Source organism: Pseudomonas sp. NPDC090208 (assembly GCF_044746785.1).
In the GTDB taxonomy this organism is placed as follows: domain Bacteria; phylum Pseudomonadota; class Gammaproteobacteria; order Pseudomonadales; family Pseudomonadaceae; genus Aquipseudomonas.
The window spans coordinates 1-54,885 of sequence record NZ_JBIVCU010000028.1 but is presented as its reverse complement, the minus strand read 5'-3'; the positions used below and the strand labels follow the sequence as shown (position 1 = coordinate 54,885).

Below are 54,885 nucleotides of genomic sequence, written 5' to 3'. Positions count from 1 at the left end.
CTTATCGTCTAACTCGTTGATATTCAAGGAGTTTTCCGTTCCGTCTGCGCCGGAAGTGGGGCGAATTATAGAGACATCCGCAGGCGCGTCAACACTTAATTTGAAAACTTTCAAAATGGCCCTTTGAGACAGAAAAATGAGCAATATATTGCTCATTTCATGATTCTTTCGCAGAATGCGCTCTTTATTACACTGCCCAGCACGGATCGTCATACCGCAATGAACACTCATCAACGCAGCCTGGCCGCCGCCGCGCTCCCCGTCGGCATGCTGCTGATCGCCATGGCATCGGTACAAACCGGTGCATCGCTCGCAAAATCCCTGTTTCCTCTGGTTGGCGCCCAAGGCACCACCACATTGCGTCTGGTCTTCGCCAGTGTGCTGATGGCCCTGATTCTGAAACCCTGGCGCACACGCCTGGATGCAGCATCGCTGCGCACCATCCTTATATATGGCATCGCACTGGGCGGGATGAACTTCCTCTTCTATATGGCTATCCGCACTATCCCTCTCGGAATCGGCGTGGCCCTGGAGTTCACCGGCCCTCTGGCTGTCGCCCTGCTCCACTCGCGCAAGCTGGTGGACTTTGTCTGGATCGTGCTCGCCGTGACCGGACTGGCACTACTCATTCCCATGGGGCAAAGCGCCAGTCTCGATCTCACCGGGGCGTTGTATGCATTGGGTGCCGGTGTGTGCTGGGCGGCCTACATCATGTTCGGCCAGAAAGCCGGTGCCGACCACGGCGTACAAACCGCCGCGCTCGGCGTACTGATCGCAGCCATTTTCATTGCCCCCATCGGAATCGCACATGCCGGCAGCGCCCTGCTCGATCCGGGCCTGATTCCGATTGCGCTGGGCGTGGCAGTTTTATCGACAGCTCTGCCCTACAGCCTGGAAATGATCGCCCTGACCCGCATGCCGGTGCGTACATTCGGTACGCTCATGAGCATGGAGCCGGCCATTGGCGCCTTGTCCGGACTGCTTTTTCTCGGTGAAAGCCTTTCCCTGACACAGTGGCTGGCCATCGGCGCGATCATCGTGGCTTCCGCCGGCGCGACGCTGAGTACCCGCCCTGAGCCGGTCGCGCTCGTGCCGGCCGACTGACGTGTTTTTTCGTTCGTTACACGATGTCGCTAGCATTTGTAACGCCGTTGCGCCATGTTTACTCCCGCGCACCTCTCCACCAGGACGCCTTATTCGAATGGACACGATCACAGGGGCCTCCACAGACGAGAGAATTCAAGCTAGAGACTGATCGGCATGTTCCGGTCAGGTAAGGAAACGAATGAAGTACATTTTGATAATACTGGCAGCTGTGGCTGTCGCAGGCTGTGCGGCCACGTCCAAGCCAGTGAAGGGTAAACGCGGTATCCATATCAATTGTTCAGGGCTTTCGTCTTCCTGGGACAAGTGCTACCAGATGGCAACCGACTCCTGCGAATCGAAGCAGTATCGGGTCATTGCCAAGTCGGGTGACGCCACTGAAGATCCGGGAGACTACCCTCTCGGACTGAACCCGGCCGGATACACCAGCCGCAGCATGATCATCGTCTGCAAGAAGCCCACGACACCATGAGGTAGCGGCAGCATATCGCTCAGCAACATCACAGCCAGGGAAGAACTATGACCGTCGATTCGAATAACAAGAAGGTGGTTCTGGTGATCGGGGCTGGCGACGCCACCGGGGGAGCCATCGCCCGGCGTTTTGCCAGAGAGGGCTATGTGGCCTGCGTCACGCGGCGCAGCGCCGAGAAGCTGCAGCCGCTGGTGGAGTCCATCCGCCAGGAAGGCGGAGAGGCTCACGGCTTTGCGTCGGACGCTCGCAAAGAGGAAGAAGTGGTCGCTCTCATCGAACAGATCGAACGGGATATCGGCCCCATCGAGGCGTTCGTTTTCAATATCGGCGCCAACGTCCCCTGCAGCATCCTTGAAGAAACGGCACGCAAGTACTTCAAGATCTGGGAAATGGCCTGTTTCTCCGGTTTTCTCAACGCCCGCGAAGTCGCCATCCGCATGGCGGCGCGCAAGCGCGGCACGATCCTGTTCACCGGCGCCACTGCCGGCCTGCGTGGCGCCGCCCACTTCGCCGCGTTCGCCAGCGCCAAACACGCCATCCGCGCCCTCGCACAAAGCATGGCCAGAGAACTCGGCCCCATGAACATCCATGTGGCTCATGTCATCGTGGATGGCGCCATCGACACCGAGTTCATCCGTACCCAGTTTCCGGAGCGTTACGCGCTCAAGGCCGAAGACGGCATTCTCGATCCCGAGCACATCGCCGAAAACTACTGGTACCTGCACACCCAGCCACGGGACGCCTGGACATTCGAGCTGGATCTGCGCCCCTGGAATGAGCGCTGGTAGGAAAAGGCATCGAATCCGGTCAACAGACTCACCCATATAAAGAAGGAAGGTGACGATGAGCAAAACCGTGGAGTTCTATTTCGATGTCGGCAGCCCTACCAGTTATCTGGCTTACACCCAACTGCAAAAGATCTGCAGTGAAACCTCGGCCACGCTGAGTTTCCGCCCGATACTGCTGGGCGGCGTCTTCAAGGCAACCGGCAACGCCTCGCCCAATGATGTTCCGGCAAAAGCACGCTATTCAGTCGTCGATCTGGATCGCTTCGCCAGACGCTACGGTGTACCGCTCAATTTCAATCCCCATTTTCCGATCAATACACTGAACCTGATGCGCGCACTCACCGCCGTTCAGGCCCGGCAACCGGAGCGCTTCATTGCGTTTCTGGAGTTGACGTTCAAGGCGATGTGGGTCGACAGGCTGAATCTCAATGATCCCGCCGTGTTGGTCGAGACGCTGAAAAGCGGCGGCTTCGATCCCGCCGAGATCTTCGCCTGGGTCAACGACCCGAAGATCAAGGAGCAGCTCAAGCGTGACACGGAAGCCGCCGTTACCAGAGGCATCTTTGGCGCGCCCAGCATGTTCGTGGACGACCAACTGTATTTCGGACAGGACCGCGTCGACTTCGTCAGGGAAGCGCTGAGCAGTTGAGGGGACATTGAAAGAAACGACCCCGCCACGGCGAAACGTGGCGAGGTGTGACGATTGAATCAGATCGCTGCCGTGCGGGTGTTCAGCCAGCTCAATGCAGCGCCTTCCACCAGCGGACTCAGACGCTCGCGGACTTCGGCGTGATAGGCGTTGAGCCAGTCGCGCTCTTCCTGGGTCAGCAGGCTCGTCTCCAGACACCGCGTGTCGATCGGGCACAGGGTCAGGGTTTCGAACTTGAGGAACTCACCGAACTCGGTCTTGCCGGCGACCTGGTTGATCACCAGGTTCTCGATGCGCACGCCCCACTGCCCTGGGCGATAGGTACCGGGTTCAATGGAGGTGATCATGCCCGGCTGCATGGCAGTCTGAGGTGTGGCCGGTGCCTGATAGGCAATGACCTGCGGACCTTCGTGCACATTGAGGAAGTAACCGACGCCGTGACCGGTGCCATGACCGTAGTTGACGCCTTCGGCCCAGATCGGCGCACGGGCGATCGAGTCCAGCAGCGGCGACAGGATGCCCCGCGGGAAATGTGCGCGAGACAGTGCGATCACGCCTTTGAGCACCCGCGTGCAATCGCGTTTCTGTTCGGCAGTCGGTGTACCGACAGGCACCATCCGCGTGATGTCGGTGGTACCGCCAAGGTATTGGCCGCCGGAGTCGATCAGCAGCAGGCCGTCGCCTTCGATTTGCGCGTGTTCTTCTTCTGTTGCACGGTAGTGCGGCATTGCACCGTTGCCGTTGAAGCCGGCGATGGTGGCAAAGCTCTGGGAGATGTAATCAGGGCGACGGGCACGGGCGGCACCGAGTTTTTCGTCGATGGTCAGCTCGCTGACAGGCTCGTGGCCGAGGGCCGAATCCAGCCAGGCGAAAAACTCGCAGAGCGCCGCCCCGTCCTGTTCCATGGCCTGACGAATGTGCCGGGCATCGGCTTCGCTTTTCTGCGATTTGAACAGCGTGGTCGGGTTCAGCCCTTCGACCAGCGAGACTTCGCTGTCCAGATAATCGAGCAGGCCACAGGTGACCCGCGCAGGGTCGACCAGCAAGCGCGCATGTTTTGGCACCTCCCGCAGCGCCGCACCGATGGCCGTGTATTCACGCAAGGTGATGCCTTCTTTTTCCAGCGTGGAGCGCAATACCGGATCGACTTTTTCCGACGCCACAAACAGGCTGACGCTGTCTGGCCCGATCAAGGCGAAGGAGATGAACACCGGGTTATAGGAAACGTCGGCGCCGCGCAGGTTGAACAGCCAGGCAATGTCGTCCAGGGTGGCAAGGAAATGCCAGTCGGCACCGCGCTCGCTCAATACGCTGCGCAGGCGGGCAAGTTTCTCGCCGCGGGTTTCGGTCGCCTGAGGGGCCACATGTTCATACACCGCCTGGGTCGGCAGTACAGGGCGGTCCGTCCACAATTCAGTGAGCGGGTCGAGGTCGGTGCGCAGTCTGGCACCCCGCGCATATAAGTTGCTGGCCAGGGTACGCGACGAGGCCACCGCCAGCACCGCACCATCCACCGCAACCACCGAGTCGGCCTGGGCCTGATCGGCCAGCCACTCCAGCGGGCCGGGCTGCCCCGGTTGCAGCTTGACCAGTTCGATACCGCTGCCGGCCAGTTCTTTGGTGGCCTGTTCCCAGTAACGGCTGTCGGCCCACAGACCGGCGAAGGTCCGGGTGACAATCAAAGTGCCGACAGAACCGTGAAAGCCGGACAGCCACTGACGCCCCTGCCAATAACCCGGCAGGTACTCGGAAAGATGAGGGTCGGCCGATGGCACCAGCCAGGCATCGATGCCTTCTCGGCTCATCAGGGCGCGTGCTTGCGCCAGGCGTTGTGCCACCACTCCACTGGTTTTCGACTGCGTATTCATTGACTCTCCTGGTGACCCTGATTCATTGCATCGCAAGGATCAGATAATGGAGCAGGCACGGAGACGGAGCAACAGTGGCACGGTGCAGGGGCCGAATGATCAGGCTCGTTGGCGCGTCAGCCGTTTGGTTAGTTACGGTCGGCGAAATGACAAAGCGTTCACATTTAAAGTTCCAGTGTCGCCTTCATTTATATTGAAACGGCTAGTTCATCTAAATGCGTTACCTCTCGTCTCCCTGCGTCAATAGATACATTCATTTGAACAGCCGCTTAGTTGATGAACGATTAATGGCATCCGTCAAACAATGTTCAATGAAGGCGCGCCATAAATCCGTTAAGCCCTGTCGGTGACTGACTTCTGGCGTTGGAAAAATGCCTCGACATGATTTTTACCCCTCCCACCGCAGGCGAAAAGCACCTGGGAAAAAGCGTCAGCGCACCGTGACGGGGCACTGATGTTTTTTTGACTTCCTTTTAAATCAATAAGTTATCTCAACAAAAAACCCGCTTATCAAAAATTTAACAGAATGTTGGCGAAATGATTTGACAGGAGGTTTGCTGCCGTCGATATATATGCGTGTCCAATGTTTTCCTGTTTTCAACAGTGCAGCCGCAGAGCCGTACGTGGGATGCATTCGGATTTATTCATTGCTTATCTGCCTGCGAAGTTAGTGATCCAAACGGTGTGTTGCTTGCGCCGGTGGGCACTTGCTGGCCTGAAGAAAGTTTTTTGAATTTGCTGAAAGTGCTCGGTAGGGCGGTAGCTTTGCCCGACGGTTTTCAAGCCGCCACGAACCGCCACCGGACACTCCCACCCGAAAACGACGACTGGATCTGCAGATTCGGGCGGTAGCGTGCCTGACGCCAGAACGGCCACCGGTCATGTGCCTTTCCACTCACTGCGAGGGAGCGATGCAATGTCTTTGTCTTTCGATATGGATGATCAACTGGTCCGCCGTCTGGCCACCGACATAGACAGCAACGGCTTTGCAAAGCTGAGTGATGCCGTGCCTCAGATCGATCTGGAGCAACTGCGCGCCTGGACCGACGAGCAGGCACACAAGCATCGCGGTGAGTATTTCGCCTATCACGGCGAGGACATGCTCGGCGAAAGCCTGTTGGCCAGCTACTGGGCCGACCCGCGCCTCAAGTTTCTGCTGGCCCGCCTCTACCGCCATGCCGCACAGAAAGACGCGCCAAGCGACCGCATCTTTCCCGTGCTGCGTTGCGTGCAGGGCCATCAGGGCAAGCGTGAGTCCAACAGTTTTCACTACGACGCGAGCCTGGTGACGGCACTTATTCCGGTGTTCATCCCGGTCGAAGGTGAAGAACGCGGCGATCTGATGCTGTTTCCCAATATTCGTCGGGTGCGTTCCTGGGTGCTGTTCAACGTCATCGAGAAGGCGCTGCTGCAGAACAAGTTCACCCGCAGCTGGATCATCAAGGGCATGCAACGTGACTGGCTCAAGCCCTACATCCTGCGCCTGGAGCCGGGCAACGTTTATTTCTTCTGGGGCTATCGCACCCTGCACGCCAACAAGGCCTGCAGCCCTGAGGTCAAGCGCGCCACCGCGCTGTTCCACTTCGGCGACCCCCACACCGGCAGCCTGGCGACCCGCCTGATCCTGAAAATCAACCAGGGCCGGGCACGCCGGATGAGCAACAAGGCCGGCAATCAGCCATCGATTCATCCCCGCGGCTGAAGCGGACGGATTTGCGCACCACTGCCTTAAAGCATTGCGTCAGACATGGAGGCTTCGATGATTAACGTAACCAAGACTTACCTGGGCGATATCGACAAGTTCAAGACTTACGTCGAAGGCATCTATGCGCGCGGCTGGCTGACCAATCACGGTCCTCTGGTGTGCGAGCTGGAACAGCGCCTGAAGGATTATCTGGGCGTCAAACACGTCCTGCTGACCAATAACGGCACCCTCGCCCTGCAGGTCGCCTACCGCGCCCTGAACCTGAGCGGCAGCGCCGTGACCACCCCGTTCAGCTTCGTCGCCACCAGCAGTTCGCTGCAGTGGGAAGGCATCCGGCCGATCTTCGCTGACATCGACGCGCAGACCTGGAACATCTCGCCGGAGCACATTGAAAGCCGCATCGTCTCCGACACCACCGCCATTGTAGGCACTCATGTGTTCGGCAACCCGTGCGCGGTCGAACGCATTGAAGAGATCGCCCGTCGGCGCAATCTGAAAGTGGTGTACGACGGCGCCCATGCCTTCGCCGTGCGCCATGCCGGTCGTTCGGTGCTCGACTGGGGCGACATCAGCACCCTGAGCTTCCACGCCACCAAGCTGTTCCACACCATAGAAGGCGGCGCGATCATCACCAACGATGACGATCTGGCCCGTCGCGCTTACCTGCTGTGCAACTTCGGCATCGCCGATGTGGACAAGATCGACGGCATCGGCATCAACGCCAAGCTCAACGAATTTTCCGCCGCGATGGGTCTGTGCATCCTCGACGACATCGACAACATCCTGCAGGAACGCGCCGAGATCGCCGAGCGCTACACCACGGCGCTGCGTGATTACGTGGACCTGCAGAAGGCCGAGGACGACAGCCAGCTCAACCACAGTTATTACCCGATCGCGATGCGCGACGAGCAGCAACTGTTGCGTCTGCGCAGCGCGCTGAACACCAACGGCATCAACCCACGGCGTTATTTCTACCCGTCGCTGGACACCCTGGAGTACCTGCAACCGCAGGCCGCACAGACGGCTTCCCGCTCGCTCAGCGACCGGGTGCTGTGTCTGCCGATCTATCCGGGCCTGTCGCGGGACGATCAGGAACGCGCGATCCAGACGGTGATCGCCGAGTGCGGCCCCGCCATTGCGTCGTACCCGAACCCGACCCTGGCACAGGTCATCTGAGGCTTGCCCCGGATAACCGCAGCCGTTTTAGCGAAGGGACTTACCATGCAGACCAAACGCTCAGTCATACGCAACACTGCGTTGAGCTATGCAGGACAGGCGTACACGCTGCTGGTGGGCATTCTGATCATGCCCTTCTACCTCGGCCACATGGGCGCCGAGGCGTACGGGCTGATCGGGTTCTTCTCGGTGTTGCAGGCCTGGCTGCAGTTGCTCGATGCCGGGCTTTCACCCAGCCTGGTGCGCGCGGTGGCCCATCAACAGGGCAACGACACACAGGATCACTATTCGGGTCGCCTGCTGCGCTCCTTCGAGTTGATCTTTCTGCCACTGGCGAGCCTCTGCTGCATCGCGATGTACCTCGGCAGTGGCTGGATCGCGCTGCACTGGCTCAACGCCAAAGAGCTGTCGCCGCAGACGCTGATCGAATGCATCGGCCTGATGGGCATCGTCATCGCCCTGCGCCTGTATTCAACGCTGTACAAGAGCGGCATTCAGGGACTGGAACAGCATGCCTGGTTGAACATCGCCAACGTCGCCATCGCCACCCTGCGCTACTTCGGCGGGCTGTTTCTGGTGAGCACGATCTCCAGCGACCCGGTGCTGTTTTTCCAGTTTCAGGCGCTGGTGGGCCTGATCGAAATGCTGATCTTCGCGGTACGCGCCTATCGACAGATGCCGACGCCGTCATGGCTGACCGGCTTCGACTGGCAACTGGTCAAACCCATCGTGCCGTTCGCCGCGAGCATGTCCGGCACCGCCGTGTTGTGGATCGTGCTGACGCAGATCGACAAGGTGCTGCTTTCCGAGCTGCTGCCACTCAACGAGTACGGTTACTTTTCGCTGGTGGCGCTGATCACCACCGGGATCCTGATGCTGAGCAACCCGCTGGCACAGACCCTGTTGCCGCGCCTGACGGTGCTGATGGCCGAAGGTCGCCGCGAGGACATGCACTCGCTGTTTCTGGCCGCCAACCGGTTTGTCTGCACCTTTCTGTTTCCGCTGGCGGCGCTGATTGCCCTGCACGCCGACGAGATGGTGTACGCCTGGTCGGGTGACCGCACGGCCGCAGAATGGAGCCGCACGGTGCTGCCGTGGTACTCGCTGGGCAGCGCGATCATGGCGGTCAGCGCATTTCAGTTCTACCTGCAATACGCCTATGGGCAGATGCGCCTGCATGTCTGGTACAGCGTGGTGTCGGCGCTGATTACCGTGCCGGTGATGGTGCTGGCGATTCACGGCTACGGCGCATTCGGTGCCGCCATCGCCTGGTTCGCCCTGCGCCTGGTGTCGTTCGCCATCTGGCCGGCCATCGTGCATCAGCGGCTGGCCCCGGGCATTCACGGGCAATGGTTGCGCGACATCCTGCGCATCAGCGTGATGACCGCCGTGGGGCTTGCACTGAGCGAGCCGCTGCTGCGGCTGATCGCTGGAGAAAACCGCTTCAACACGTTTCTGGGTCTGGCCGTCAGCGGCCTGATCACGCTGATGGTGGTAGCAGCGAGCTACAAGCCACTGGTGACGAAGATTTCCGTCTTGTTCAGCAAACCGAGTATTTGAGCCATGGATGCCTTTAGCAGAAATACGAGCAGCCCGCAGTCGGCCGCTCCTCTGGTGAGCATTGTCTGCCCGACCTACAACCAGGAAGCCTATATCGCTCAGGCGCTGGAAAGTTTCCTGATGCAACAGACGACGTTCGACTTTGAAATCCTGGTCAACGACGATGCCTCCACGGATGCCACTCCCCGCATCATCGCCGATTACGTCAGGCGCTACCCGACGCTGATCCGGCCCTTCTACCAAGAGACGAACCAGTACTCGCAAGGCAAGCGCTGTGTGCCCTATCTGTTCGGCATCGCGCGTGGCCGCTACATCGCTTTCTGCGAAGGCGACGATTACTGGACCGATCCGCGCAAACTGCAGATCCAGGTGGACTTTCTCGAAAGCCATCCGGATTACGTGATTACCTATCACGACGCCATTCCCTTCGACGTCAACGGGCAGTACGACATTCAGTTGCAAGGCAAGCTGCGGGGCGACGCGACAGCGCTCGAACTGCAGAAGGCCCGGCCGCTGTCGACCTTGACCACGGTCTTTCGCAACGTCTTCGACACCCTGCCCGAGGAACTGCTCGCCGCGCCGCTCAATGACCTGTGCTGGTGGTCGTTGCTGGGTGCCTACGGCAAGGGCAAGTTCATGGCCGAGATCAAACCTGCCGCGTATCGCCTGCACCCCGGCGGGATCTTCTCCATGCGTTCGAGCAAGCGAAAGCTGCACATGGCCCTGCAGACCTCCGGCGCCCTGGCCAACTACTACCACCGCCTGGGCAACGACGAGCTTTACGAATTCTTCCTCATGCAACTGGTCGGCTATTCGCTGTCGGCGATCAAGCCGCAGCACAAGGTGCTGACCCTGCTGCAAGTGGCGCGCAACTTCAGCCTCAACATCAGCAAACGGCTGATGACTCCCCTGCGAAAGGGTCATGTTCAATAACGTCCTCGTGGTCTGCGTCGGCAACATCTGTCGCAGCCCCATGGCCGAGGCCATGCTCCGACAACGGGTGCGCGACCCGCGCATCGATATCTCGTCGGCAGGCACTCACGCCATGCTCAATTCCAGCATGGACCCGCTGGCCCGGGCGGTTCTGCAAGTCAACGGCGTCGAAGCGCACAAGCATCGCAGCCGGCAGATGGACCGCCAAATGCTCTACAACGCTGACCTGATCCTGTTGATGGAACACCGCCAGATGCAAAGCGTGCTCAAGCTGGCACCCGAGGTTCGCGGCAAGACGTTTCTGATAGGCAAGTGGCAGCACGAGATGGAAATCGCCGACCCCTACCGGCGCCCGAAATTAGCCTTTGAACAGACCTACGAGCAGCTTTCGCGTTGCGTCGACGACTGGCTCCCTTATCTTCAGTCAGGAGATCCAAGATAAATGACCGCTATGAACCGTACTTCCCTGGACGAGGTCCAGGATTCCCGGATCGATCTGGCGACTATCTTGCGCACACTTTTCGATCACAAAGGCATGATTGCGTCGATTGTCGGTGTCTGCGTCCTGCTGGGAGTGACTTACGCCATTCTGGCCACGCCGATCTTCCAGGCCAACGCGATGATCCAGATCGAGCCGAAGAAAATCGGCATCGAAGGCCGCACCGAAATCAGCGCCAAGCCGCTGTCGGTGTCCCAGGCCACCACCGAAATCGAGCTGATCAAATCCCGCGCCGTGCTCGGCAAGGTGGTCGACGATCTCAAGCTCAACATCGTGCAGAAGCCCAAGTACGTGCCAGGCATCGGCGGCTATATGGCCCGCCACTTCAAGCCCGATCATGACGGCGCGCTGGCCGATCCGATGTTCGGCCTGGACAGCTACGCCTGGGGCGGCGAGAAGATCGACATCTTCCAACTGGAAGTGCCCGACGCCCTGCTCGGCGACAAGATGACCATGGTGGTCGACAAGCCGGACACCTTCAGCCTGTACGACTCCGACCACAACAAGCTGCTCAGCGGCCCGGTCGGTCAGACCGTCGAAGGCAGCGGCGTGAAGATTCAGGTCGCGGCACTCAATGGTCGTCCCGGCACCGAGTTCATCGTGATCCGCCAACGCACCCTGACCTCGGCGCTGGATTATCAGGACCGCCTGAAAATCACCGAAGCCGGCAAGGACTCCGGGATCGTCTATCTGTCGATCCAGGACCCCGACCCGGCCCTGGCCAAGCGCATTCTCAACGAAGTCAGCCGCCTGTACGTGCGCCAGAACGTCGAACGCAGTTCGGCCGAAGCCGCGCAGCGTCTGGAATTCCTGCGCTCGCAACTGCCGGCTGTGCGCAAACAGCTGGAGCAGTCGGAAATCGCGCTGAACAACTTCCAGACCAGCGCCAAGTCGGTCGACCTGAGCGTGGAAACCAAATCGGTGCTCGATCAGGTGGTCAAGCTGGAAGGCACCCTGTCTGACCTGAAGATGAAGCGCGTCGACGTCGAGCGCCTGTACACCCCGGAACACCCGACCTATCGCGGCCTGATGACCCAGATCGGCCAGGTTGAAGCGCAGAAAGCGGCGCTGTTGAAGAAGATCGAAACCCTGCCGGCCACGCAACAGGAACTGCTGCGCCTGACCCGCGACATGCAGGTCACGTCGCAGACCTACACCCTGCTGCTGGACAAGAGCCAGGAGCAGGACATTCTCCGTGCGGGCAGCATCGGCAACGTGCGCATCATCGACAACGCCGACGCCAACGTCGAAGAGCCGGTCAAGCCGATGCGCAAGATCATCGTGCTGGTGGCCGCACTGGCCGGCCTGTTGCTGGCCGTCGGCGCCGTGTTCGTGCGTCAGGCGTTCTATCGCGGCGTGGACAACCCCGACGTGATCGAAAACCTGGGCATGCCGGTCTATGCCTCGCTGCCGTTTTCCCGGCATCAGGAACGCATGGACAAGAGCAGCCAGAACCGCACGGCGAGCAAGGAGCCGCGCCTGCTCAGCGTCAGCGCGCCGACGGAACTGGCCATCGAGTCGCTGCGCAGCCTGCGCACCAGCCTGCACTTCGCCATGCTGGAAGCGCGCAACAACGTGCTGATGATCTCCAGCCCGACCCCGGGCGTGGGCAAGTCGTTCGTCTCCAGCAACCTGGCGGTGATCATTGCCCAGACCGGCAAACGCGTGCTGCTGATCGATGCCGACATGCGCAAGGGCTACCTGCACAAGCTGTTCAACCTGACGCCCAAGCACGGCCTGTCCGACACCCTGGCCGCGCGGCTGAAAAGCAAGGAAGTGATCAACCACACCGAAGTGCGCAACCTGGACTTCATCTCGTGTGGTTTCGCGGCGCCCAACCCGTCGGAGCTGTTGATGCATGACAACTTCAACAAGCTGATCACCGACCTGTCGCCGCTGTACGACCTGGTGATCGTCGATACGCCGCCGATCCTGGCCGTCACCGACGCCACCCTGGTCGGTCGCCAGTCGGGCACCTGCCTGCTGGTCACCCGCTTCGGCATCAGCACCGCCAAGGAGATCGAGGCGTGCAAACGCCGGTTGATGCACAACGGCATCCTGATCAAGGGCGCGATTTTCAACGGTGTTCTGCGCAAGGCCTCGACCGCCGACTACGACTGCGCTGCCTACGGCTACGACTACACCACCGTGCGCAAATGAGTGACGTGCGGCTCGCCCCCTTCCCGCGGGGCCGGACCGCTACCCATCGACGGAACTATAAAAAGGAGAGACGAATGGCCAGGACCATAGCAATGATGCAGCCATATCTGTTCCCTTATCTGGGCTACTTCCAGCTGATCAACACTGCCGATGTCTTCGTCCTGGGCGATGACCTGCAATACATTCGATCGGGCTGGGTCAACCGCAACCGGATTCTGGCCAACGGCGAACCGAAGCTGATCACCTTCCCCCTGAAGAAGGACCGCTTCGAGTTGCCGATCAACCAGCGCCAGCTCTGCGACACCTTCAGCGACGAAGCCGAGCGGCTGATCCGGCAGATCGAATCGAGCTACCGCAAAGCGCCCTGCTTCGCGCAGGTGATGCCGTTGATCGAACACTTGATCCGCTATCCGGAGCGCAACATTGCGCATTACACCGAACATGCCGTGCGTGAGATCTGCGCCTACATGGGCATCACCACGCCGATCGTGCTGGGCTCGGTGCTGAATCTGGGCACCCCCGCCGACAAGCAGGACCGGGTCATTCGCATCGCCAAGGTCTTCGCCTCGACGACCTTCATCAACCCGGAAGGCGGGTCAGTCCTGTATGACCGGCCGCACTTTGCCAAGCATGGCCTGGACGTGCATTTCTTCCGCATGGGGCCGGTGGAGTACCCGCAGTTCAAGCAACCGTTCGTCGCGAAACTCTCGATCATCGATGTTCTGATGTTCAATAACGTCGAGCAGGTTCATTCGATGCTGGACTGTTACTCCCTCGACGAGGGGGGTGACCCGGAAAAGGAAGACCATCTGTTTGAGGTGGCCAGATCACATGGTGCTGTAGATAGAGCTGTTCTTACCCCGATCGCAGTGGAGTGAAGGAATATGTCTCAAGCCGATAGTCCTGCACGCTGGTACCTCATTCAGACCAAACCCCGCCAGGAAGGCCGCGCGCAGGAGCACCTGCAGCGCCAACTGTTCGAATGCTACCGCCCGCTCAAGGCCGGCGAGAAAAAGCGCGGCTCCCGCGCGGCTGCCGAAGAGGAGCTGTTTCCCGGCTATCTGTTCATCCGCATGAATCAGACCCACGACAACTGGTACCCGATCCGCTCCACCCGTGGCGTGGCGCGCATCGTGACCTTCGGTGGCATGCCGATTCCGGTGAAAGACGAATTGATCGAGCAGATTCGCGAGCGCCTGTTGGCGCCACCGCCCAAGGTCACCTTCCAGCAAGGTGAGGCGGTGCGGATTACCGCTGAAGGTTTCAACGACGTCGAAGCGATCTTCCTGACCGCCGACGGCGACGAACGCGCGGTGATCCTGCTCAACCTGCTGCACCGCGAACAGAAAGTGACCCTGCCGGTGAGCAGCCTGTCGCGGATGGAAGCGCGGGTCTGAACCCGGACCGATGCCATCTGTGGGAGCGAATTCATTCGCGAAACGGTATTCCAGGCGATAGATATCCATCGCTCGTGCCGGCCTCTCGCGAATGAATTCGCTCCCACATTCAATCCTCCGCTCGACGACGCCCTGACTTCGTTTCCTGGTGCCCTCCACATTTGCACGGCGCCCTGAACCCTCTTTGCCCGGACACTCGCCATGACCCGTAAAACGACGCTGGTGACGCTCACCTATGGTGATCGTTTCAACTACTTGCACACCCTGGTCAGCCGTTCGCTGGAAAGTCCGCTGATCGATCGCGTGATCATTGTCAGCAACGCGTCCACCGCGCCGCTGGAAACCCTGCGCCGCACCTGGCCGGACGAGGTCAGCGTGATCTACCTGCATCAGAACACCGGCTCGGCCCGTGGCTATTCGGTGGGGATTCAGGCAGCGCTGGACGAGGGAGCCGAACACATCTGGCTGATGGACGACGACAACGCGCCGACCATCAACGCCATCGAGACCCTGCACCGGGAGCTCGAAGAACGCAAACACATCGACGGCGAAGAAAAGGCTGCGGTGCTGGGCTTCCGCCCGACCCACCAGGCCGATATCGCTGCTGGCGTGCCCAAGCGTTTCGCGATCCAGCGTCGGTCGAGCTTCTTCGGTTTCCACATCGCGCAGCTGCCTTACAAGATCTGGCGCCGCCTGCCGTGGGGCGCACCGCAAGGCTCGCAAATGCCGATGCCGATGGTGCAACTGCCGTTCGCCACCTATGGCGGACTGCTCGCCCACCGCAACCTGTACCGCAAGATCGGTTTGCCGCTGGACGCCCTGATGCTTTACGCCGACGACAGCGAGTACACCTGGCGTATCACCGCCGGTGGCGGCCGGATCTTTCTGGTGCCCGAAGCGGTGCTGGACGATCTGGAGAACTCGTGGAACATCAAGGCCCGCACCAACAACATCTATGAAAGTTTCCTGTTGGGCGGTTCGGACCTGCGCGCCTACTACGGCGCGCGCAACCAGGCCTGGTTCGACAAGAACGTCTGGGCCAATTCGTCGCTGCTGTACAGCCTCAACCGCTGGGTGTTCTTCCGCCTGCTGCGGTTGATCGCCAGACGACGCGGCGCCGAAGAGCGCCTGAGTCTGATCGAAAAAGCCATCCGTGACGGTGAGTCCGGCGTCCTGGGCCTGAATCAGTCGTATCCATTATGAAAATACTGTTCATCAGCAGCCTGTATTCACCGCACATCGGCGGCGGCGCGGAAATCATTCTGCAACGCACCGTGGAGGGCCTGCAGCAGCGTGGCTGCGAGGTCAGCGTGCTGGTGACCGGTCCCGACGCGGGCCTGAACCCTGAAACCGTCAACGGCATCAGGGTCTACCGCGCCGGTCTGCATAACTTCTACTGGCACTTCGGCGCCAAACGTCCCGGACGCCTGGCCCGCCTTGGCTGGCACCTGCGCGACCGTTACAACGGCGCCATGCGCAGCTACGTCAGGCAAGTGATCGAGCAGGAAGAGCCGCAACTGGTGGTCTGCCACAACCTGGCCGGCTGGTCGGTGTCGGTGTGGGACGAGATCACCGCAGCGGGCCTGCCGATCGTGCAGGTGCTGCACGACATGTACCTGATGTGCCCGGGCAGCAACATGTTCAAGCGTGGCCATTGCTGCCAGCAGCCGTGCGGCACCTGCCAGTCGTTCCGCAAGGGTCACGATGCGCGCTCGGCGCAGGTCTCGGCGGTGGTCGGGGTGAGCAGTTTCATCCTCGACAAGCTGCAGAAACGCGGCTTCTTTACCAACGCCCGCGGCTATGTGGTGCACAACGCCAGCCCGTACCTGCCGGTGTACAACTCGCCGTACAAGCAGCGCCAGCTCGATCTGGTGCTGAGAAAGGCTCCGCTGCGTTTCGGATATATGGGCACCCTGTCCGGGCAGAAAGGCGTACGCTGGCTCATCGAACAGTTCCAGCGGCTGCCGTTCGACGCCACGTTGCAGATCGCCGGGCGCGGACAGCCGGAAGACGAAGCCGCCTTCAAGGCCCTGGTGACGTCGCCGAACATCCGTTTCGTCGGCTATCAGAAGCCTGAAGAGTTCTACCGGCAGATCGACGTGGCCGTGGTGCCGTCGATGTGGAACGAGCCCTTCGGCATGGTCGCCGTCGAGGCCTGCGCCCACTCGGTGCCGGTGATCGCCAGCCGCATGGGCGGCCTGCCGGAGATCATCCAGGATCAGCTCAACGGCCTGTTGTGCAACCCGGACGATCCCGACTCGCTGGGCCACGCCATGCTCCGCCTGCATCAGCAGCCGGAGCTGCTGGCGCGGCTGAGCGGCCAGGCCCGGGTCAGTGTCGCGGCGCTGCTGAATCTGGAGCTGATGCTCGACAGTTACGAGAGCATCTTCGACCAGACCCTGCTGGACAACATTGCGCATCGCGACCCTACGGTCCTGCCCCACCCGGTCTGAAGTTGCCCGGCACGCCTGCATGCGGTGCCGACTGTATTTGCCGACGGCCCGAGACCAATCTGAGCAAGCGCTCCGGACCGTGCCTCTTCATTGAGACGAACCATGCCCATCACGCGCCTGACGAGGTTACGACGACCGTTGACGGTCCTGCTGCTGGGTCTGCTCGTCAGTTGCACGGGGGCGGCCGACGAAGGCTTCATCATCGGGGTCGATACGCACCTGATGAACAAGACCACGACGTCGGCCAAGGCTCTGCAATTGCTTGAAGCGGCGGGGGTGGATTCGGTCCGCGACGACGCCTACTGGTCCAGCGCCGAACCCCGACGAGGCCAGATGAGGATCGAACCTTCCTGGCAGGCCTATCTGAGCAAGGCCCAGGAGCATCATCTGCGGCCCCTGCTGGTGCTCGGCTATGGCAACCCGTTCTATGACAACTACGCCAAACCGCGCAAACCGAACGTGCGCGAGGCCTACGCCAACTACGTGAGTTTCGTCACCCGGCAACTCACCGACAGCGTGGACTTCTACGAAATCTGGAATGAGTGGGACAAGGAAAATCCGGTCGATGCCGCGTTCGCTCAGGACTACAGCGTGCTGATCGAGGAAGCCTCCCGGCGCATCCGCAACAACCAGCGGCCGATGGTGATTCTCGCCGGCGCGGTCACCAGCCAGGGCATGGACCTGGGCTTCGCCGACCGCCTGGTGGAGTCCGGCATCCTCAACCACGTCGACGGTCTGTCGCTGCACCCTTACGTGCATTGCCGGGCGGATGAACGCAACACCCCGGAAAACTGGATCGCCTGGCTGCGGCGGATCAGCGAAGACCTCAAGGAGAAGACCCGCAACAACACCCCGGTGCCGCTGTACCTCACCGAGATGGGCTGGCCGAGCAACGAAGGCCGCTGCGGCGGTGACGAAAAGACCCAGGCGGCGTTTCTGGCGCGCAGTTTCTTTCTGGCGCAGACCATGCCCAACATCAAGGGCATGTGGTGGAACGGCCTGCTCAACGATGGTCCCGACGGCACCGACCCGGAACAGAATTTCGGCCTGCTCAATCAGGACCTGAGCATCAAGCAGGCCTACCTGACGCTCAAGGTCATCAGCCCGACGCTGCATCAGTACCGCTACGACGCGGAGAAAAGCCGGGAAATCGATTCGCAATACCTGCTGCGCTTCGCCAAGGGTTCCGAACAGATCATGGTCGCCTGGACTGCCGGTCTGCCGCGCGCGATCAAGGTCGAAGCCAGCAGCGTGCTGCACGGCAACGTGCAGTACATCGACACGCGCCAGCCACAGAACGGTCAGGTCGACAGCGGCATTCCGTGGAATTGCCAGGACGGGCGCTGCTCGGCACAAGTGCCGATCGACGAGTTTCCGAAAATCATCAGCCTGGGCACCCGCCCGGCGTTGTTCGCCTTGCCTTGATCCGCAGGTCGACTCTCACACTCAGTCCCTGTAGGAGCCGGCTTGCTGGCGAAAGCGGCGTGTCAGGCAGCTCGTCTGTCACTGATCGACCGTATTCGCCAGCAAGCCGGCTCCCACAATGAATTTCAGCCTTTCCCAACAGGTCGACCACAATGATTGTGATCAATGCACGTTTTCTGACTCAGGAATTGCGTGGCGTCCAGCGCTTCGCAGAACAGACCTGTCTGGCGCTCAAGCAACTGCGCGACGATGTGGTGTTCGTGGCCCCCCACGACATCAAGATGCATGACAGCGCCCGCGCGCTGGACGTGCAGTGTATCGGTCGTCACAGCGGTCATCTGTGGGAGCAACTGGACCTGCCGCTGTACCTGCGTCGTCATGGCAACCCGCTGCTGGTGTCGCTGTGCAGCACCGCGCCGTTGCTGTACCGCAACCAGATCGCCACCCACCACGACGTCACCTATGTGCGTCACCCGGAAAGCTACACCCGGCTGTTCCGCCTGCTGTACCGGACCATGACGCCGATCATGCTGTCGCAGATCAAGGCGCTGCTGACCGTGAGCAATTTCTCCAAGGGCGAGATTTCACGGTTCTACCGGTACCCGGAGAAAAAGATCTTCGTGGTGCCCAACGCCGTCAGCGCCGAATTCCAACCTGCCCCGCCGCTCAAGGAGCGTCAGGAGTATCTGCTGGCGGTGTCGTCGCCCAGCGCGCACAAGAATTTCAGCCGGATGATCCAGGCGTTCCTGATGCTGCGCGACCACGACGATCTGCAACTGCACATCGTTGGTGGCGCCAGCGACGTGTTCGCCGACGACCACCTGCAACGTCTGGCCAGCCGCGACCCGCGCATCCGTTTTCTCGGACGCCTGAGCGACGCCGAGCTGATCGCGCAGTACCAGGGCGCCACCGCTTTCGTGTTTCCGTCGCTGTACGAAGGCTTCGGCATTCCGCCCCTGGAAGCGCAGGCCTGCGGTTGCCCGGTGCTGGCCGCCAACGCTGCGTCGATCCCGGAAGTGCTGCAAGCCAGCGCCCTGTATTTCGACCCGCTGGACGTCGGTCACATGGCCTCGGCCATGGAGCGCATCCTCGCCGACCTGCCGCTGCGCCAGTCGTTGCGCCGTCGCGGCTTGAACAACGTGGCACGGTTCTCCTGGGAAGAGTCGGCCCGCCGCGTGTCGCAACGCATCGACGCGCTGCTCAACACCGCCCGGGATCGCCGCAACAGCACCGGTCACGATGCCCTGCGTCGTGAGTCTTCCAGCAAGCTTTGAGGCATGCCCCATGAAACGCCTGGCCTATCTCGACGCACTGCGCGGTATCGCAGCGTTACTGGTGGTGTTTACCCACCTGTACCTGCCGGTCATCGGTCACGTCTGGGTCTTCGACTACCTGATCGACCCCGGCAAGCTGGGGGTGTTGTGGTTCTTCATGATCAGCGGCGTGGTGATTCCCTACAGCCTCAAGCCCGGCCCTGAAGGCCCACGGCGCTTTCTGATTTCACGCTTCATGCGCCTGTACCCGGCCTACTGGCTGTCGCTGCTGGTGTTTCTGCTGATGCTCAAACTCGGCGGCGCACCGTTGCCAACCTGGCAACAGGTGACAGCGAACCTGACCATGGTCCAGGCCGCGCTGGGTTTCGATGATGTGATCGGCCTGTACTGGACGCTGTTCATCGAGTTGGTGTTCTACGGCCTGTGCCTGGCGTTGTTCCTGGCCGGCAAGCTGTACGACCTGGTGTTCCGCGCCCGCTGCTCGCTGCTGTTCCTGCTGGTGGCGCTGGGCATGGGCGTGGTCCGCGCGCTGAGCGAACGCAAGCTGCCCGTGGCGTTGCCACTGGCGTTGTCGCTGATGTTCTTCGGTTCGATCTGGCGCCAGTGGCTGCTGGCCGAACACAGCAAGGCGCTGACGCAAAACCTGCGAATGCTGCTGATCGCCTTCGCCGTGCTGCTACCGCCGACGTTGATCATGGCCTACAGCAAGGACATGGGCACCGGCGAAACCTGGGGCCGTTACTGCTTCACCTATGCCGTGGCCATCAGCAGTTTTCTGCTGCTGACCCGCAGTGTGCGCCTGGACCATCCGGCGCTGGTCTGGCTCGGCGCGGTGAGTTACTCGCTGTACCTGCTGCACCCGTCGATGGCCATGTTCGGCGAATGGCTGCTGAACAACACCGCAGCGCCGGAACTGGCCGTTGCCGTGCTCTCGACGCTGTTGACCCTGGGTGCTGCGCACCTGTGTTTCCACTACATCGAGTCGCCCTTCATCCAACTGGGCAAACGCTTGAACAATCGCAAGGCAGGGACACAACCGGTGAATGCCTGAAAACTTGAAACGATAGACAGCTGCACTCGACCCGGCAGCGTTAAAAGCAGGCTCGGAATGCTCATTTAGGTTCCTAAAGTCGGGCGCGACCCCGGCCGTTCCTCGCCTGCTTTTGCCTTGCCTGGCCTTCGCTCGCTTATCTCTCGTTCCAAGTTTCTGTCTGCCGTAAAAATGAATCGCTCCAGCCCCGGCGAGCTTCGCTCGACGTGCAGGGTCTGTCCGAGCCGTGAATGCAGAGAACTCCAATGAAAATTGCAATCGTCCACGACTGGCTGGTGACGTACGCCGGTGCCGAAAGGGTATTGGCGTCGTTGATCAATATCTGGCCCGAGGCGGATCTGTTCGCCGTCATCGATTTTCTCAGCGACCAGGACCGCGCCCATCTGGGTGGCAAGGTGGCGACCACCACTTTCATCCAGCGGCTGCCCAAGGCCAAAAGCAAATATCAGCGTTATCTGCCGCTGATGCCGATGGCCATCGAACAACTGGACCTGTCCGGTTACGACCTGATCGTCAGCAGCAGCCACGCCGTGGCCAAAGGCGTGCTCTGCGGCCCGGATCAGGTACACATCAGCTACGTGCATTCGCCGATCCGCTACGCCTGGGACCTGCAGCACCAGTACCTGAGAGAGGCCAACCTGAGCCGCGGTCTCAAGGGCATGGTCGCGCGCGGCATCCTGCACTACATGCGTCTGTGGGATCAGCGCACCGCCGCCGGGGTCGACGAGTTCATCGCCAACTCGCACTTCATCGGCGCACGCATCACCAAGGCCTACCGGCGAGAGTCGACGGTGATCTATCCACCGGTAGACACCCGTGGCTTCAGCCTGCAGGAAACCAAGCAGGACTACTACTTCACCGCCTCGCGCATGGTGCCGTACAAGCGCATGCCGATGATCGTCGAAGCCTTCGCGGCGATGCCGGACAAGCGCCTGATCGTGGTCGGCGACGGCCCGGAAATGGACAAGGCCAAAGCTGCGGCGGCCCACGCACCGAACGTCACCCTGCTGGGCTACCAGCCGTTCTCGGTGCTGCAGGAGCACATGCGCAACGCCCGCGCGTTCGTGTTCGCCGCCGAAGAGGATTTCGGCATCAGCCCGGTGGAAGCCCAGGCCTGCGGCACGCCGGTGATCGCCTTTGGCAAGGGCGGCGTACTGGAGACCGTCTGCGGTCTGGATCACCCGCAACCGACCGGGGTGTTCTATCCGCAGCAGACCGTGGCCTCGCTGATCGCCGCCATCGATGCGTTCGAATCCGCCGGCTCGCGCATCACCGCGCAGGCTTGCCGGAACAATGCCGAACGTTTCAGCGAAGCACGCTTCGCGCAAGAGATGCGCCAGTTCGTCGAACAGCGGCTCAGCGCCGCGCGTCTGGCCCGGCAACCCCAGCTGCCCCGTACGACCCAGCCCGCACCGGCGCTGGTCAACAGCGAAACTTCCGCCCGCGTTGTTCCGATCAAATCCGTCTGAGCGAGCACAGAACATGAGCACACCATTGCGCGGTATTTTGCACGCTCATCAATCGTCCCTGTCCGTGGCCCATCGGTTGCTGGATCTGGCGGTCATCGTCGCCTGCGGTTACGGCGTCAACCTGGTCACCGCCACGGCGATGGACGCCCAGGCCTGGATGCAGATCCTGCTGGGCGCGGTGGCCTTCCACTGGCTGGGCGAGTATCACCAGTTGTACGGTTCCTGGCGCGGCGAGCGGATCATCCGCGAGCTGCTGAAAGTCGCGAACTATTGGGGCCTGGCGTTCGTCATGCTGCTGTTCGTCGACTACCTGCTGCTCAACTCCACCGACCTGCCGAACAGAGGCCAGATGGCCTGGTTCGCCTGCGTGCTGGTGGCCCTGTGCGGTTATCGCCTTGCCATCCGCAGCCTGCTGCACAGCGCGCGCAGCCGCGGTTTCAACACTCGCCGCGTCGCCATCGTCGGCACCGGCCAGTGCGGTGAACGCCTGGCGATGTCGATCGAAAGTGCACCGTGGATGGGCCTCAACCTGCTGGGTTTCTATGACGAAGACCCGCAGCAGATGGACCTGGCGCAGATCGGTCGGCGCATCCCGGTGCTCGGCGATCTGGATCAGCTGATCACCGACGCCCGCGACGGCAAGATCGACAAGGTCTACATCACCCTGACCCTCGGCGCCCAGGCCCGGTTACAGGAACTGATCAAAGGCCTGAGCGACACCACTGCGTCGGTCTACGTGATTCCGGACGTGTTCATGTTCGAGCTGCTGCACGCCCGCAGCGAGAGCATCAACGGCCTGCCCAGCATCAGCATTTTCGACTCGCCCATGGACGGCGCCTGGAGCGTGGTCAAGCGCGTCGAGGACATCGTCCTGTCCAGCATGATCCTGAGCATGATCGCCCTGCCGCTGCTGCTGATCGCCATCGCCATCAAATGCACCTCCAAGGGCCCGGTGCTGTTTCGCCAGCGTCGTTACGGGCTGGATGGCCGACCGATCATGGTGTGGAAATTCCGCAGCATGAGCGTGCAGGAAAACGGCGACGTGGTGAAACAGGCCACCCGCAACGACAGCCGCATCACCCCGCTGGGCGGCTTCCTGCGCCGCACCTCGCTGGACGAACTGCCGCAGTTCTTCAACGTGCTGCGCGGCGAGATGTCCATCGTCGGCCCGCGCCCCCACGCGGTGGCGCACAACGAGCAATACCGCCGCCAGGTGTCCGGTTACATGTTGCGGCACAAGGTCAAGCCGGGCATCACCGGCTGGGCACAGATCAACGGCTGGCGTGGCGAAACCGACACGCTGGACAAGATGCAGAAACGCGTGGAATTCGACCTGCAGTACATCGAGCACTGGTCGGTCTGGCTGGATATGAAAATCATCCTGCTGACGCTCTTCAAAGGCTTCGTCAACAAGAACGCTTTTTAGCTCCACCCACAACAACAGAACGTCTGCCAATAAAAACGACTTGGCCGCAGCAGCTACGCTCGGCAGGAGGTGCTTGAGTGTATGAGCGAAGGTGATCCGAAGTTCGGTGTAGGTAAGGGATGCAACGAAATCACTGCGGTGCCAGTACGCACCTTTTAGGATTAAGAAGGAACACTCATATGAAAGTAACGTTAGCGGTAGTGCTGCTTTCCAGTCTGGTTCTGCAAGGCTGCGCATTCGCCCCCGGTCAGTACATGTCTCTGAGCGACGTCACCGACAAGGATCCTGATGGTCCCGCGGTGACACTTGTCAACATCACCCCGACCACCCTCGCCCAGCAGCAGAAGGTCGCGGCCGCAGCGGCCAAACCGCTGCCGCCCGAGCTGCTGACCTACAAGACTCCGGAATACCTGGTAGGCCCTGGCGACACCCTGCTGGTGACGGTCTTCGAACACCCCGAGCTGACCGCGCCCGGCTCGCAGGATCAACTCGATGCCAACACCCGTGAAGTGTTGAGTGACGGCACCGTGTTCTTCCCGTACGTCGGCCGGATTCAGGCGGCGGGCAAAACCGTTGCGCAGATCCGCGAGCAACTGCGCATGGGCCTGGCGCCGCAGTACACCGAGGTCAAGGTCGACGTCAAGGTACTGCGTTACAACAGCCAGCGCGTGTTGCTGTCTGGTGCCTTCAAGACCCCTGGTCCGCAACAGATCACCAACATTCCGCTGAGCCTGGTACAGGCCATCAGCCAGGCCGGTCTTGACCTGACCGACGCCAACCTCGCCGGCCTGACCCTGCGTCGCGACGGCAAGGACTACATGATCGACGTCGACTCGCTCAACCGCAAGGACTCGCAACTGAGCAAGATCTACCTCAAGGACGGCGACTACCTGCACCTCAACAGCAACTCGAAAAACAAGATCTACGTGCTGGGTGAAGTACAGCGCCCACAAGTGATCTCGTTCAGCACCACCAGCGTCACCCTGCTCGAAGCCCTCGGTACATCCGGCGGCCTGAGCCCTGACGCCGCCGACGGCGAAGCGGTGTATGTGATCCGTGCGCAGGATGCAACGCATTCGGCGACCGTGTACCACCTCAACGCCAAAAAGCCCACCAGCTACGCGCTGGCCAAGGGCTTCGAACTGGCGGCCCAGGACGTGGTATTTGTCGGCCCGGCCAACATCACCCGTTGGAGTCGCTACGTGAGCCAACTGCTGGGTTCCAACAACCTCATCCAGACGGGTGCGATGTTCCGGAACTGACCGTAGCTTCGAGTTGCAAGCGACAAGCTTAACGTTGAAAGCAACAGCAAAATCCCCGCAGTCACTGGCTGTGGGGATTTTTTTTGGCTTGATGACGCCTTCGTCCGAATGCAGCCCAGACCAGGCCCGCTCCTACAAGTTTTTAGGGTGTCCGCCAGATTTCTGTACGCCGCCAAACCCGTAGCAGTCTGGCTTGCCGGCGGTGGCGATGTTGATGACGCCTTCGCGAGCAGGGCTCCCTCCCACGGCCTTCGGCCAGAATCAAAGGCGATGGTGTTTGTCTATCTACTGTGGGAGCGAATTCATTCGCGATGATCTTTCAGCCGACACGAAACCATCGTCAGAAACACCGCATCGCGAATGAATTCGCTCCCACAGTTATTCAGGGTGACTGGCAGATTTCAGTGCGCCGCCAAACCCGTAGCAGTCTGGCTTGCCGGCGGTGGCGATGTTGATGACGCCTTCGCGAGCAGGGCTCCCTCCCACGGCTATGTGGTGTTTGCGGGATCTCGGCATGGCAATGCAATCGGCAGACCCATCACGGCCCCCTGTGGGAGGGATCCGAGTTTGCGAGGGTCGCGAAGGCGGTCTTTATGACACACCGCCTTCGCCAGCAAGCCGGCTCCTACGGCCTTTGGCCAGAATCAAAAGCAGATGGTACATGCCGCCCTGTAGCAGTCCGGCTTACCGACGGTGGCGATCTTGAGGACGCCTTCGCGGGCAAGCCCGCTCCCACAGGAAGTGTGTGTTTCGCCAGCTTTTGATCTGGCTTTTGATCTTGGGGCCCCGTCCCAGAAGGCCGAACGCAGGTGATGCGCAGTGGGCCGAGCGACAGGATGTCGAGAGAGCCGCGTGGGCCATGGATGGCCCATTCGCGGCGGGCCCACGGAGCATTGCCGGAGTGAGGGTATGCCGAGCATTAGCGAGGCACCGTATGGCGGGGATAAGAGCCCTTGGTTACTTGGGGCTTTTCCAAGTAACTCGCCGTCAGGCGAAACAGGGCTGCGTTAGCAGACTCGGCGGAGTGTCAGACAATCCAAAGACACAGGTTTACGACGACTGCGTCGCCGCTCGCAGGACAAGCCAGCTCCTACAGCCGGTCGCAGGGCAAGCCAGTTCCTACAAGGGTTCGCGTAACGTGCCGCCAGGCGAAACAGAGATGTTGCTCCAGCAACAGCCGATCAACAGTCCTTCCGGTTTACAGCACCCGCCGCAACAACCGCCCGCCTTCATCCCCCCGCATTCACAAGCCCCGACCGCACTGGCACGCATGCTGCTTTGAACCTTGCACAAACAGGGTCTACTACCCCTCACTCTCGCGCCCGGCGCAACCTGCAAGGTGCTTCGCACCTCGGGTGACTGACCCCAAGGACTTATTCGCATGTTGGTCGTTTCAATCTCAGGCAGCCCTTCCTCCCGCTCACGCTCGGGCGTCGTCCTCAAACACGCCGGACAGTGGCTGGAAGATCACGGCGTCGGCGTCCATGCCGTGCGCATCCAGGACTTCAACGCTGAAGACCTCCTCTACGCCCGCTTCGACAGCCCGGCCGTGATCGCCTTCATCGAAGCCGTGGCCAAGGCCGATGGCCTGCTGATCGGCACACCGGTCTACAAGGCCTCGTTTTCCGGCGCCTTGAAAACCCTGCTCGATCTGCTGCCGGAGCGCTCGCTGCACGGCAAAGTGGTTCTGCCCTTGGCCACCGGCGGCAGCATCGCCCACATGCTGGCGGTGGACTACGCGCTCAAGCCGGTGCTCTCGGCGCTCAAATGCCAGGAAGTGCTGCACGGCGTGTTCGCCATCGACAGCCAGATCAGCTACGTCGACGAAAGCCCGCTGGGCGGTGAACTGGATGAGCTGCTGACCCAGCGCCTGCACGACGGCCTGGATCACTTCTTACTCGGCCTGCAGCATCGAACCAATGCCCGGCACAAGGCAGCGGGTGGGCATTTGAAGCTGGCGTTGTAAACGCTCCCCTTGTAGGAGCTGGCTTGTCCTGCGAGCGCGCCGGGGTCGCGTCCGGCGGGGGACCCGTCGTAAAACCTGTGCACGCGATTTTCCTGATACACCGCGCTCACCGGATTTGCTGCCGGTGCCCGGCAGGTCGCAGGGCAAGCCAGCTCCTACAAGGGGTCAATATTCCAACCGGTATCAATGCTCCAGCAGCGGATACAGCGACAGCACCAGCAGCGCCGCCATCACGCCGTTGAACACCCGCAGCCACAACGGATCGCGCAGGACATTGCGCAGCAGGCTGCCGAAGCCGGCCCACATGCCTACCGCCGGCAGGTTGACGATGCCGAACACCAGCGCGATCACCGCGACGTTGGTGAAGTAGCCGTTCATGGGCGTGTAGGTGCTGATCGCGCCGACCGCCATCACCCAGGCCTTGGGATTGACCCACTGGAAGGCCGCCGCGCTGAGATAGCTCATCGGTTTGCTGTTGCTGTCGGCGCCGTTACCGACCGGGCCCGAAGTGGCAATCTTGTACGCCAAATACAGCAGGTACGCCGCTCCGGCGTAACGCAGCACGGTGTACAGCACCGGATAAGCCTTGAACACCGCACCCAGACCGAAGCCGACCGCCAGCACCATCACCGCGAAACCGCAGCTGATGCCGAGCATGTGAGGAATGGTGCGGTTGAAACCGAAATTCACGCCCGACGACAGCAACATGGTGTTGTTCGGTCCGGGGGTGATCGAGGAAACGAAGGCAAACAGAACGAAGGCAAATAACAGGTCGGCAGTCAGCATGGGGCAAGTCCAGATGTATGTATTTGTTTCTGCCTGCCACGCTATCGAAAGCACGGGCGGAAACACATGGACAGTGATGCTGACTTTTACCCGTACAGTTCTATAAAAATACCAAAGGTTATAAAACTGTTATCAGTACAGAAGCGTTGCGTACCGCTCAACCCTGACGGGCTTTCGACGGTGCGCTGACCTCGGCGTTGATCTCGCCACGGTTATCGAATTCATGGGCCTGTTGCAGTTGCGGCTCGGCCATCAGTTGCGCCTTGCGGGCCTGGTATTCCTCGAAAGACAAACCGCGACGGTTCAGATCTTCAAGGGCCAACTGGTGGGTTTCTTCAGCGCTGTAAGGGCGCAGTTCAGGATGGTTGCCAGCGGCACAGCCCGAAACGACGGCAACGGAAAGCAGCATGGCGAGGGCGAGAAGACGGTTCATGGGAGCCTCCATTCGGCTCGTTTCTGGAATGAAGCCAAGGCTACGCGCCGGCTCAATTCAGCAGAAATCACCCGTCTTGATAGTCGCTATTGGCGTTACATGTAGGAGCTGGCTTGTCCTGCGAGCGGCGATGAAATCGTCGTAAAACCTAAGCACACGGTTTACCTGATACACCGCGTTTGCCGATTTTACGACTGCTTCGCAGCCGCTCGCAGGGCAAGCCAGCTCCTACAGGATGTTGCGGCGTGGCTTCAGACCAACCAATGCCACAACAGCGACGTACCGATCAGCCCTACCACCGAGACGATGGTCTGCAACACCGACCAGACCCAGATCGTCTGCTTCAGTTGCAGACCGAAGTACTCGCGGACCATCCAGAAACCTGCATCGTTGACGTGGCAGAAGAACACCGAACCGGCACCGATCACCAGCGCCACCAGCGATGCTTCAACGGGTGCCAGGCCAGCCATCATCGGCGCCAGAATGCCCGCGGTGGTGGTGGTCGCCACCGTCGCCGAACCGGTGGCCTGGCGCAGCGCCACAGCGATCAGCCAGGCCAGCAGCAGATACGGCATGTGCGCGCCTTCGGCGACCTTACTGATGGTCTGGCTGACACCGGCATCCAGCAGGGTCTGCTTGAGACCGCCACCGGCACCGATGGTCAGCAACAGCACGGCAATCGGCGCCAGGCTTTTGCGCAGAGTCGAACCGACCTGCTCACGGGAAATGCCGTTGGCCCAGCCCAGGCAGATCACCGCCGCCACCACCGCAATCGTCAACGCCACCAGCGGCTCGCCGAGGAATTTCAGGGTCAGTGCGACACCGCTTTCCGGCTCCATCGCCACCTTGGCCAGGGTGCTGCCAAGCATGAGAATCACCGGCAACAGAATGATCAGCAGGGAAATGCCGAAACTCGGCTGGCGGGCAGCACGGGGTTTGGCCGAGAACAGCTCGCCCAGTTCGGCAGGCGCTTCGATGTGCAGACGACGCGACAGCCAGTTGCCATACAGCGGACCTGCCAGAATCACCGCCGGCACGGCGATGCAGAAACCCAGCAACATGGTCAGGCCAAGGTCGGCGTGCAAGGCGCTGACGGCAATCAGCGGACCGGGGTGCGGCGGCATCAGCGCATGCAGGGTGGTCATGCCGGCCAATGCCGGGATGGCGATCTTCAGCAGCGGCAGGTTGGACTGGCGGGCCATGACGAAGATGATCGGCACCATCATCACCAGACCGACTTCAAAGAACAGCGGCAGGCCGATGACCATCGCCACCAGCGCCATCACCCACGGCAGGGTCTTGCCCTTGCCCAGCCCGAGCAGGGTCGAGGCGATCCGGTCCGCCGCGCCCGACTCCGCCATCAGCGCGCCGAGCATCGCGCCCAGGGCAATGATGATCCCCGCCTCGCCGAGAATGCCCCCGGCGCCCTTGCTGAACGCCTTGGCCACGGCTTCCGCCGGCAGGCCTGCGCCGATACCGGCAATGAACGCACCCAGCAGAATCGAGAGAAACGGTGGCAGCCGGGTCAGGCTGATCAGCACGATGATCGTGGCGATGGCCACCAGGCAACAAATGATCAGGCGAGTGTCATGGAACACCCACGCAGCAGACGATAAATCCAAGCGGAACCCCTTTTTCGTTCGATTCTTATTGAAGGATTTTCTGAAACAATTTGTTTCAGACGACCGAACGATACCGGATGCGGCAAGTCGTCGCAGTGAATTTTTCTTATAAAGTGGCCGAAAAGCCCTACCATTCATCCATTCATTTAGATGAATAAGTACTCATAGCCGCCGTTCGGGGTTCTCTTTGTGGGAGCGGATTTATCCGCGATGAGGCCCGTTCGGTCGATATCAATACGTCGTCTGACGCGGCCTCATCGCGAATGAATTCACTCCCACAGTTGATCATTGGGTCCATCAACAATCGGTCCGCTCCCACCGGTGACCATCACCGCGATTCGTTCGCCTCCACCGCACACTCGATCAACACATCCCGCAACGCCTGCGCCGCCGCCGACAGCTTGTGATCGGCCTGGGTCATCAGGCCAATGCGCCGTTCGATGCGCGGGCCTTCCAGGGCGATGCAGCGGGCGCCGAGCTCTTCCATCTGGCGGATGCACAACGACGGCACCGCGCTGACCCCAAGGCCGTTGGCGACCATGCGCCCCACCGTTGCCAGTTGATGACTCTCGAACGCCACCGACAACTTGCCGTGCTGGGTTTGCAGGTCCTGCTCCAGCAGCAGGCGCACCGCCGACGGTCGTTGCAGGGTGATGAAGTCGTGGTGCAGCAGTTCATCCCAGCTCACCACGCCCTGCTCGGCCAGCGGCGAATCCACCGGCACCACCGCAACGAAGCGGTCGGTGTAGAACGGGGTGAAGGTCAGGTGGTTGCTCGACTCGGGCTCGAAGCCGATGCCCAGTTCGACCCGGCGGTGATCGACCATCTCCAGCACTTGTTCGTTGATCACGTCATGCACCGCGACGTTGACCCGTGGATAGCGCTCGCGAAAAACCTTCAGCGCAATCGGCAGCAGGTTGCCGGCGAACGACGGCATGGCCGCAATCGAGACCTTGCCCATCTGCAACGTGAAGCGCTGGCGCAACAGTTCTTCGGTGTTGTCCCAGTCGGCGAGCAGTTGCCGGGCCAGCGGCAGCAGTGCCTCGCCTTCCGGTGTCAGGCTGACCGAACGCGTGGTGCGGGTCAGCAATTGCCCACCCAGATCGTCCTCCAGCGCCTTGATCGTCAGGCTCAGCGCCGGCTGCGACAGGTGCAGCCGCTCCCCCGCCTGAGCAAAGCTCAGACACTGCGCGACGGCGAGAAAGGCGCGGAGCTGTTTGACATTCATATATTTATTTTCTTTATCAATTTATGAAAAAAACAAAATTAACAAATCACTGGGTGCGGGTGAAGATGCGACCAACGCTCTCCGGCAAGAAATTGTCGGACACAACTACAACGAAGCGGGGACTACAACATCATGGCCGGACTCGACAAACGAGTAGCAACCTACGAAGAAGCCCTTGCCGGGCTGACTGACAACATGACAGTACTGGCCGGCGGTTTCGGCCTGTGCGGTATCCCGGAAAACCTCATCGCGCAGATCAAGCGCATGGGCGTGAAAGGCCTGACGGTTGTGTCCAACAACTGCGGCGTCGACGGTTTCGGCCTGGGCATCCTGCTGGAAGACCGGCAGATCCGTAAGATGATCGCCTCCTATGTCGGCGAAAACGCCCTGTTCGAGCGCCAACTGCTCAGCGGCGAGCTGGAAGTCGAACTCACCCCGCAAGGCACCCTCGCTGAAAAAATGCGCGCAGGCGGTGCCGGTATCCCCGCTTTCTATACCGCCACCGGCTACGGCACCCCGGTTGCCGAAGGCAAGGAAGTGCGCCAGTTCAACGGTCGCAACGTGATTCTTGAAGAAGCCATCACCGGCGACTTCGCCATCATCAAGGGCTGGAAAGCCGACCACTTCGGCAACGTCGTCTACCGCCACACCGCGCAGAACTTCAACCCGGTGGTCGCCACCGCCGGCAAGATCACCGTGGTCGAGGTCGAGGAAATCGTTGAGCCGGGCGTGCTGCTGCCGACCGAAATCCACACCCCCGGCATTTATGTCGATCGCGTGATCCTGGGCACTTTCGAGAAGCGCATCGAACAGCGCACGGTCAAGAAAGCCTGACGTCACCCCTTGTGATCCGTAGCAGTCCGGCTTGCCGGCGGTGCTTTGAAAGAACACCGCCAGCGTCGACCGGACACGCACAGATCGGCCACCGGACAGAATAAAAGAGACCCGAACCATGGCACTCTCCCGCGAACAAATGGCACAGCGCGTTGCGCGCGAACTGCAAGACGGCTTTTACGTGAACCTGGGCATCGGCATTCCGACCCTGGTCGCCAACTACGTGCCGAAAGGCATCGACGTGATGCTGCAATCGGAAAACGGCCTGCTCGGCATGGGTGAATTCCCCACCGAAGCGACCATCGACGCCGACATGATCAACGCCGGCAAGCAGACCGTGACCGCGCGCACCGGCGCGTCGATCTTCTCCTCCGCCGAATCCTTCGCCATGATCCGTGGCGGCCACGTCGACCTGACCGTGCTGGGCGCGTTTGAAGTCGACGTCGAAGGCAACATCGCCTCGTGGATGATTCCCGGCAAGCTGGTCAAGGGCATGGGCGGCGCGATGGACCTGGTGGCCGGTGCCGACAACATCATCGTCACCATGACCCACGCCTCCAAGGACGGCGAGTCCAAGCTGCTGTCCCGTTGCAGCCTGCCACTGACCGGTGCCGGCTGCATCAAGAAGGTGCTGACGGACCTGGCCTACCTGGAAATCGAAAACGGCGCTTTCATCCTGCGCGAAACCGCACCGGGCGTGAGCATCGAAGAAATCGTCGCCAAGACTGCCGGCAAGCTGATCGTGCCGGACGATGTGGTCGAGATGACATTCTGAAAACAGGCGGCGCCTGCCATCGCGAATGAATGCGCTCCCACAGAGACCTTCGCGTGACCTATGGGAGCGGCCGCCACATCTTGTGTAGGAGTGAGCTTGCTCGCGATGCCGTAGACCAGCCACCCACGCAGTGCCTGATCGAAAGCATCGCGAGCAAGCTCACTCCTACACAATCGCATCATTTTGTTATGCCATGCTGCCCCTTCAGCGATGAAGGGGCTTTGCTATATCTACACCCGGACCTTTTTTGCATCACCGCCAACACTAAAAACAGCTATGCCCAATAGCACCAAAAATAACTCCAAGAGGTAAAAACATCGTGGCCGCCGATATCGAAGAAAGCCGCTCCGCCCGATTTGCCCTGCGTTGCGCCCAGTGGGCGGAACGCTGGTTCCCGGATTCCTGGGTGTTCGCCGCCCTGGCCGTGGTCATCGTCACCCTGGCGACCCTGGTCATCGGCGCCAAACCCGCCGACACCGCCAAAGCCTTCGGCGACGGTTTCTGGAGCCTGATCCCGTTCACCATGCAGATGGCCTTCGTGGTCATCGGTGGTTACGTGGTCGCCAGTTCGCCGCCCGCCGTCAAACTGATCGACCGTCTGGCGCGCATCCCGAAAAACGGCCGTTCAGCCGTTGCCTGGGTCGCGCTGATCTCGATGGTCGCCTCGCTGCTCAACTGGGGCCTGTCGCTGGTCTTTGGCGGCCTGCTGGTACGCGCCCTGGCCCGTCGCACCGACCTGAAGATGGACTACCGCGCCGCTGGCGCCGCCGCCTATCTGGGCCTGGGCGCCGTGTGGGCACTGGGTCTGTCGTCGTCGGCTGCACAGCTGCAAGCCAACCCGGCCAGTCTGCCGCCGTCGATCCTGGCGATCACCGGCATGATTCCGTTCACCCAGACCATCTTCCTCTGGCAGTCCGGCGTGATGCTGCTGGCACTGGTGGTGATCTCGATCATCGTCGCCTACGCCACCGCGCCCGGCCCGAACAGTGCCCGCCAGGCCAAGGATTGCGGTATCGATCCGGCTTTCAGCATGCCGCCACTGGCACCGCGCACCCGTCCGGGCGAGTGGCTGGAATACAGCCCGCTGCTGATCATTCTGATGGTGGTGCTGGCGTCCGGCTGGCTGTACAACGAGTTCAGCACCAAGCCTGCGATCACCGCGATTTCCGGCCTGAACACCTACAACTTCCTGTTCATCATGGTCGGCGCTCTGCTGCACTGGCGTCCGCGCAGCTTCCTCGACGCCGTGGCCCGTGCCGTGCCGACCACCACCGGCGTGCTGATCCAGTTCCCGCTGTACGGTTCGATCGCCGCGTTGCTGACCACGGTCAAGGGCGGTGATGCACAGACTGTTGCGCACCACATCTCGACCTTCTTCACCAGCATCGCCTCCCACGACACCTATGCGCTGCTGATGGGCGTGTACTCGGCGATTCTTGGCTTCTTCATTCCGTCCGGCGGCGGCAAGTGGATCATCGAGGCGCCCTACGTGATGCAGGTCGCCAATGACCTGAAATACCACCTGGGCTGGGCGGTGCAGATCTACAACGCCGCCGAGGCGCTGCCGAACCTGATCAACCCGTTCTACATGCTGCCGTTGCTGGGCGTGCTGGGCCTGAAGGCGCGGGACCTGATCGGTTTCTCCTTCGTGCAGTTGCTGGTGCACACGCCGCTGGTGCTGTTCCTGCTGTGGGCACTGGGCGCCACCCTCGCGTATATCCCGCCGGTAATGCCGTAATCCCTCGGCGCATTGCATAAATCACCAGCAGGAGCCGGCTTGCTGGCGAACACGGTCATTCAGTCACCACGAGGGTGACGGTCCTACCGGGTTCGCCAGCAAGCCGGCTCCTACAAAGGTTTTCGGCGCCCTGTCGAAATCTGCCACCCCATATAGCTCCCTCCCACACTTCCGCGTGCGGTTCGCAGCAGATCTACACCGTCTCCTCTCCCCGCGCCTGCTCCAGCAACCACTCCTTCAACGCCTGCACCGTCGGGCGCAGGATCGAGTGTTTCGGCTGCACCAGGTAATACCCTTTCGCCAACGGCAGACGCTCGGCGAACGGTTCGATCAATACCCCGCTCGCCACTTCTTCCTGGGTCAACCATTCGCTGGTGATGACCACGCCCTGATGCCTGCGCGCCGCTTCGACCGCCATCAATGACTGGTCGAAATGGATGCCGGGGATCTTTCTCTGTTCCTGCTCAGCGATACCGGCAAAGCGCTGCAGCCATTCCGGCCAGTGCGGGTGCAGGGTGTTGTGCAACAGCGTGGTCCGGCGCAGGTCAGCCGGCGCCTGCAACTGCAGCTGTTGCGCGTAGGTCGGGCTGCAATAGACCCGCGCGTCGTCCTGATGCAGCAGCTGCACATCCAGTTCCGGCGCGTGTCCGTCGAAATGACGGATCGCCAAATCCACCCGCTCGCTGCTGAAATCGGTCAGAGCAATCGAAGAACTCAAATGCAACGCCACACCGGGATGGCTTTCCAGAAATCCGGCCATGCGCCGGGCGAACCATTTGGCGGCCAGGCTCGGCGGCATGTTCAGCCAGACATTGTTGTTGTGGCGGTCGCGCAAGGCGTGGCTGGCATCGATGATCTGCGCCAGCGCCGGCTGGATCTGCGCCCAGTACGCGAGGCCATCGGGGGTCGGCTGGATCTGGCGGATCTGCCGCGCGAACAGTGCCACGCCCAGCCACTGTTCCAGATTACGAATCTGCTGGCCGACCGCGCCGGGGGTCACGTTCAGTTCGTCGGCCGCAAGAGAAAAACTGTGCAATCGCATCGCCGCATCGAAACACAGCAGCGCTTTTAGCGGTGGGGAGGCTTTCATGGTGCAGTTTTTCTATTTCATGCCGTAGAGATGATGATTTGTAACGGATCGCGTCGCCGCGCACAATCGCCTCCCCAAGACTTGTGCGGCAGACCGACTTCCATGAAAAACATCGCTTACTTTGCCTTCGCCCTGCTCGGGCTGATCTGGGGCACCAACTTCATGTACATGAAGTGGGCGGTGGAATGGATTTCGCCGGCGCAGGTGGTGCTGCTGCGTTCGTTTTTCGGTTTCCTGCCGATCCTGATCTATGCCCTGATCACCCGCTCGCTGAGCTGGCGTCACGCCCGCCACCTGCATCATTTTCTGGTCATGGCCCTGTTGGCGACGGCGGTCTATTACTACTTCTACGCCAGGGCCGCCACGCTGATGCCATCCGGTATCGCCGGGCTGCTCAGCGGTGCGATCCCGCTGTTCACCTTCATCTGCACCTTTCTCTTTCTGCGTGAGGAAAAGCTCAACGCGCGGATGACCGCCGGCACCCTGATGGGCTTTTTCGGCGTGATGCTGATTGCCCGCCCGTGGGCCACCGGCACGGCGGCGATCTCGCTGGAAGGCGTGTGGTACATGGCGCTCGGCTCGCTGAGCATTGGCGGCTCGTTCGTTTACGCCAAGCGTTTTCTCACCGGCCTGAACATCCCCGCCGCTGCGCTGAGCACTTATCAGATCGGTCTGGCGCTGCTGATCCTGCTGCTGGTCACGGACCGTCAGGGCATGGAGCACATCATCGACAGCCCCAAGGCGCTGCTCGGCGTGTCGCTGGGTCTGGGCCTGACCGGCACCGGCGTGGCATTCATCCTGTATTACTTCATCGTCGAGCGACTGGGCGCAGTGGTAGCAGCGTCGGCGACCTACCTGCCCTCGGTGATTGCCCTGCTGATCGGTGTGTTCATCGCCGGCGAGCCGGTGCATGGGCTGGACGTGGTGGCGATCGCAGCGATTCTGGGCGGGGTGTTCGTGCTGCAAAGCGGACGGCGGCAGGCAGCGCGTCAGACCCCAGCGAGAATAGCGACCGCCACCGAGTAAGACGGCGCACGCCTCACACGTCTTCGGCGCCCTCGTAACTGCCTGCAGCCACTGCGATCAGCGCCTTGCGCAGTTGCGCCGCCGGCTCGGCGCCGTAGCCGTTTTCGAAGCTCGCCTGGGCCTGTTCCCACAATGGCTGGCTTTCCAGCAGCTTGTTCATGCCGGCCTGGGTCAGACGTACCAGACGGCTGCGCTTGTCCTGCGGATCGACGCTGATGTTCAGCCAGCCTTCGCGCTCCAGCGGCTTGAGGTTCTGCGCCAGCGCCGAACGGTCGATCATCAACGCCGCCGCCAGCTCCGACATGCTCGCCACCTGACAACGGGCAACCTGCATCAGGATGCCGCGCTGGGTCGAACGCAGACCGGTGGGCGCCAGCAAGGCGTCATAGAGCAACGTGATACGGCGAGTCGCCTTGCGCAGATGGGTGACATGGCAGACCGGCTGCGGCGCGATGATCAGGCCGTCCGGCACCGATACGGCATGGTTGTGTCTGTCGCTCATGGGGGCTCCTCAGGCTGTTCGCGGGGCCCACTCTGCCAATGGGTGGGCCCTCGCGCCATCGTGCCTGAGGATGAGTCACAAGGACTAGTTGTAATTTCTCTCAACCCTGGTGACCCGCGTGGTACAGCGCTGATACCACGTTGAACGCCCACGCTGACGGATCTCCCGGTGCTCGGGATGTTCTTTCCACGCCAGAATCGCCTGCTCGCTGGCCCAATAGGAGACGGTGATGCCGAAGCCATCCTCACCGCGCACCGACTCCACACCCAGAAAGCCCGGCTGCTCACGGACCAATTCGAGCATCCGCTGCGCGGCCTGGTCGTAGTCTTCGGCGTCCTGCCCGGTGCGGATCGAACTGAAGATCACCGCGTAATACGGCAGCGGCAAGGTATCGACCATCATCTCCCTTCTCCTTGCTGCGCACAGGCCTGCACGAACGCCTTGACCAGCGGCGGCGTGATGCCTTGCAGCGCGGCACGCTCGGGTTGGAACAGGGTCGCGACGAAAAACGGATGGCCGTCCAGCTCCATCGCCCGCACTTCATCATCGTGGTCGTAACCGCTGACCTTCAACGGACCGGCGAACATCGCCCGTTCCAGGTCCTTGCGCAGACCATAGCGGCAGCGATAACGCTCTTCGGTATCCAGCGCGCCGTACGCCTCGGCGATACGCGAACCGGTCAGCAGGCGAATCGGTGCAAACGCTTCGACCAGCGAGCAACTGAGCGGCGTGATGATGGCGTGATCCGACTCCGGCGCCGTTTCTGCGTGTTCAGCATCGGCCCAGCCCAGATGATTGCGGGCGTATTCCAGCAGCGCATGCTGAAAACCGCCGCAGGTGCCGAGAAACGGCACCGAGCGCTCGCGGGCAAAGCGGATTGCGGTCAACGCGCCGTCCATGTCGCGATAAGGGCTGGCCGGTACACACCAGATGCCGTCGTAGCCTTCCAGTACCTGACCGCTGCCCACTTCGGTGGTCGGCAGCCAGTCGAAGGCCACTTCAATCCCTGCCTCCCCGGCGACTCTGTCCAACGCCGGTGGTATGGCCTGGTGGGCCGGTACGTCTTCGTCGTAATCGCCGACCAATGCGATGCGAATGCTCTGTTGCTGCATGACTGCTCCCTGATGTCGAAAACGTTTTTGCCGTCTGGCGTCGCCCACTTTAAGCTTGTCGCCACGCAATCAAAATTGGCGTTTGGACAAGTGATCAGTGCAGCTATGCAATATCGAATCAACCACAGCGACCTTCATCTGATCCTCGCCCTGGTACGCGGCAAAACCCTGGCCCGGGCGGCAGAACTGCTCAAAGTCGATGTGTCCACGGTGTTTCGCGCGGTGCGCCGGCTGGAAACGGCGGTGGGTACGGCGCTGTTCGACAAGAGCCGCGCCGGTTATCAGCCGACCAGCGCCGCGCTGCTGCTGGCACAACAAGCGGAAAGCGCGGAACAAGCCCTGGCCCTGGCGCAGATCAGCCTGGAACAGGGCCAGCAGATCGTCAGCGGCAGCGTGCGCCTGACCTGTACCGAAGCGGTGCTGCAGAGCCTGTTGCTGCCCGCCCTCGCCCGCTTCATGCCGAACTATCCGGCGCTGAAGCTGGAACTGAACACCTCCAGCACCTTCGCCAACCTCAGCCGTCGCGATGCCGACATCGCCCTGCGCCTGACCAACTCACCGCCGGAGCATCTAGTCGGCACGCGGCTGGGCACGGTGTCTTACCGGGTCTATGCCAGCCAGGCGTATCTGCAACGCTGCGCGCCGAACGGACTGGCGGAAATGGACTGGATCGCGCCGGACGACTTCCTGCCCGACCACCCCACCGTGAGTTGGCGGCGCCAGCATCTGCCCGGGGTGAACCTGGCCTATCGCTGCAGCTCGATGCTGACCGTCGCGCAACTGGTGCGCGCCGGCATGGGCGTGGCGGCGCTGCCGGACTTCATGGTGGCCGATGGCGAATTCCAGACGCTGAGCGAGCCGTTGCAGGGGTACGACACCGGCCTGTGGCTGCTGACCCGTGCTGACTGCCGGGCATTGCGCTCGGTGTCGGCGCTGTTAAACGAACTGACCGGGAACCTCAGGCTGGCCTGATATTGCGCCATCGTCGGACGGTCGGTGGTGGTGCTACGAACCGCTGCTGGCCGAAGGCCGTAGGAGCCGGCTTGCTGGCGAATGCGCTGGATCAGTCACGGTGATGTGCCTGATCTGACGCGTTCGCGGGCAAGCGCGCTCCTACAGGGTGCGATGGGGTCAAGCGCCCCGCTGCTCCCGTCGGAACTGCCCTGGCGGCACGCCATGGGCCTTGCGGAAACGCCGGGAGAAATACGCCTCGTCAGTAAAACCGCAAACCTCGGCGATATGGCTCAGCGGCTTGTCGCTGTTCATCAATTGCGTGCGCGCCAGGCGCATGCGCCGTTCCAGCACCAGTTCGGAGAAGGTGTTGCCAGTCTCCTTGCGCAGCAGGTGGGTCAGGTAGTTGGGCGAGAGAAAGGCCGCCGCTGCGGCATCGGTCAGGGTCATGGCCGGGTCGGCGATGTGTTCGCGGATATAGGCCATCACCCGGCCCATGGCATCGCGGCGCCCGCGTCGTTCGGCTTTGTCGGCGGCCATCGCGCGCAGCTGCGGTTCGAACAGGTTGCAGACCGTGCCGATCAGTTGCAGCAGATAACCACGCAGGATCGATGCCGAACCCAGCTGGCGGGCCTGGTCGGCATCGCGCATCAGCTCCAGCAAGCGCGTCACGTCGGCGAAATCAGCATCATCGAGGATGAAATCCAGATGCTCTTGAAAACGGAACGGCGCCAGCTCCGGGGCTTCGCTCAGGGGCACGTCTTCCAGGTCCATCGGATCGCATTGCACATGCTGCAGGAGGAAATCCTGAGAGAAGTTGATCAACACGAAGTTGCCGTCTTCCGGATGCGGGATCACATGCAGCCGATGCGGCAGGATGAACGCCAGGGTGTTGCGCGGAAACGGCCGGACCGCACCGCCGATGTGCTGCACGGTGTCGCCGCCGAGGTTGATCTGGATCTGGAAGTATTCGTGACGATGGGGCTCGGTCAGGGCCGGACGCGCCGACTTGTCACGGATATAGAAATCCATGCGGTCGCTGCGCTGCTGCATGCCATAGGTCTGGATGCGGGGGGATTTCGCCATCGCCTGAAGCCTGAACAAAATGCACACGCTACAGGGTGGGAGCGGCAAGCGGCAAGCTTCCAACTTGCGGCTTGCCGCTTATGGCTTGCAACTCAGGAAACGGTGACGCTCAGTTCGCCGATGCCGTCGATGCCGGCCGTGACCACATCGCCGCGTTGCAGTGCGCCGACCCCGGCAGGCGTGCCGGTGTAGATCAGGTCGCCGGCCTTGATGCCGACCGATTGCGACAGGTAGGCGATCACGTCTTTGACCGGCCAGATCTGATCGGCCAGATCGCCGCGCTGGCGGGTTTCGCCGTTGACGTCGAGCCAGATCGAGCCGCTGTCGGGATGGCCGACCTTGCTCACCGGCAACAAGGCGGTGGCGGGCGCGGAAGCGTCGAAGGCCTTGGCCCACTCCCACGGACGGCCCATTTTCTTGGCTTGGGCCTGCAAGTCGCGGCGGGTCAGGTCCAGGCCCACGCCGTAGCCCCAGACGTGGCTGAGGGCGTCTTCGGGATTGATGTCGACGCCGTCCTTGCCGATAGCGACCACCAGTTCGATTTCGTGGTGCAGGTCGGCGGTCAGTGGCGGATAGGCGATGCGGCCTTCAGCCGGGACCACGGCGTCGGCCGGTTTCATGAAGAAAAACGGCGGCTCGCGATCCGGGTCGTGGCCCATTTCGCGGGCGTGTTCGGAATAGTTGCGACCCACGCAGAAAACGCGGCGGATCGGAAAACGGCTGGATGTACCGGCCACGGCCAGCGACGGCGCGGCGACCGGTGCGATGACAAATTCGCTCATGGTCAGGTTCTCGAATGACGGTTGTTCAACAGGGCTTCAGTGTGCAAAGAACACGGCGGGCGATGTTGGACAGATCACTCGGGGTTTTGGACGAAACAACGGATTGCACACAGACCCATTGTAGGAGTGAGCTTGCTCGCGATGGCGGCTTGTCGGACGGCACTGTGTCGACTGACCTGTCGCTATCGCGAGCAAGCTCACTCCTACAAATATTGCGCCATCGCGGGCAAGCGCGCTCCTACGGGTTTATGCATCGCGCATCAGCCACGCCCCACAAACGGCATGTTGCTGGCCATGACGGTCATGTTCAGCACATTGGCCGACAACGGCAGCGCGGCCATGTAGCTCACCGCTTCGGCCACGTGTTTCACGTCCATGGTCGGCTCCACCATCAGGCTGCCGTCGGCCTGAGGCACGCCTTTGGTCATGCGGTCGGTCATCTCGGTCAGGGCGTTGCCGATGTCGATCTGGCCGCAGGTGATGTTGTAGGCCCGACCGTCCAGCGCCGTGCTTTTGGTCAGCCCCAGCACCGCGTGTTTGCTGGCGGTGTATGGCGAGCTGAACAGCCGTGGCGTGTGCGCCGAGATCGATCCGTTGTTGATGATCCGCCCGCCCTGCGGCACCTGCCGGCGCATCAGGCCGAAGGCACCACGCACGCAGAGGAACATGCCGGTGACGTTGGTATCGACGACGTTCTTCCATTGCTCGACGGACAGCTCGTCCATCGGCACCGCCGGAGCACCGATACCGGCATTGTTGAACGACACATCCAGCCGTCCGAAGGTGCTTTCGATCGTCGCGAACAGCGCGTCGACACTGGCCGCATCGCGTACGTCGGTAGGCACTGCCAGCGCCTGACGGCCCACCGCCTTCGCCTGTTCCGCCAGCTCGATCAGCGGCTCCGGACGCCGCCCGGCGAGGACCACGGCAAAACCGTCCTCCAGCAATTGCAGGGCAACGGCACGACCAATGCCGCTGCCGGCGCCGGTGACCAGAGCGACTTTCAGGGGGGAAGATGCAGACATGGAGAAATCCTTTTTTGTTGTTGGAAAGAAAGATCAGTGATTGCAACCCGCCGCCATACCTGTAGGAGCCGGCTTGCTGGCGAACGCGCTTGATCAGGCGTATCAATGTTGACTGGCCTGTCGCATTCGCCAGCAAGCCGGCTCCCACAGAGGTCCGTCATCCGGACGGGGTCATCATGGCACCGGGGTCAGCACAGGTTGCCCTGCGTAGAACGCCAGCAGGTTTTTCGCGACCATTTCCACCGTGCCGCGCGAAGCTTCCGGCGACAGTCCGGCGACATGGGGTGTCAGCACCACGTTGTGCAGCGCCTTCAGGGTGTCCGGCACCTGCGGTTCATCATCGAACACGTCCAGTGCGGCCCCGGCCAGGCGGCCATGTTGCAGCGCATCGACCAGCGCTTCGGTGTCGACCACGCTGGCGCGGGCGATGTTGACGAGGAAACCTTCCGCCCCCAGCGCCTCGATGGCCGCCTTGTCTATCAGGTGCCGCGTGTCGCTGCCGCCGGGAGTGGCGACGATCAGGAAGTCGGATTCACGGGCCAGCTCCAGCGGCGTTGCGCAGTACTGGAAATCGACACCGGCGCGGGGCGAACGGCTGTGGTAGTTGACCTGCATGTCGAAACCCAGCGCGCGTCTGGCGATCGCCAGCCCCACGGAGCCCAGGCCGAGAATACCGAGGCGTTTACCGGCAAAGGAAGGTCGCGTGAGTTTGCGCCATTCACTGCGCCGCACCGATGCGTCGGCCTGGGGAATGTCGCGCACCAGCGACAGCAGCAACGCCATGGCGTGATCGGCCACGCTCGGGGCGTTGACCCCGGCGCCGTTGGTCACGGTGATGCCACGGGCCCGAGCGGCCGGCAGGTCCACCTGCTCATAACCGGCACCGATCACGCAGATGATCCCCAGCTTCGGCAATGCCGCCATCTCGTCAGCGGTAAAACCCAATGGCCCACGGGTCAGCACCGCATCGATCTCCGCGCCCCGCGTCGCCACCGCTTCTGCGCGCATGGCCGAGGTCGGCGCGAGGATCAGGCGAAAGCCGCTCTGCTCCAGAATCGGCAAATACGCGTTAACACTTTCCACCAGTACCAGCACCGTCTTGCTCATCGTCTCTGCGCCGCAACAATTTGTAAGGAAACAGACAGTACCGCGAGTTAGAGCGGTTTTCACCCCTGAAAACGATTCCCTCCACTCTTCTTCGCGCAATACATCGCCTCATCGGCATGACGAAACAACTGCGCAAGATCGGTGGCGTTTTCCGGGTAATTGGCGATACCGATGCTGGGCAGGATCTGCCAGTCGTGGCCCTTGAGGACCATCGGCACGTTGAGCGCCTTGCAGATTTTCTCGGCAACCCTGCCGGCATCGTCGCGGGTGTTGACGCGGTCCAGCAGCACCACGAACTCGTCGCCGCCGATGCGCGAAACGGTGTCGGTCTCGCGCACGCATTGCTTCAGACGGTGCGCGACTTCCTGCAACAGCAGGTCGCCAGCGGCGTGACCGAGGGTGTCGTTGACCTGCTTGAACTTGTCCAGGTCCAAGTACAGCAAGGCCAGCCTCCCCTTGCCGGCTTTGGCCCGGGCGAGAGATTGCTGCAGGCGCTCGTGCAACAGCATGCGGTTGGGCAGCTGGGTCAACTGGTCGTACTGGGCCATGCTTTTCAGCCGGTCGTACAGCTGCTTGCGTTCGATGGCCGCCGCGACCTGGGTCGAGACGAACTGCAGCAGCTCCTTGTCGCGCTCGACGTAGGCCGCACTGCCGGCGTGGTTTTTCACCAGCAACGCGCCGATGTTGCCGTGCTGGGTTTCCAGCGGCACCGCCAGCCATGACAGGTCGTCGTCGCCCAGCAGTTGCAGCAGGTGGTCCGGGGCGGAGATCGCCTCACCGTCGCAGCAGCGCGCAAGCAACAGGGTCTTGCCGTTGCCCGCCACTTCGCTGGCCAGGGCATTGGCCATGGGTTGTTGCAGCAACGGGTCGTCAGGGTCGACGTAGTAGGGGAAATTCAGCAGGCCGCTGTACTTGTCGCGCAGCGCCACGTAGAAATTCTGCGCCGGCAGCAGATCGCCGATGGCGCCGTGGATCTCGCGAAACAGCGCTGGCAGGTCACTGGCCACGTGGGCAGCCTCGGAGATGCGCAACAACGCGCTGCGCATGGCCTCGGACCGTTTACGCTCGGTGACGTCGCGCGCCACGGCGATGCGCAGACCGTCATCGGCCGACCAGCGCGCCGACCACATGATGTGAACGACACGACCATCCTTGCGCACATAGCGGTTCTCGAAGCCGCTATTGGGCCGCCCCGCCATGATTTCGCCAGCCGCGGCCAGCGTGCGTTCGCGGTCATCGGGATGCACCAGCTCGATCATCGGCTGACCGATCAGCTCGGCCGGGGTGTAACCGAAGATTTGCTCCGATGCCGCACTGACGAAGACGAACCGCCCCTGCGCGTCGACCACGCAGATGGCATCCAGCAGCATGTCGACAAAACCCAGCAACGCCGCGTAAGTGTTTGTTTCCATAAGAAAAGAACTGCCCGCCCAAGCAAACGTTCACGCACTCGACGATTTGCCGTCATGAAAAGTCATGAAACTGCTGGTCATAGTGCCGAAAGCCGCCGCATTCGGCCATCGGCAGAATGCGCACCGCGTCATAACGACCGCTTTTTCCCGACAACGACAGTCGGGTTGCCCCAGGCGAAGCTTGCTGTTTATGGTCGGCGGGCAACGTTGCGCCATGTCATGAATGAATCATGCTGATAAGGAACCGCAAACCATGCTGAAAGGAATGTCCAGAACGTTGAGTACCGCCGCGCTGGCGGGTGTCCTGTTGTCGTCGGGGATGGCCCACGCTGCTGCTGAACCGGGCAAGGCGCTGGCCGCAAAGATCGGCGTGCCGTGGCCGGCGGTGATTGCCCACCGTGGCGCCTCGTTCGATGCCCCGGAAGAAACCGTGCCCTCCTACACCCTGGCCCGCGAACTGGGCGCCGACTACCTGGAAATGGACATCCAGCGCACCAAGGATGGCGTGCTGATCGCGTTGCACGACGACACCCTGCAACGCACCACCAACATCGCCGAGGTCTATCCGGAGCGAGCCAAGGATCCGGTGAGCAGCTTCACCCTTGAAGAGCTCAAGCGCCTGGATGCCGGTTCCTGGTTCAACAAGGCCCACCCGGAGCGTGCCCGCGCCAGCTATGTCGGCCTGAAGATCCTGACGCTGGATGAGGTGATCGACATCGCCGAAGGCGGCAAGAACAAGCCTGGCCTGTACATCGAAACCAAAGTGCCGGCGCAGTTTCCCGGTATCGAAGAAGACCTGAAGAAAAAACTCGAACAGCGCGGCTGGTTGACTCAGCGTCCAGCGGCTGAGAAAGGCCACGTCAACGTCGCCCACACGCCGGGCCGGGTGATCTTGCAGACGTTCGAGAAACCAAGCCTGGAACTGCTGCAGAAGAGCATGCCGAACACGCCGAAAATCCTGCTGCTGTGGCTGGGTGACGGTTACATCCAGGCGGCGTCCGACACATCCTTCAAGGACTCGGGAGCCAAAGACAAGGCTGCGTATTACGCCGGCCAGCAGGTGAAATCGAAGGAAGAGTTTGCCGCGTGGATGGATTGGGCCAAGGCCCATGGCGCGGTGGGCACTGGACCGGCGGCGGCGCTGAAGAATGGCGGCGATCAGAGTTACATGGATCTGGTGCAGCCATGGATGAACCAGATGGCCCACGAACGCGGCCTGATCATTCATCCGTACACCGTGGATGACGCCGTGGATTTCAAGGCCATCAGCGCCCGTGGGGCCGACGGTTTCTTCACCAACCGCGCTGCGGAACTGCTGAAGTTCTATGGCCGGCCGTCGAAGGAAAGCATGGATTCGATCCTAAAGCGCAACGGCTTCTGAAACCGCAGACACACCGCACATTTTGTAGGAGTGAGCTTGCTCGCGATCGCGATATGTCAATCACCCTTGCAGGGTTTGGATAAACGCATCGCGAGCAAGCTCACTCCTACAGGTACACCGCTCCTACGGGTTTTGCGTACGGCGCGAATTTCAGGCACGCCGCAGATGTTGTGGGGGCCTTGCTCAGGCCAGCTCGGCCACTACCGCTGCCAGCGCGGCGGCCGGGTCGGCGGCCTGGCTGATCGGGCGGCCGATCACCAGGTAATCGGAGCCGACGTCCAGCGCCTGACGCGGGGTGAGGATGCGACGCTGGTCGTCCTGGGCGCTGCCAGCCGGACGAATCCCCGGGGTCACCAGTTGCAGCGACGGGTGCGCGCTCTTCAATGCCTGGGCTTCCAGCGCCGAGCACACCAGGCCGTCCATACCGGCCTTTTCCGCCAATGCCGCCAAGCGCAGCACCTGATCCTGCGGGTCGATGTCCAGACCGATGCCGGCCAAGTCTTCGCGCTCCATGCTGGTCAGCACGGTCACGCCGATCAGCAACGGCTTGGCGCCATTGCTTTTGTCGAGCACATCACGGCAGGCGGCCATCATGCGCAGGCCGCCGGAGCAGTGCACGTTGACCATCCACACACCCATTTCCGCCGCGGCCTTGACCGCCATCGCCGTGGTGTTGGGGATATCGTGGAATTTCAGATCGAGGAATACCTCGAAACCCTTGTTGCCCAGTTGCTCGACGATGTCCGGACCGCAACGGGTGAACAGCTCCTTGCCCACCTTGACCCGGGTCAGTTTCGGGTCCAGTCGGTCGGCCAGATTCAACGCGGCTTCGCGAGTCGGAAAATCCAGGGCGACGATGATAGGGGTCTGGCAGGCGGACATGGGCTGGGCTCTCTGGCAAGTCGAAATCGGCGCGCATTGTAGCTGAACCTGCCGCGGGACGGGACCCGGTGATCGGCAAACAGCCATGTTCGGCACGGCGGCAGGCAAAGACCGCCCTGCCCGCCTGACCGGCCATCCCCTACAATGGAACCACCGGGCGGCGCCGTTGCTCAAACCGGTATCACAAGAAGGAGAGCACCATGCCCTGGTATGCCTGGTTGATTCTGGTTATCGCAATCGGCTCGATCGTCGGCGGTTTGCTGATGCTCAAGGATTCGGCGAAAAAACTGCCGCTGACCGATGAACAACTCAAACGCATTCATGAGCGCAACGCGGAAATGGATGCCAAGGAAGCCCGCGACCGCTGAACGTCAGGGCGGTGCCGGAGCGCCGCCCTGCTCTCGTCACAACCCCCGCTCAGTCCCGCCCGTCATCCACCGCGATGGCGTGGTGGCTGGCTTGCGGTGTCACCGCGATGCGGAATGGCTGGAAAATCTTGAACATCTGCCCGTTCTCCCGCAGCTGCCTGAGCAGATCACCAAAGCGCTCGCCGCTGATCGGTGCGTTCGGCCGCAACAGCGCGTAATGCCGGTAGACCTGATCGACCCGGTCGGAAATCAGGAACTGGTCGGCGTCTTCCGGGTTGGCCGCCATGAACGTGCTCAGGTACGAACGGGTGACCAGCGCCACGTCAGCGCGATCACGCAGCACCATCAACAGATTGCTGTCGTGGGAATAGGTCAGCGTCGCGTTGTAGTTTTCCGCGAGAAATTTGGGGTCGGCATTGAAGTGCGCGAACGCGTAGTGATAGCCGCTGAACAGCGCCAGCCGCTTGCCGTGCAGCTCATCGAAGTAATTCTGTTCGCGTCCCGGAATCTTGTGCGCCACGAAGATTTCCGCGTCCTCCAGGCCCATGTCCACATCTTCGTGGGGGATGTCCTTCCAGCCCCAGCCGGGGTTTTCGAAGATCGCCATGTCGAAGCGCGCCTGCTGGAAATCGCGGAAACGCCGTGGAATGGAGGTCGGCACCATCTCGAAGTGGTATTGGCTCTGCATGGCATTCAGCGCGCTGACCATCTGCGGCAGCAGGCCGGTGTCTTCGCCACGTTCGGGGCGGATCGTGTAAGGCGGGAAGTGCGCTGCGCCGATACGCACCACTTCGCTGGCACTGGCCTGCCAGACGCACAGGGTCGTCGTCGCCATCAGTAGCGTGTTCAAAGCCATGCGCACTGGCGTGGAGATCAAGACCGGGCCCCCTTGACGAGTCGAAGTACGGCTAAGCTATGCGTTTGCGAACGATTAGACAACGGTCAAACAGAGGCAAAAACGCCTTTCCTAACGCTGTCACCGCTCTTTCCTGCAAATCACAACGAAAAGTCTTACAAATTGTTTGGGTCGCGGCGCAATTTATGCCGGGCGCCGACAACAGACAAGCGGGCAACCCCATATTTATTCAGGTGTGCGCCCAGTGCGGCTCCCGGCACCGCTGCTCCGATTCCTGGCCGGTCGGACAATAGGGGTTGGACGTCATCGACCGAATATGGCTACGCTCCAGTTCGATGCCATGGATGATGAACGGGAGTCCAAGATGCCCCACTGGCTGGTGATAGATCTGGAGGCCACCACCGAAGAGGGCGGATGGCCGGTGGCCGAGATGGAAATCATCGAAATCGGCGCGTCGGTGGTCAATCGGGAAGGTCGTGAAGTCGATCACTTCGAGCGTTTCGTGCGGCCGCTGCGGCGCCCGCAGTTGACGCCTTTTTGCCGTGAACTGACGCATATCCAGCAGAGCCAGGTCGACGCCGCCTCACCGCTGCCGGTGGTCTGGCCGCAATTCGAGCGATGGCTCGGCCATCATCGTGCTCATCTGGTGGGCTGGGCCAGTTGGGGCGATTACGACCGCCAGCAATTGCTCATCGAATGGCAACAACACCAGTTGACCAGCGAACTCGCCGACCTGCCCCACCTCAATCTCAAACAACGTTTCGCCAAGGCGCGCCAGCTGCAGAAACCCTGCGGCCTGAACAGCGCGCTGCAACTGGCCGGGCTGAATTTCAACGGCCAGCAACACCGCGCCCTGAACGATGCGCGTAACACTGCGCGGCTGTTGCCGCTGATCATTCCCGTGTGAGGGTTTGTACGAAATGTATTTGCGCGAAGGTCAGGCAAGGCGCAACGAGCTTTGCGAGTAACAGCCAAAGGCTGGCCCGCAGGGTGAGCGCCAGCGAATCAAAGCGACGAGGAAGCGCAGTTGACTAGTCGTCAATGAGCATTCCGAGTCGCTTTTCAACGCAGCATGGCGTGCGTTACACCGAAGGTGTCCAGCCTGCAGATGCATTTCGTACAAAGCCATGACGCATTTATCAAAGCGGATGACGGCTTTATATACGTTGGGCATACTGTCCGACCTTTTTCAGCCCTTCCCAGGAGTTCAGTCATGTTCAAGGTCAACGAGTATTTCGACGGCACGGTCAAGTCCATCGCCTTCCAACAGGCTGAAGGTGCGGCCACCATTGGCGTCATGGCTCCGGGCAAATACAACTTCGGCACCGCCGACCGTGAAATCATGCACGTCGTCTCCGGCTCGCTGAAAGTCCTGCTGCCAGGCAGCAACGACTGGGAAACCTTCAACGCCGGTGATCAGTTCCGCGTAGCGGCCAACAGCAAGTTCGAACTGGAAGTGCTGGTCGACACCGCTTACCTCTGCGAATACCGCAAGGACTGACAAGCTTCAAACGGTGGGAGCGAATTCATTCGCGATACGGTGACCCAGACGACTGATCTGTGTCGGTTGAACCGGCCCTTCGCGAATGAATTCACTCCCACACTGTTTTCCTGCGCTCACCCCTTGAATTCGCTCGACACCCGTCACGAATAATTGAACTGCAACGCCGCCAGCCGCGCATACAGCGGGTTGCTGGCGATCAGTTGTTGATGGGTACCCACCGCCACCAGCCTGCCCTGATCCATCACTGCAATGCGGTCGGCGTTCTGTACGGTCGCCAGACGATGGGCGATCACCAGTGTGGTGCGTCCCTGCATCAGAGTCGGCAAGGCCTGTTGAATCAAATGTTCGCTCTGCGCATCGAGCGCACTGGTGGCCTCGTCCAGCAGCAGGATCGGCGCGTCGGCCAGCAACGCTCGGGCAATCGCCAGGCGCTGGCGCTGCCCGCCGGACAAACCCAACCCGCCATCGCCCAGATGAGTCCGATAACCGTCGTTGAGGCGTTCGATGAACTCGTGGGCATGGGCGATCCGCGCCGCTGCCTGCACCTGCTCGTCCGTGGCCGCCGGATTGCCGTAGCGAATGTTGTCTTCGACGCTGCCGTAAAACAGCGCCGGGCTCTGCGACACCCAGGCGAAACAGCGGCGCAGGTCTTGCGGGTCGAGCCGGGTCACTGGCACGCCGTCGAGCAGCACCTGTCCCTGTTGCGGATCGTAGAAACGCAGCAGCAGATCGAACAGCGTCGACTTGCCCGCGCCTGATGGCCCGACCAGCGCCAGGGTTTCGCCGGCCCGAATCTCCAGACTCAAGCCTTCCACCGCGTTGCGCTGCGGTCGCGACGGATAGGCGAAGCTGACATTGTCCAGGGTCAGGTTGCCGCTGACCCGCTCCGGCAAGGTCAGTCCCTCATCGGCCGGCGGAGTGATTTCGCTGCGCGCCTGCAGCAACTCGGTGATGCGTTCGGCGGCGCCGGCAGCACGCTGCAATTCGCCGATCACTTCGCTCAAAGTGCCAAAGGCGCTGCCGACGATCAGGCTGTAGAACACGAACGCCGCGAGTTCACCGCCGGAAATACGCCCGGCAATCACGTCCATGCCGCCGACCCAGAGCATCACCGCCACCGCGCCGAGCACCAGCACGATCACCAGGGTAATCAGCCACGAACGCTGCAGAATCCGCTTGCGCGCGGTATCGAACGCCCCCTCGGCGGTCTGCGCGAAACGCAGACGGTCTTCCTGCTGATGGTTGTAGGCCTGCACGGTCTTGATCTGACCCAGCGCCTCGGCGACGTAACTGCCGACGTCGGCGATACGGTCCTGGCTTTCCCGCGACAGGCTGCGCACGCGCCGGCCAAACACCAGAATCGGCGCCACCACCAGCGGCAGCGCCAACACCACGATGCCGGTCAGCTTGGGGTTGGTGAAGAACAGCAGGATCACGCCGCCGATCACCATCAGCGCATTGCGCAGGAACATCGACAGCGACGAGCCGATCACCGACTGCAACAGCGTGGTGTCGGCGGTCAGCCGCGACTGGATTTCCGAGCTGCGGTTGTTCTCGTAAAAACCGGGGTGCAGGCTGACCAGATGATCGAACACCTGCTTGCGCAGGTCCGCTACCACCCGCTCGCCGATCCACGACACCAGGTAGAAGCGCGCAAACGTCCCGGCGGCCAGCGCCAGGATCAGCAACATGAACAGGCCGATGCTTTCGTTGAGCGACGTGGCCGAACGGGTCAGAAAGCCCTGATCGACCATCAACCGGATGCCCTGCCCCAGCGACAGGGTGATGCCGGCGGTGATCACCAGCGCCACCAGCGCACCGATGGCCCGCGCGCGATACGGCGCGATCATCCGCAGCGCCAGGCGCAGGGCATGACGCTGACGACCGGAAAACAATGAAGACATGAACATTACCCGCAGCAGGACACAGCCGCAGAGCCTACACCCCCTGCTCTCTGCACGCTCGTCGTGTTGCGCTGAACTCCACCGGCATCGGCCAGTCTGGGTATAGGTGCCCGGCCGCAGGCAGGGGCGCGTTATGCCTCTGGCCATGGACGGTTAGAGTGGATCGGTCTAACGGCGAGGTGGTGATTTCACATCGTTTCTGATGGACTGGATCTGCGTCTGAGGTGCCAAGGGATGTCACGGCGCGGTCATCAGGCGTGATTAACCTGAAGCGGACAATCTGAGGAGACAGGCCATGAGCTTGCAAAACAGCGGCAGTCACGAACCCGTCGTCCGGCCTCAGCCCGAGCTGCAACTGGGCGGAGCCATCCTTGACAAGGACGGGAAGGAAATCCTGATCACTGAAGAAATGGTGCAATCCGCCTGTCAGGAATGTGAGAAGTACTGGGTCAAACCGGAAAAACAAGAGTAATGAATTCGTTGCCCTGAAACCCGGTCACTGACCGGGTTTTTTATGCCTGCGAATAAACATTCGGTAACACGATTGCAGGTTCAGGGGCTTGCAGTGGCAGGCGGCCTGTTATTACGTCCGCGCCTTCAATCACCGCAAAAAAGGAAGACAGGATGTCCTCTGCAAACCAATACCCCTACACCCCGGCAGAACTGGAAAGCGCGTTTCAGACACTTTCCGCCACGCTGTTCGACGTCACTCGCGACATTGGCGAGGACGGTAATCCCGGCCCGAAAATCCTCACCGTGGTCGGTGTGCCCGGTGCAGGCAAGACGTACATGCTGAACAACACGCTGCTCAAACAGCCGCGCTACAAGAACTTCGTTCCCCTGTACAAGGAAAGCTTTCGCGAGTTGCACCCGCGCTACAGCGAATTCGCCGACCTCGACGTCACCGCACGCTATGCCCACACCGAAACCTTCATCCGTGAACTGGGCGGGAAGATTTTCGAATACGCGACGTCGGGCTTGTACAACATCATCCTGGAGTCGGCGATGGACACGCCGAACGCCGCCGAGATCATCGCCGGCCCGGTGTTCGCGAAGTACCAGTTCGATGTCCACATGATCGGCTGCAAGAAAGATTTCGTGCACATGTCGACCATCAAGCGCGCACTCAATAGCCTCGACAAAGGTCTGCTTGAGCGCTTCGTGGAGATCGAAACCATTCAGGCCAGCATCGACAATGCCGAAGCGATTCTGGGCGCTCTGGAGCTGGCCTGCATGCGGGTCGGCGGGTCAGAGATTCGCATGTATGAGCGTGGCTTCGGCAAACTGCGCACCACCACACAGCTGTGCCACAGTCGCTGCGACCGCGTGAACAGCCTGACGCCGCATGAGTTCGTCGACGAAAACGGTGTGAACATCCCTCTCGAAATACAGACGCACCGTATCGAACGCAACGAACTGATGACCACGCCGTGCACCGTCAGCAGCTTCGTCAAACTGACCAACGCCCCGGTCGTCGGCACCGAGGATCGCAAGGATGCCTGGACCGAAGCGACGCAATCGCTGCAACGCCTCGGCCAGTATCAGGAACTGGCGCCCGCCTCGATCACTGCGGCGCTACAGGCCTATATCGAAAAATATCAGGACTGATTCAGTCGTCGACCGCGACAGCACCCAGCGCCTGAACGATCCGCAGCAGTTCAGGCGACTGGCCATTGACTTTTACCCGCAGCCCTTCGATTTCCCGGCGTGGCGGGTACTGCTTGCGCAGGGCGTCGAAGTTCAGGCGCTGACTGGCTGGGTCTTCCACCAGACTGCGGCGGAAGTCCGCGTCGTCACGGCGCGGATCGTAGACCCCACGGCAGAGCATGTTCAGGGCCCACGCCGGATCGGTGGCGGCGTCCAGACTGACCTGCGCCAGCCAGGGTCTGGGCAGCAGGTCATCGAGCTGGATGCTCGGCGCCTGCCCCAGATGAGCGCACAACGCCTGGTAGATCTGCGCGGTGCCGCGCTGACGACCGTCGAGGCTGTAGCCGGCAATGTGCGGGGTGCCGATCACGCACAGTTCAGCCAGATCCAGGTCCACCAGCGGCTCCTCTTCCCAGACATCCAGCACTGCCTGCAGATCGTCCCGCGCCAGCAACACGTCACGCAGCGCGGCGTTGTCGATCACCGGGCCACGGGCGGCGTTGATCAGCCAGGTGCCTTCCTTGAGCTGCCGCAGGCGGGCGCGGTCGAACAGGTGCCAGGTGGGCGCCGGACCGGATTTTTCCAGAGGGGTGTGCAAGCTGATGACGTCGCAGCGCTGGATGATCTCGTCGAGGCTGACATAGTCGCCGCCCTCTGCTGCCTGACGCGGCGGGTCGCAGACCAGCACGTTCCAGCCGAGACCGCGCAGCACCTTGATCAAGCGCCCGCCGACCTGCCCCGCGCCCACCACGCCATAGGTGCGCTGAGCGAGGTCGACGCCTTCGATTTCCGCCAGGGTCAGCAGGCTGCCGAGCACGTAATCGACCACGCCTCGGGCGTTGCAGCCCGGTGCGCTGGACCACTGGATGCCGGCTTCGTTGAAGTAATCGAGGTCGAGGTGATCGGTGCCGATGGTGCAGGTGCCGACGAAACGCACCGAAGTGCCTTCCAGCAACTCGCGGTTCACTTTGCTCACCGAGCGCACCAGCAGGATGTCGGCGTCGGCCACGGCGGCGCGGTCGAGGGTGCGTCCCGGGTAGCGGCGGATCTCGCCGAAACCGGCAAAAAAGGCGTCGAGCAGGGGGATGTTTTCGTCAGCAACTATGCGCATGGTGGGGGCTCCGAGAGGTGGCCGCAGTGTAGGCGCTGACGAGCCCTCGGGCCAGCGCCGCGAACGGGGGATTGACCCGCGTTCAGTCCTGCTTCTTGCGGATCCAGTAGAGGAAGACGCCGTCTGCGGCCTGTTTGTCGATCAGTTCGTGGCCGAGGAATACGCAGAATTTGGGGATGTCGCGTTGGGTCGACGGGTCGGTGGCGATGACTTTGAGCAAGCCGCCGGCGTGGAGGTCGCGTACTTTCTGGTGCAGCATCATGACCGGTTCCGGGCAGTTGAGCCCGGTGGCATCAAGGACCGCGTCGGCGGCCAGGCTTTCTATGGATTCAGACATGGGGGACTCCGGAAACTGGCGGGCATTGTCGCTTAAATGATGGCGGGCGCCAAATTGAGGTGACTGATCGGTTGGTCGCTGGCGGCTGTAACGCAGGAGCGCGCTTGCCCGCGATCGGCTGTAGGAGCTGGCTTGTCCTGCGATCGGCTGTAGGAGCTGGCTTGTCCTGCGATCGGCTGTAGGAGCTGGCTTGTCCTGCGAGCGGCGACGAAGTCGTCGTAAAACCTGCGCACGCGGTGTGTCATTTGGATTGCTGATCTGCTAACGCAGCTCTGTTTCGCCTGGCGGCGAGTTACGCAAACCTGTAGGAGCGTGGCTTGCCCGCGATCGGCGACGAAGTCGTCGTAAAACCTGCGCACGCGGTGTGTCTGATGGATTGCTGATCTGCTAACGCAGCCCTGTTTCGCCTGACGGCGACTTACGCAAACCTTGTAGGAGCGTGGCTTGCCCGCGATCGGCGACGAAGTCGTCGTAAAACCTGCGCACGCGGTGTGTCTGATAGATTGCTGATCTGCTAACGCAGCCCTGTTTCGCCTGGCGGCGACTTACGCAAACCTTGTAGGAGCGTGGCTTGCCCGCGACCGGCGACAAAGTCGTCGTAAAACCTGCGCACGCGGTGTGTCTGATGTATTGCTGATCTGCTAACGCAGCCCTGTTTCGCCTGGCGGCGAGTTACTTGGAAAAGCCCCAAGTAACCAAGGGCTCTTATCCCCGCCATACGGTGCCTCGCCACAGGCTCGGCATGCCCT

At 61.5% G+C, this 54,885-nt stretch carries 51 protein-coding genes; 32 read left to right on the top strand and 19 right to left on the bottom strand.

Annotated features, from left to right (window positions below):
* Window positions 1–219: 219 nt before the first annotated feature.
* From rhtA to ACIPL0_RS29735, 4 genes are all read left to right on the top strand, one after another.
* A complete protein-coding gene (gene rhtA / locus ACIPL0_RS29750) occupies window positions 220–1,104 on the top strand; it encodes a threonine/homoserine exporter RhtA (protein WP_400602744.1) in 885 nt (294 codons plus the stop codon).
* A gap of 181 nt (window positions 1,105–1,285) precedes the next feature.
* A complete protein-coding gene (locus ACIPL0_RS29745; protein WP_400602736.1) occupies window positions 1,286–1,576 on the top strand; it encodes a hypothetical protein in 291 nt (96 codons plus the stop codon).
* 47 nt (window positions 1,577–1,623) lie between these two features.
* The gene (locus ACIPL0_RS29740; protein WP_400602734.1) at window positions 1,624–2,364 is read left to right on the top strand and encodes an SDR family oxidoreductase; all 741 of its coding nucleotides are present in this window, start codon (window positions 1,624–1,626) and stop codon (window positions 2,362–2,364) included.
* A gap of 55 nt (window positions 2,365–2,419) precedes the next feature.
* On the top strand, window positions 2,420–3,013 hold the full coding sequence (locus ACIPL0_RS29735) for a 2-hydroxychromene-2-carboxylate isomerase (RefSeq protein WP_400602732.1): 594 nt from the start codon (window positions 2,420–2,422) through the stop codon (window positions 3,011–3,013).
* Between the two features lie 59 nt (window positions 3,014–3,072).
* Here ACIPL0_RS29735 and ACIPL0_RS29730 read toward each other — a convergent pair whose 3' ends face one another.
* A complete protein-coding gene (locus tag ACIPL0_RS29730) occupies window positions 3,073–4,881 on the bottom strand; it encodes an aminopeptidase P family protein (protein ID WP_400602730.1) in 1,809 nt (602 codons plus the stop codon).
* 916 nt (window positions 4,882–5,797) lie between these two features.
* Between ACIPL0_RS29730 and ACIPL0_RS29725 the strand changes: the two genes are divergently transcribed.
* The 17 genes from ACIPL0_RS29725 (at window position 5,798) to ssuE (ending at window position 26,637) form a co-directional block, all read left to right on the top strand.
* Window positions 5,798–6,583, top strand: a complete 786-nt coding sequence (locus tag ACIPL0_RS29725) for a hypothetical protein (protein WP_400602728.1) — start codon at window positions 5,798–5,800, stop codon at window positions 6,581–6,583.
* A 57-nt stretch (window positions 6,584–6,640) separates the two neighbouring features.
* Window positions 6,641–7,762: a DegT/DnrJ/EryC1/StrS family aminotransferase gene (locus ACIPL0_RS29720; RefSeq protein WP_400602726.1), complete on the top strand. Its 1,122-nt coding sequence runs from the start codon at window positions 6,641–6,643 to the stop codon at window positions 7,760–7,762.
* A 45-nt stretch (window positions 7,763–7,807) separates the two neighbouring features.
* Window positions 7,808–9,322, top strand: a complete 1,515-nt coding sequence (locus ACIPL0_RS29715; protein ID WP_400602724.1) for a lipopolysaccharide biosynthesis protein — start codon at window positions 7,808–7,810, stop codon at window positions 9,320–9,322.
* Between the two features lie 3 nt (window positions 9,323–9,325).
* Window positions 9,326–10,255, top strand: coding sequence for a glycosyltransferase family 2 protein (locus ACIPL0_RS29710; protein ID WP_400602722.1), 930 nt, complete (start codon window positions 9,326–9,328; stop codon window positions 10,253–10,255).
* Complete coding sequence (locus tag ACIPL0_RS29705; protein WP_400602720.1) at window positions 10,245–10,697, top strand: low molecular weight protein-tyrosine-phosphatase; 453 nt, start codon at window positions 10,245–10,247, stop codon at window positions 10,695–10,697. Before ACIPL0_RS29710 ends, ACIPL0_RS29705 begins: the two co-directional genes overlap by 11 nt.
* The gene (locus tag ACIPL0_RS29700) at window positions 10,698–12,914 is read left to right on the top strand and encodes a polysaccharide biosynthesis tyrosine autokinase (RefSeq protein WP_400602718.1); all 2,217 of its coding nucleotides are present in this window, start codon (window positions 10,698–10,700) and stop codon (window positions 12,912–12,914) included. It begins immediately after the preceding gene.
* A 74-nt stretch (window positions 12,915–12,988) separates the two neighbouring features.
* Window positions 12,989–13,792: a WbqC family protein gene (locus ACIPL0_RS29695; protein WP_400602716.1), complete on the top strand. Its 804-nt coding sequence runs from the start codon at window positions 12,989–12,991 to the stop codon at window positions 13,790–13,792.
* 6 nt (window positions 13,793–13,798) lie between these two features.
* Complete coding sequence (gene rfaH, locus ACIPL0_RS29690) at window positions 13,799–14,311, top strand: transcription/translation regulatory transformer protein RfaH (protein ID WP_400602714.1); 513 nt, start codon at window positions 13,799–13,801, stop codon at window positions 14,309–14,311.
* A 201-nt stretch (window positions 14,312–14,512) separates the two neighbouring features.
* A complete protein-coding gene (locus ACIPL0_RS29685; RefSeq protein WP_400602712.1) occupies window positions 14,513–15,514 on the top strand; it encodes a glycosyltransferase in 1,002 nt (333 codons plus the stop codon).
* The gene (locus ACIPL0_RS29680) at window positions 15,511–16,764 is read left to right on the top strand and encodes a glycosyltransferase family 4 protein (RefSeq protein WP_400602710.1); all 1,254 of its coding nucleotides are present in this window, start codon (window positions 15,511–15,513) and stop codon (window positions 16,762–16,764) included. Before ACIPL0_RS29685 ends, ACIPL0_RS29680 begins: the two co-directional genes overlap by 4 nt.
* A gap of 102 nt (window positions 16,765–16,866) precedes the next feature.
* Window positions 16,867–18,189 (top strand): hypothetical protein, encoded by a 1,323-nt coding sequence (locus tag ACIPL0_RS29675; RefSeq protein WP_400602708.1) that lies wholly within the window; start codon window positions 16,867–16,869, stop codon window positions 18,187–18,189.
* A 152-nt stretch (window positions 18,190–18,341) separates the two neighbouring features.
* On the top strand, window positions 18,342–19,463 hold the full coding sequence (locus tag ACIPL0_RS29670; RefSeq protein WP_400602706.1) for a glycosyltransferase family 4 protein: 1,122 nt from the start codon (window positions 18,342–18,344) through the stop codon (window positions 19,461–19,463).
* Between the two features lie 10 nt (window positions 19,464–19,473).
* A complete protein-coding gene (locus ACIPL0_RS29665) occupies window positions 19,474–20,514 on the top strand; it encodes an acyltransferase family protein (RefSeq protein ID WP_400602704.1) in 1,041 nt (346 codons plus the stop codon).
* A 245-nt stretch (window positions 20,515–20,759) separates the two neighbouring features.
* Window positions 20,760–21,983 carry a glycosyltransferase family 4 protein gene (locus ACIPL0_RS29660; RefSeq protein ID WP_400602702.1) on the top strand — a complete coding sequence of 408 codons (1,224 nt, stop codon included), beginning with the start codon at window positions 20,760–20,762 and terminating at the stop codon, window positions 21,981–21,983.
* A gap of 13 nt (window positions 21,984–21,996) precedes the next feature.
* Window positions 21,997–23,409 carry an undecaprenyl-phosphate glucose phosphotransferase gene (locus ACIPL0_RS29655; RefSeq protein ID WP_400602700.1) on the top strand — a complete coding sequence of 471 codons (1,413 nt, stop codon included), beginning with the start codon at window positions 21,997–21,999 and terminating at the stop codon, window positions 23,407–23,409.
* 179 nt (window positions 23,410–23,588) lie between these two features.
* Complete coding sequence (locus tag ACIPL0_RS29650) at window positions 23,589–24,671, top strand: polysaccharide biosynthesis/export family protein (protein ID WP_400602698.1); 1,083 nt, start codon at window positions 23,589–23,591, stop codon at window positions 24,669–24,671.
* Window positions 24,672–26,052: 1,381 nt separating this feature from the next.
* Window positions 26,053–26,637 (top strand): NADPH-dependent FMN reductase, encoded by a 585-nt coding sequence (gene ssuE, locus ACIPL0_RS29645; RefSeq protein WP_400602696.1) that lies wholly within the window; start codon window positions 26,053–26,055, stop codon window positions 26,635–26,637.
* Between the two features lie 183 nt (window positions 26,638–26,820).
* Here ssuE and ACIPL0_RS29640 read toward each other — a convergent pair whose 3' ends face one another.
* The 4 genes from ACIPL0_RS29640 to ACIPL0_RS29625 form a co-directional block, all read right to left on the bottom strand.
* Window positions 26,821–27,423: a LysE family translocator gene (locus tag ACIPL0_RS29640; RefSeq protein WP_400602694.1), complete on the bottom strand. Its 603-nt coding sequence runs from the start codon at window positions 27,421–27,423 to the stop codon at window positions 26,821–26,823.
* A gap of 157 nt (window positions 27,424–27,580) precedes the next feature.
* The gene (locus ACIPL0_RS29635; protein WP_400602692.1) at window positions 27,581–27,856 is read right to left on the bottom strand and encodes a hypothetical protein; all 276 of its coding nucleotides are present in this window, start codon (window positions 27,854–27,856) and stop codon (window positions 27,581–27,583) included.
* 251 nt (window positions 27,857–28,107) lie between these two features.
* Complete coding sequence (locus ACIPL0_RS29630) at window positions 28,108–29,478, bottom strand: gluconate:H+ symporter (protein ID WP_400602690.1); 1,371 nt, start codon at window positions 29,476–29,478, stop codon at window positions 28,108–28,110.
* A gap of 328 nt (window positions 29,479–29,806) precedes the next feature.
* Window positions 29,807–30,706 carry a LysR family transcriptional regulator gene (locus ACIPL0_RS29625; protein WP_400602688.1) on the bottom strand — a complete coding sequence of 300 codons (900 nt, stop codon included), beginning with the start codon at window positions 30,704–30,706 and terminating at the stop codon, window positions 29,807–29,809.
* A gap of 132 nt (window positions 30,707–30,838) precedes the next feature.
* Between ACIPL0_RS29625 and ACIPL0_RS29620 the strand changes: the two genes are divergently transcribed.
* The 3 genes from ACIPL0_RS29620 to ACIPL0_RS29610 all read left to right on the top strand — a co-directional run bounded on the left by ACIPL0_RS29620 (window position 30,839) and on the right by ACIPL0_RS29610 (window position 34,053).
* The gene (locus ACIPL0_RS29620; protein ID WP_400602686.1) at window positions 30,839–31,540 is read left to right on the top strand and encodes a CoA transferase subunit A; all 702 of its coding nucleotides are present in this window, start codon (window positions 30,839–30,841) and stop codon (window positions 31,538–31,540) included.
* A 118-nt stretch (window positions 31,541–31,658) separates the two neighbouring features.
* The gene (locus ACIPL0_RS29615) at window positions 31,659–32,315 is read left to right on the top strand and encodes a CoA transferase subunit B (RefSeq protein ID WP_400602684.1); all 657 of its coding nucleotides are present in this window, start codon (window positions 31,659–31,661) and stop codon (window positions 32,313–32,315) included.
* A gap of 319 nt (window positions 32,316–32,634) precedes the next feature.
* Window positions 32,635–34,053 (top strand): short-chain fatty acid transporter, encoded by a 1,419-nt coding sequence (locus ACIPL0_RS29610; RefSeq protein ID WP_400602682.1) that lies wholly within the window; start codon window positions 32,635–32,637, stop codon window positions 34,051–34,053.
* Window positions 34,054–34,246: 193 nt separating this feature from the next.
* Here the strand turns inward: ACIPL0_RS29610 and ACIPL0_RS29605 are convergent, their stop codons facing one another.
* Window positions 34,247–35,143: a LysR substrate-binding domain-containing protein gene (locus tag ACIPL0_RS29605; protein ID WP_400602680.1), complete on the bottom strand. Its 897-nt coding sequence runs from the start codon at window positions 35,141–35,143 to the stop codon at window positions 34,247–34,249.
* Window positions 35,144–35,245: 102 nt separating this feature from the next.
* On the opposite strand from ACIPL0_RS29605, the gene ACIPL0_RS29600 reads away from it, so the two are divergent.
* Window positions 35,246–36,169: a DMT family transporter gene (locus ACIPL0_RS29600; protein WP_400602678.1), complete on the top strand. Its 924-nt coding sequence runs from the start codon at window positions 35,246–35,248 to the stop codon at window positions 36,167–36,169.
* A gap of 13 nt (window positions 36,170–36,182) precedes the next feature.
* Here the strand turns inward: ACIPL0_RS29600 and ACIPL0_RS29595 are convergent, their stop codons facing one another.
* The 3 genes from ACIPL0_RS29595 to ACIPL0_RS29585 all read right to left on the bottom strand — a co-directional run bounded on the left by ACIPL0_RS29595 (window position 36,183) and on the right by ACIPL0_RS29585 (window position 37,783).
* The gene (locus ACIPL0_RS29595) at window positions 36,183–36,671 is read right to left on the bottom strand and encodes a MarR family winged helix-turn-helix transcriptional regulator (protein ID WP_400602676.1); all 489 of its coding nucleotides are present in this window, start codon (window positions 36,669–36,671) and stop codon (window positions 36,183–36,185) included.
* An 84-nt stretch (window positions 36,672–36,755) separates the two neighbouring features.
* Window positions 36,756–37,073, bottom strand: coding sequence for an antibiotic biosynthesis monooxygenase family protein (locus tag ACIPL0_RS29590; RefSeq protein ID WP_400602674.1), 318 nt, complete (start codon window positions 37,071–37,073; stop codon window positions 36,756–36,758).
* Window positions 37,070–37,783: a CTP synthase gene (locus ACIPL0_RS29585; protein WP_400602672.1), complete on the bottom strand. Its 714-nt coding sequence runs from the start codon at window positions 37,781–37,783 to the stop codon at window positions 37,070–37,072. Before ACIPL0_RS29585 ends, ACIPL0_RS29590 begins: the two co-directional genes overlap by 4 nt.
* Before the next feature lie 12 nt (window positions 37,784–37,795).
* On the opposite strand from ACIPL0_RS29585, the gene ACIPL0_RS29580 reads away from it, so the two are divergent.
* Entirely contained in the window at window positions 37,796–38,755 is a 960-nt protein-coding gene (locus ACIPL0_RS29580; protein WP_400602670.1) for a LysR family transcriptional regulator, read from the top strand.
* A gap of 159 nt (window positions 38,756–38,914) precedes the next feature.
* Here ACIPL0_RS29580 and ACIPL0_RS29575 read toward each other — a convergent pair whose 3' ends face one another.
* The 5 genes from ACIPL0_RS29575 to ACIPL0_RS29555 form a co-directional block, all read right to left on the bottom strand.
* A complete protein-coding gene (locus ACIPL0_RS29575; RefSeq protein ID WP_400602668.1) occupies window positions 38,915–39,820 on the bottom strand; it encodes an AraC family transcriptional regulator in 906 nt (301 codons plus the stop codon).
* 92 nt (window positions 39,821–39,912) lie between these two features.
* The gene (locus ACIPL0_RS29570; RefSeq protein WP_400602666.1) at window positions 39,913–40,602 is read right to left on the bottom strand and encodes a fumarylacetoacetate hydrolase family protein; all 690 of its coding nucleotides are present in this window, start codon (window positions 40,600–40,602) and stop codon (window positions 39,913–39,915) included.
* A gap of 260 nt (window positions 40,603–40,862) precedes the next feature.
* Window positions 40,863–41,627 carry an SDR family oxidoreductase gene (locus tag ACIPL0_RS29565; protein WP_400602664.1) on the bottom strand — a complete coding sequence of 255 codons (765 nt, stop codon included), beginning with the start codon at window positions 41,625–41,627 and terminating at the stop codon, window positions 40,863–40,865.
* A gap of 174 nt (window positions 41,628–41,801) precedes the next feature.
* On the bottom strand, window positions 41,802–42,734 hold the full coding sequence (locus ACIPL0_RS29560) for a 2-hydroxyacid dehydrogenase (protein WP_400602662.1): 933 nt from the start codon (window positions 42,732–42,734) through the stop codon (window positions 41,802–41,804).
* Window positions 42,735–42,793: 59 nt separating this feature from the next.
* Complete coding sequence (locus ACIPL0_RS29555; RefSeq protein WP_400602660.1) at window positions 42,794–44,146, bottom strand: diguanylate cyclase domain-containing protein; 1,353 nt, start codon at window positions 44,144–44,146, stop codon at window positions 42,794–42,796.
* A 265-nt stretch (window positions 44,147–44,411) separates the two neighbouring features.
* On the opposite strand from ACIPL0_RS29555, the gene ACIPL0_RS29550 reads away from it, so the two are divergent.
* Window positions 44,412–45,527, top strand: a complete 1,116-nt coding sequence (locus tag ACIPL0_RS29550; RefSeq protein WP_400602742.1) for a glycerophosphodiester phosphodiesterase — start codon at window positions 44,412–44,414, stop codon at window positions 45,525–45,527.
* 183 nt (window positions 45,528–45,710) lie between these two features.
* Here ACIPL0_RS29550 and pyrF read toward each other — a convergent pair whose 3' ends face one another.
* Complete coding sequence (gene pyrF, locus ACIPL0_RS29545; protein WP_400602658.1) at window positions 45,711–46,409, bottom strand: orotidine-5'-phosphate decarboxylase; 699 nt, start codon at window positions 46,407–46,409, stop codon at window positions 45,711–45,713.
* A 200-nt stretch (window positions 46,410–46,609) separates the two neighbouring features.
* Between pyrF and ACIPL0_RS29540 the strand changes: the two genes are divergently transcribed.
* Window positions 46,610–46,777 (top strand): DUF2897 family protein, encoded by a 168-nt coding sequence (locus ACIPL0_RS29540; protein ID WP_400602656.1) that lies wholly within the window; start codon window positions 46,610–46,612, stop codon window positions 46,775–46,777.
* Window positions 46,778–46,826: 49 nt separating this feature from the next.
* On the opposite strand, the gene ACIPL0_RS29535 is transcribed toward ACIPL0_RS29540, so the two are convergent.
* Window positions 46,827–47,651 (bottom strand): substrate-binding periplasmic protein, encoded by an 825-nt coding sequence (locus ACIPL0_RS29535; protein WP_400602740.1) that lies wholly within the window; start codon window positions 47,649–47,651, stop codon window positions 46,827–46,829.
* 346 nt (window positions 47,652–47,997) lie between these two features.
* Here ACIPL0_RS29535 and ACIPL0_RS29530 point away from each other — a divergent pair, with 346 nt between their 5' ends.
* On the top strand, window positions 47,998–48,540 hold the full coding sequence (locus tag ACIPL0_RS29530) for an exonuclease domain-containing protein (protein ID WP_400602738.1): 543 nt from the start codon (window positions 47,998–48,000) through the stop codon (window positions 48,538–48,540).
* A 306-nt stretch (window positions 48,541–48,846) separates the two neighbouring features.
* Window positions 48,847–49,134 (top strand): pyrimidine/purine nucleoside phosphorylase, encoded by a 288-nt coding sequence (locus ACIPL0_RS29525; protein ID WP_400602654.1) that lies wholly within the window; start codon window positions 48,847–48,849, stop codon window positions 49,132–49,134.
* 143 nt (window positions 49,135–49,277) lie between these two features.
* Here ACIPL0_RS29525 and ACIPL0_RS29520 read toward each other — a convergent pair whose 3' ends face one another.
* Entirely contained in the window at window positions 49,278–51,041 is a 1,764-nt protein-coding gene (locus ACIPL0_RS29520) for an ABC transporter transmembrane domain-containing protein (RefSeq protein WP_400602652.1), read from the bottom strand.
* A gap of 295 nt (window positions 51,042–51,336) precedes the next feature.
* Between ACIPL0_RS29520 and ACIPL0_RS29515 the strand changes: the two genes are divergently transcribed.
* Both ACIPL0_RS29515 and ACIPL0_RS29510 read left to right on the top strand, forming a co-directional pair.
* On the top strand, window positions 51,337–51,513 hold the full coding sequence (locus ACIPL0_RS29515; RefSeq protein WP_400602650.1) for a PA1571 family protein: 177 nt from the start codon (window positions 51,337–51,339) through the stop codon (window positions 51,511–51,513).
* Between the two features lie 152 nt (window positions 51,514–51,665).
* On the top strand, window positions 51,666–52,649 hold the full coding sequence (locus ACIPL0_RS29510) for a zeta toxin family protein (RefSeq protein WP_400602648.1): 984 nt from the start codon (window positions 51,666–51,668) through the stop codon (window positions 52,647–52,649).
* Between the two features lies 1 nt (window position 52,650).
* Here ACIPL0_RS29510 and pdxB read toward each other — a convergent pair whose 3' ends face one another.
* Window positions 52,651–53,799, bottom strand: coding sequence for a 4-phosphoerythronate dehydrogenase PdxB (pdxB, locus tag ACIPL0_RS29505; RefSeq protein WP_400602646.1), 1,149 nt, complete (start codon window positions 53,797–53,799; stop codon window positions 52,651–52,653).
* Window positions 53,800–53,881: 82 nt separating this feature from the next.
* Complete coding sequence (gene tusA, locus ACIPL0_RS29500; protein WP_400602644.1) at window positions 53,882–54,136, bottom strand: sulfurtransferase TusA; 255 nt, start codon at window positions 54,134–54,136, stop codon at window positions 53,882–53,884.
* Window positions 54,137–54,885 lie beyond the last annotated feature (749 nt).

Excerpts from the sequence above, each read along its gene's own strand:
- ACIPL0_RS29745 (WP_400602736.1), top strand. The coding sequence starts at position 1,286 with ATGAAGTACATTTTGATAATACTGGCAGCTGTGGCTGTCGCAGGCTGT.
- ACIPL0_RS29575 (WP_400602668.1), bottom strand. The coding sequence starts at position 39,820 with ATGGCGAAATCCCCCCGCATCCAGACCTATGGCATGCAGCAGCGCAGC.
- rhtA (WP_400602744.1), top strand. The coding sequence starts at position 220 with ATGAACACTCATCAACGCAGCCTGGCCGCCGCCGCGCTCCCCGTCGGC.
- ACIPL0_RS29670 (WP_400602706.1), top strand. The coding sequence starts at position 18,342 with ATGATTGTGATCAATGCACGTTTTCTGACTCAGGAATTGCGTGGCGTC.
- ACIPL0_RS29700 (WP_400602718.1), top strand. The coding sequence starts at position 10,698 with ATGACCGCTATGAACCGTACTTCCCTGGACGAGGTCCAGGATTCCCGG.
- ACIPL0_RS29665 (WP_400602704.1), top strand. The coding sequence starts at position 19,474 with ATGAAACGCCTGGCCTATCTCGACGCACTGCGCGGTATCGCAGCGTTA.
- ACIPL0_RS29635 (WP_400602692.1), bottom strand. The coding sequence starts at position 27,856 with ATGAACCGTCTTCTCGCCCTCGCCATGCTGCTTTCCGTTGCCGTCGTT.
- ACIPL0_RS29655 (WP_400602700.1), top strand. The coding sequence starts at position 21,997 with ATGAGCACACCATTGCGCGGTATTTTGCACGCTCATCAATCGTCCCTG.
- ACIPL0_RS29565 (WP_400602664.1), bottom strand. The coding sequence starts at position 41,627 with ATGTCTGCATCTTCCCCCCTGAAAGTCGCTCTGGTCACCGGCGCCGGC.
- ACIPL0_RS29580 (WP_400602670.1), top strand. The coding sequence starts at position 37,796 with ATGTCGAAAACGTTTTTGCCGTCTGGCGTCGCCCACTTTAAGCTTGTC.
- ACIPL0_RS29740 (WP_400602734.1), top strand. The coding sequence starts at position 1,624 with ATGACCGTCGATTCGAATAACAAGAAGGTGGTTCTGGTGATCGGGGCT.
- ACIPL0_RS29520 (WP_400602652.1), bottom strand. The coding sequence starts at position 51,041 with ATGTCTTCATTGTTTTCCGGTCGTCAGCGTCATGCCCTGCGCCTGGCG.
- ACIPL0_RS29510 (WP_400602648.1), top strand. The coding sequence starts at position 51,666 with ATGTCCTCTGCAAACCAATACCCCTACACCCCGGCAGAACTGGAAAGC.
- ACIPL0_RS29515 (WP_400602650.1), top strand. The coding sequence starts at position 51,337 with ATGAGCTTGCAAAACAGCGGCAGTCACGAACCCGTCGTCCGGCCTCAG.
- ACIPL0_RS29705 (WP_400602720.1), top strand. The coding sequence starts at position 10,245 with ATGTTCAATAACGTCCTCGTGGTCTGCGTCGGCAACATCTGTCGCAGC.
- tusA (WP_400602644.1), bottom strand. The coding sequence starts at position 54,136 with ATGTCTGAATCCATAGAAAGCCTGGCCGCCGACGCGGTCCTTGATGCC.
- ACIPL0_RS29720 (WP_400602726.1), top strand. The coding sequence starts at position 6,641 with ATGATTAACGTAACCAAGACTTACCTGGGCGATATCGACAAGTTCAAG.
- ACIPL0_RS29725 (WP_400602728.1), top strand. The coding sequence starts at position 5,798 with ATGTCTTTGTCTTTCGATATGGATGATCAACTGGTCCGCCGTCTGGCC.
- ACIPL0_RS29660 (WP_400602702.1), top strand. The coding sequence starts at position 20,760 with ATGAAAATTGCAATCGTCCACGACTGGCTGGTGACGTACGCCGGTGCC.
- ACIPL0_RS29625 (WP_400602688.1), bottom strand. The coding sequence starts at position 30,706 with ATGAATGTCAAACAGCTCCGCGCCTTTCTCGCCGTCGCGCAGTGTCTG.
- ACIPL0_RS29605 (WP_400602680.1), bottom strand. The coding sequence starts at position 35,143 with ATGAAAGCCTCCCCACCGCTAAAAGCGCTGCTGTGTTTCGATGCGGCG.
- ACIPL0_RS29525 (WP_400602654.1), top strand. The coding sequence starts at position 48,847 with ATGTTCAAGGTCAACGAGTATTTCGACGGCACGGTCAAGTCCATCGCC.
- ACIPL0_RS29590 (WP_400602674.1), bottom strand. The coding sequence starts at position 37,073 with ATGATGGTCGATACCTTGCCGCTGCCGTATTACGCGGTGATCTTCAGT.
- ACIPL0_RS29730 (WP_400602730.1), bottom strand. The coding sequence starts at position 4,881 with ATGAATACGCAGTCGAAAACCAGTGGAGTGGTGGCACAACGCCTGGCG.
- pyrF (WP_400602658.1), bottom strand. The coding sequence starts at position 46,409 with ATGTCCGCCTGCCAGACCCCTATCATCGTCGCCCTGGATTTTCCGACT.
- ACIPL0_RS29710 (WP_400602722.1), top strand. The coding sequence starts at position 9,326 with ATGGATGCCTTTAGCAGAAATACGAGCAGCCCGCAGTCGGCCGCTCCT.
- pdxB (WP_400602646.1), bottom strand. The coding sequence starts at position 53,799 with ATGCGCATAGTTGCTGACGAAAACATCCCCCTGCTCGACGCCTTTTTT.
- ACIPL0_RS29585 (WP_400602672.1), bottom strand. The coding sequence starts at position 37,783 with ATGCAGCAACAGAGCATTCGCATCGCATTGGTCGGCGATTACGACGAA.
- ACIPL0_RS29595 (WP_400602676.1), bottom strand. The coding sequence starts at position 36,671 with ATGAGCGACAGACACAACCATGCCGTATCGGTGCCGGACGGCCTGATC.
- ACIPL0_RS29555 (WP_400602660.1), bottom strand. The coding sequence starts at position 44,146 with ATGGAAACAAACACTTACGCGGCGTTGCTGGGTTTTGTCGACATGCTG.
- ACIPL0_RS29570 (WP_400602666.1), bottom strand. The coding sequence starts at position 40,602 with ATGAGCGAATTTGTCATCGCACCGGTCGCCGCGCCGTCGCTGGCCGTG.
- ACIPL0_RS29540 (WP_400602656.1), top strand. The coding sequence starts at position 46,610 with ATGCCCTGGTATGCCTGGTTGATTCTGGTTATCGCAATCGGCTCGATC.
- ACIPL0_RS29675 (WP_400602708.1), top strand. The coding sequence starts at position 16,867 with ATGCCCATCACGCGCCTGACGAGGTTACGACGACCGTTGACGGTCCTG.
- ACIPL0_RS29715 (WP_400602724.1), top strand. The coding sequence starts at position 7,808 with ATGCAGACCAAACGCTCAGTCATACGCAACACTGCGTTGAGCTATGCA.
- ACIPL0_RS29650 (WP_400602698.1), top strand. The coding sequence starts at position 23,589 with ATGAAAGTAACGTTAGCGGTAGTGCTGCTTTCCAGTCTGGTTCTGCAA.
- ACIPL0_RS29560 (WP_400602662.1), bottom strand. The coding sequence starts at position 42,734 with ATGAGCAAGACGGTGCTGGTACTGGTGGAAAGTGTTAACGCGTATTTG.
- ACIPL0_RS29600 (WP_400602678.1), top strand. The coding sequence starts at position 35,246 with ATGAAAAACATCGCTTACTTTGCCTTCGCCCTGCTCGGGCTGATCTGG.
- ACIPL0_RS29735 (WP_400602732.1), top strand. The coding sequence starts at position 2,420 with ATGAGCAAAACCGTGGAGTTCTATTTCGATGTCGGCAGCCCTACCAGT.
- ACIPL0_RS29620 (WP_400602686.1), top strand. The coding sequence starts at position 30,839 with ATGGCCGGACTCGACAAACGAGTAGCAACCTACGAAGAAGCCCTTGCC.
- ACIPL0_RS29615 (WP_400602684.1), top strand. The coding sequence starts at position 31,659 with ATGGCACTCTCCCGCGAACAAATGGCACAGCGCGTTGCGCGCGAACTG.
- ACIPL0_RS29530 (WP_400602738.1), top strand. The coding sequence starts at position 47,998 with ATGCCCCACTGGCTGGTGATAGATCTGGAGGCCACCACCGAAGAGGGC.
- ACIPL0_RS29695 (WP_400602716.1), top strand. The coding sequence starts at position 12,989 with ATGGCCAGGACCATAGCAATGATGCAGCCATATCTGTTCCCTTATCTG.
- ssuE (WP_400602696.1), top strand. The coding sequence starts at position 26,053 with ATGTTGGTCGTTTCAATCTCAGGCAGCCCTTCCTCCCGCTCACGCTCG.
- ACIPL0_RS29640 (WP_400602694.1), bottom strand. The coding sequence starts at position 27,423 with ATGCTGACTGCCGACCTGTTATTTGCCTTCGTTCTGTTTGCCTTCGTT.
- ACIPL0_RS29550 (WP_400602742.1), top strand. The coding sequence starts at position 44,412 with ATGTCCAGAACGTTGAGTACCGCCGCGCTGGCGGGTGTCCTGTTGTCG.
- ACIPL0_RS29680 (WP_400602710.1), top strand. The coding sequence starts at position 15,511 with ATGAAAATACTGTTCATCAGCAGCCTGTATTCACCGCACATCGGCGGC.
- rfaH (WP_400602714.1), top strand. The coding sequence starts at position 13,799 with ATGTCTCAAGCCGATAGTCCTGCACGCTGGTACCTCATTCAGACCAAA.
- ACIPL0_RS29685 (WP_400602712.1), top strand. The coding sequence starts at position 14,513 with ATGACCCGTAAAACGACGCTGGTGACGCTCACCTATGGTGATCGTTTC.